Genomic DNA, 57671 nt, shown 5'->3' with positions numbered 1-57671 from the left:
CTTTAAGAAGTAATGGCATAAGATCCAATGATTTAGTAGCTATTGTTGGAAATAAAGGTGTAGAAATTATTGCAGGGATACTTGGAGTTTTAAAATCTGGCGCTGCTTATATACCAATTGACTCAAAATATCCGAGGGCCAGAATAGAATACATGCTAGAAGATAGTAAACCTAAGCTAGTTCTTTGCAGTGAAAAGATTGAATATACAAAAATAAAACAAATAAACTTAAATGATGAAAATATCTATTCGAAGGTAATGGATACTATTGATTATAAAGTAGCCCCTAATGATTTAGCATATATCATTTATACATCTGGTACTACAGGACAGCCTAAGGGAGTCATGATTGAACATCGTAATGTTGTTAATCTTTCTAAACACCATCGCAAACAGTATGAAATAGATGATAAGGATAATATCTTGCAATTTGCAAACCTTTCCTTTGATGCTGCGGTTTGGGAAATTACAATGGCATTATTCCAAGGGGGCACTTTAGTACTGACAGATGAAGAAATTATCGAAGACCCCCATATATTTAGTGCTTATGTGAGGGATATGGGCGTTACAGTGGCAACGTTACCACCTCAATATTTCCTAGTAACAGAATTAGATACACTTCGCTTAGTTATAACTGCTGGTTCTGAATCTAGTGCACGTATATTAAAACATGTGAGACAAGGAATCGATTATGTAAATGCTTATGGCCCCACAGAATCTACAGTCTGTGCGACAGATTATTTGATTTCATCTGGAAAAAGAGGAAATTATAAATCAGTGCCTATTGGGAAACCCACCTATAATACACAGATTTATATTTTGCAGGACATGAATCTTTGTGGTATCAGTATGCCAGGTGAACTTTGCATTGCAGGGGAAGGTGTGGGAAGGGGGTATTTAAATAGAGTTGAGTTAACGAAAGAAAAGTTCATAGACAATCCTTTTGGAGAAGGCAAACTTTATAGAACTGGAGATTTAGCCCAATGGCTCCCAGATGGAAACATTGAATACATTGGTCGAATTGATGATCAAGTAAAAATTAGGGGTTATCGAATTGAATTAGGTGAGATAGAATCTGTCTTTAGAAACCAAGAGGAAATTATAGATGTAGCTATTGTAGCAAAGGAATATGAAAATAAAGAAAAGAAAATTCATGCTTTTATGGTTTTAAAACAAGAAGTTTTAGAAAATGGCTTGGACGAGTTTAAAAACACTATAAGAAAAATACTCCCTGACTATATGGTACCAAGTTTTTGGCATAGCATAGAAACTATTCCCATGACGAGAAATGGAAAGGTAGACACTAAAGTTTTATTGTCTATAGAAGAAGAGAGAGAAAAAGAATTTATTGCACCAACAACATCTACGGAAGAAAAACTTTGTCGTATATATATGCAGTTGTTAAACATAGATAGAATTGGGATAACAGATAACTTTTTCGAATTAGGCGGACACAGTATTCTCGCCATGGAACTTGTTAATTTAATTAAACAAGAGACGGGTAAGGATGTAAAAATTACAAATGTATTCAAACATCCAGTTATAAAAGATTTAGCCGACTATATGAATTCTCTTGAGGATGAGTATTTCGATACGATACCTATTGCTGAAAAAGAAGCAAATTATCCAATGATTTCTTCAGCAAAGAGAATGTATGTATTGCAAAAGGTGAGTCCAGAATCATTATCATATAATATGCCTTTTGGAATAGAAGTTAAAGGAATTTTTGATACAAAACTTTTTTCAAAGGTATTTACGGATTTAATAGAACGACATGAGGTATTGAGAACTAGTTTTCATATTAAGGAAGGCAACTATATACAAGAAATAGCTCAGACAGTGGACGTTAATATAAAAATTTGGGAAAAAGAAATATCTAAGGAAAAGGTTATGCAAGAATTTGTAAAACCTTTCGAATTAAATAAAAGCCCATTAGTCAGATTAGGATTAGTTAAATTATCGGAAAAACATGGGTATATACTATTCGATACTCACCATATCGTATCAGATGCAATTAGTATAAATATATTTATGGAAGAATTTATAGCTCTGTGCAATGGTGGAGAGTTAGAAAGACAGGGAATTCAATATAAAGATTACAGTGAATGGTTTATTTCGAGGGATTTGCATGCTCAAGAAGCCTATTGGCACGAAATTTATAAAACCAAACCTGAAGCTTTATATTTACCTTATGATGCTCCAAGACCAAAAGTTAAAACTTTTAACGGTGATCGAATTACGATTGATTTTCAAGAAGAATTCACGAACAAAGTAAGAAGTTTTGCAAAAGAGAATCACTTGACGGATTATATGGTTCTACTTGGAGGCCTTATGATTACCTTTCATAAATATAGCCATCAAGAAGATATCGTCATCGGGAGTCCTATGTTTGGAAGGACTCACAAGGATATAGAAAAGACTTTAGGAATGTTTGTAAATACATTAGCAATGAGAGGAAATCCAAATCCTGAAAAAACGATTAAAGATTTTTTTGATGAGATAAAGGAACATTGCATAGGGGCATATGAAAACCAAGAATATCCTTTTGAAGAATTAGTAGATGTGGTAGCCAATAGAAGAGATCCGAGTAGAAACCCATTATTCGATGTATCTTTTACACTGCAAAACGCTACAGAATTTAAATTAGAGTTTAAAAATATAAAAATTGAAGAGATTTTCCATGGCGAACCTTTGGCGAAGTTTGATATAGATATAGAAATGTCCCTTAAAGAAGGGAAGTACAATCTGAATTGTATCTATAACACAGATTTATTTAAACGTGAAAGTATTGAAATAATGATGAATCGGTTTATCAAATTACTTTCCGTAATAACAGAGGGTATGGAACGAAAAATTGAAGAATTAGATTCACTTATTAATAATGAATTTAACAAGATTAATAACGTATTCAATGATTCTGAAAGAAATTATGATGAGGTCAATGTGAAGGAAATCTTTGAAGAAATGGCTGCTAAATTTCCGAGTAAAACTGCATTAGTATTTGAAGATAAGGAGATGAGCTACGAGGAATTAAATATGAAATCTAATGATTTGGCTCATCAATTACTAGAAATTGGGGTTAAGAAAGAAGAACCAATTGTCATCCTGGCAGAACGATCCTTAGAATTACTAGTAGGTATAGTTGGTATTTTAAAGGCGGGAGCCTGTTATGTTCCGATTGATCACACATACCCGAAAGAGCGTATAGATTTTATAGTAGAAGATGTTGGTGCGAAAATTGCCTTACTTGGAGATTTTGAATATGATTTCAACATAAATTTAACCAGAATTAATTTAAAAGATCATAAAAGTTATAAAAATGAAAGCTCCAATCCAGACATATCTTTAGCAGGTAATAACCTAGCATATGTCATGTATACCTCAGGAACGAGCGGAAAACCAAAAGGAAGTCTAATTGAGCATAAAAGTATAATTAGACTGGTGAAAGACACCAACTTTGTTTCATTCAATGAAGAAACTAGAATCTTACAAACGGGATCGATAGCCTTTGACGCATCAACGTTTGAGTTCTTTGGTAGTTTATTAAATGGCGGAACATTATATTTAGAAACTCAAGAGACACTAACAGATGTAAACAAATTATCAAAATCAGTAAAAGAGAACAAAATAAATACGCTATGGATGACATCAAGCCTATTTAATCAAATGCTGGATATAAAAGGCGATATGTTCGAAAACCTAGACAATCTGTTAGTAGGTGGAGAAAAACTGTCTACTAATCATATTAAAAAGTTTAAATCCCTATATCCTGAAATAAAGATCATCAACGGATATGGTCCAACAGAGAATACAACATTTACAACGACTTACGAGATCCCAAATGATTTCGAAATAATTCCAATAGGAAAACCTATAAGTGGGACACAGGTTTATATTATGAACGGGGACAAGCTATGTGGCGTAGGAGTTCCGGGGGAATTATGTATAACAGGCTCTGGTGTAAGTAGAGGGTATTTAAATAGGGAAGAACTAACAAAAGAAAAATTTGTAGACAATCCCTTTGGTGAAGGGGAAATGTATAAAAGTGGAGATTTAGTAAGATGGCTCCCAGACGGGAATATAGAATTTTTAGGCAGAATTGATCACCAAGTTAAAATTAGAGGCTACAGAGTAGAATTACAAGAAATAGAAGAAGTATTTAACAAACAAGTAGGAATAAAAGAATCAGTAGTAATTGCCAAAGAACTAGACGAGGGAGGAAAAGTCCTTATAGCATATGTGGTGATGGAAGATAAAGATGAGCTAGATATAGCAAAATTAAAAGATGGTGCAAGAACTGAACTACCTGAATACATGATACCACCCTATATTATGGAACTAGATGAAATCCCTTTAACTGCAAACGGAAAAACAGATAAAAATGCTTTAGCGGATATGGAATTTGGAAGGCAAGATGAATTTATTGCACCAACAGGAGAGATTGAAAAGATAATAGCATCAACCTTTGAAGAAGTTTTAGGTGTGGAATCAGTTGGACTGCATGATAGTTTCTTTGAGTTAGGTGGAGATTCTATTAAAGCAATTCAAGTATCTTCACTAATTAGAGAATTAGGATATAGACTTACTATCAAAGATATTATGAAATACCAAACAGTGGGGAATATTTACAATTCAAATGTTGTTGAAAAAGATTTTGATGAATATAGTCAGGAGCCACTAACTGGAGAAGTTACTTTATCACCCATTCAGAGTAGATTCCTTCAATTAGATTTGGAAAATCCAAATCATTTCAATCAATCCGTAGTGTTAGAAATTAGTTCTCCTTTAGAGGCAACTATTTTAAAGCGTGCATTAAATGATGTAGTAAAACATCATGATATGTTAAGAGTTATATATGATCCTACTCAAAGGATTAAATCCATTGATGAAAGTGAAGAATTAATAGCCTTCAGAGAAGTATTCATAGAGAAGGACACAAATGAAGAATTTGAAAAGGCTATGAAGTATGAGCAAAGTACTATGGATATACAAAATGGACCTTTGCTTCATGCACTATTATTTCACACTAAAACAAAGGATTATTTGATGATTTGTATACATCATCTAGCTGTAGACGGTGTTTCCTGGAGAATATTAGTGGTGGATATCTTTACAGCGTACAATCAGATAGTTGCAAATAAAAAAGTTGAATTACCTAAAAAGACAGCTTCATACTCGGAGTGGGTGGAAAGCTTAAAGGAGTATGGACAAAGCCATTATATGCACCACGATGAAAAACACTGGAACGATATTGTCTATGAAGGGAAATTTTCAGACAGATTATTTTTCAAGCCAAAAACACAAAAAGACATTACTAAAAAGAGGTTAGGTGTATCAAGTTTTAAGATATCTAAAGAGAAATGTACCCAAATGATCATGCAGTATCAGAAGATATTTGGAATTGAAACTGACGAATTATTTATAACAGCATTAAACATAGCCCTCAAAAAGTGGAAGAATGTATCAAGCTATATACTAGAGGTGGAATCCCATGGGAGAGAAGAACTCCATAAAAACATTAATATTAATAGAACCATTGGCTGGTTCACAAATATATATCCAATAGTATTAAAACCTAGTTCAAATATTAATGAGGCAATAATGGAAGTCAAAAGGAGCTTTTTAAAGGTTCCTAACCAGGGAATGTCATATGGGATACAAAAGTATTTAAATAATGATGACTCATTAACTTTGAATGGAGATATAATCTTTAACTTCTTGGGAGAAACTTCACTGGAAAATCATGCGCTTAAAGGTATTACATTTTCAAATCGATTTAATCAATTTGATATAGATGATAAGAATAGATTATTTCATCCTTTGACAATTAATGGCGCATATATTAAGGACAAGGTCGTATTTACGAATTATTATGATCACCATTTTATAAGTCAAGAAGATATGGAGAGTTTTGAAAAATACTTTTTAAATGCAATTGACGATCTTCATGATTTTGCAAACTCTGATCATATGCCTAAAGAAAGAATAAACATGATCGAAGAAGTCAGTACTGTAGAATTTTTAGATGAAGAAGTGGATTTACTAAATCAGTTAATGGAAGGGATAGGGGCGAATGATTAAGGGGAGTCGAAAAAAAACAGATTCAGTAAGACCTCCTAAAAATAAAGAGAAAAAGCTAAATAATTATCTATACGAAAAGAATAAAGTGATGTATTTTTTAGCAGTATCTTTCTCTATATTCTCCTATCTTTTAAGCGTAGGAGTAGCCCTGATTTTGCAGCAATTTATTGACAAAGGTATTGGGGGAGGGCTTCAAGAATTATATAGCCTAATTGTTATTTCTGTCATCTATATTCTAGTAAATATCTTAGTAAATATGGTGGAAATCATTACCGTAAATATATTTACTAAAAAAGCACTAACGAATTTAAAAAAGGTCGTAACCGAAAAGATTTTAAATTTGAGAATTAAAGATTTTAATAAAGAGAAAACCGGTAACTATATTTCTATCCTTAATAACGATATGACCATTATAGAGCAAGATTATATTAGGGGGACCATTCGACTAATCTCACAAAGTGTCATGATTGTTTTCGGTATAGCGCTTATGTTTTACATCAACTGGAAACTAGCTATTTGCGTATTATTATCATGTGTACTGCCCCTAATGGTTTCGGCTATATTTAATAAGAAGTTAGTCACTGCTCAAAACAATGTTGCAGTAAATAATGGTATCTTTACTTCATTTATTAAGGATATTCTTACTGGCTACCCAGTAATAAAAAGCTTTAATATTGAAGATGAGATACTTAATTTATCTGAAGGAAAAGTAGAACAGCAGGAAAGTGCTAAGAAAAAGTATCATGTATTACTTGGCATTGTCATGTCATTAACTCAAAATAGCACGGTTATTATTGTATTAATCCTTTTTGTTGCAGGTGCATGGTTAACGATACAGGGGCAAATGACAATCGGTGGGATTTTAGCATTTGTACAGCTTCTTAACAATGTAACGTCTCCTATCAATGACGTGGTTTCATCTATAGCTAAAAGAAATGCCAGCTTACAGTTATTGGAGAAGTCTAATGATTTATTGCGGAAAGAATCATCTTCTGGTCTCAAAATCCAGAAAACTCAATTAGAAGATCGTATTCGGGTGGAAAATTTAAGTTTTTCGTTTACATCTGATGGTCAAAATATATTGGAAGATATTAATTTAGTTTTTGAAAAAGGGAAAAGATATGCCATTGTAGGTCTGAGTGGTAGTGGAAAGTCTACATTACTTAAAATTCTAGCCGGCAATTATGATTCCTTTGAAGGAAATATCTATATTGACGATGTTGAAATACGGGATGTTGATGAAAAAGCATTGACACAGCTATATAGTATTGTTCAACAAGATACATTTGTATTTGATGATAGCATTGAGGAAAATATTAAGCTTTACAAAGAGTGGCCAGAAGATCAACTAAAACTTGCGATAAAGAACGCTAGTATGGATTCTTTCCTTAGAGAAAGAGGTGGAATAAAGGCGCTATGTGGAGAGGGGGGCGTAGAATTATCAGGTGGTGAAAGACAAAGAATCTCAATTGCAAGGGCATTACTTAAAGAGCCACCGATATTGCTTATGGACGAGGCTACTTCTGCTTTAGACCTAAAGACAACTAGGGAATTGGAGAATTCCCTAAGCAATCTAATGGATATGACGAGGATTGCTATCACGCATAAAATAGATGAAGAATTACTTGCGAATTATGACTGTATAATCATGTTGAAAGACGGAAGGATTTGTGAAATGGGGAATATCAATGAATTATTACAGAGAAAGGGAGAGTTTTATTCGCTTTGTAAATTAAGTGATGAACTAGTAAAGGTGTGAAACCATGAAAGAATATAAAAATAGCCTATTAATTATGATGATTATTATTACTGTTTTGTTAACAGCATGTTCTAATGTTGATGCTATTCCTAAGGTAGATATGGAGGTAACAGAAAATATGGGGAGTTACTCTGTTTCAATAAACAAGGTGAAAAATAAGAAGTCCAAACTAGTAGGAGATATCGTGTTTGATAAAGACCTTGGTGAATTGTACAAAGTAACTGGAACTGATGCAAAATTTATTTCTGTATCCGTGGATGAAGGTGAAAAAAAGATTACGATTAGCAGTGATAAAAGGAATCTAGATACTAAAGGAAATCTGGTTATTAAGTTTGGGGTTCCGATAGATTCAATCTATGTCGATCAAGGTAATTTTAATTTGGATATCCTTGTAGATTCTATTGAAAAGTTTGAGGGAGTATTTGAATCGGGAATCAGTGGTGAAATTAGAAGTGAAAATGTAAAGGAATTCAATTTAGATCTTTTAGGTGCGGGAAATATCACTTTATCGGGAAATGCAGAATTAGCAAATATTCTCGTAGAAGGTTCTTCTATCATCCAAGGGAAGAAACTGGAGGTAAAGGATATGAAAGTTAAAATAGAAGGTGCTGGAATCAGTAGTGTATATGCATCTAATAGTTTAGATGCGACGGTTGATGGAATCGGGGGTATAAATTATAGCGGAAATCCAGAAACAGTGAATAAAAATGTAAATGGAATCGGATTTATTAGAGAAGTCAATTAGGGAGGATGGTCTTGAAAAACATAAAACTTTTATGTTTACCTTACGCGGGTGCTTCTGCCACAATCTATTATAAATTACGATCATTTTTACAAAAGGATATTGACCTATTGCCTATTGAGTTATCAGGTAGAGGATCAAGATTCGACGAAAAATTGATGTCCTCTGTTGATGAGGTAGTTGAAGATGTTGTTAAACAAATTAAGTCTAAAATAAGTGAGAAAGATAAGTATATGATTTTAGGTTATAGTTTTGGTAGTTTATTAGCCTATGAAGTTAGTAAGAGATTAAAACAAAAACCTGAACATTTATTTTTAGCAGCCTTTCAACCACCAATGTATGAAATATCGTCAGACTTACTTGGTTTAGAAGATGAGCCGTTTATTCAAGAATTAGCGAATAAGGGTGGGATAGAAGCTGATGTAACTAAAGATATGGATTTACTTAAAGACTTTATACCAGTAATGAGAGCTGATTTTGCATCTATTGAAAACTATAAATTTAATAAATCATCTGAAAGACTGAGTTGTAGCGCTACTATACTCTATACTACTGAAGATGAATACAGTGATCAAATTCATAAGTGGAATGATATCTTTGTAGCGCCTTGTGAATATAAGTTGTTTACAGGTAACCACTTTTTCATTAAAAGGGATTATGTCCGAATTGCTCATATTATAAATCGTGCAACAATGAGATATTTATGACAGTTTTAGTTTATTTGTAGTAAGCGGAATATTATTGAAAGGTGTGATGATTAGTAGACTAAAAAACCAGTAGGCAGCAAGCTGAAATCGAAACGTCAATCGAATGCAAACATACAGTCATCAAGATATTTAATTAGACCGAGAAGAGCATTCCAGCACTGAAGCTTAAAATTTTTAATGGTACTTCACGAATTGAAATAGTTATGAATTTGCAACTTTCCACAGGTAGAAATTATTGGAATTTCCATTTGGGCGATAGGAATAGCAGATATAACAGATTAATAATAGTGGAGGTCGATCAATCGAATGCAAAATCAATTGTATAAACCCAAAAGAGCTTGGCAAGAAGTGGAGTTATGGAAGGATGTACCAGAAGAGAAGTGGGATGATTGGATTTGGCAGTTGACGAATACGATACGTACTGTCGACGACTTAAAAAAAGTCGTTAATCTGACGCCTGATGAAGAAGAGGGTGTCAGAATATCAACGAGGACAATTCCATTGAATATAACACCCTATTATGCATCATTAATGAATCCTGATGATCCTCGATGTCCCATTAGGATGCAATCGATTCCAATATCAGCTGAAATAAACAAGACAAATTATGATTTAGAAGATCCTCTTCATGAGGATGAGGATTCTCCAGTTCCTGGACTTACTCACCGTTATCCAGATAGGGTTTTGTTCCTGGTCACAAACCAATGCTCAATGTATTGCCGTTACTGCACTAGGCGAAGGTTTTCTGGACAAATAGGTATGGGCGTTCCAAAAAAACAACTTGATAAAGCCATTCAATATATTAAGGAAACACCTGTAGTTCGTGATGTCCTTATTTCAGGCGGAGACGGCTTACTCATTAATGACAGGTTATTAGAATATGTCTTAAAGAATTTACGCGAGATTCCACATGTTGAAATTATACGTATCGGTACAAGAGCACCTGTTGTCTTTCCGCAAAGAATTACGGAGAACTTGTGTAATATATTGAAAAAGTATCATCCTGTCTGGTTGAATACCCATTTTAATACTTCTGTAGAAATTACAGAGGAATCTAAAAGAGCATGCGAGATGTTGGTAGATGCAGGTGTTCCACTAGGAAACCAAGCTGTAATTTTAGCGGGGATTAATGATAGTGTAAGTATTATGAAGAAGCTCATGCATGATTTGGTAAAAATCCGTGTTCGACCGTATTATATTTATCAATGTGATTTATCTGAAGGAATTGGACATTTTAGAGCTCCGATTTCAAAAGGAATTGAAATCATGGAGGGGCTAATCGGACATACATCTGGCTATGCTGTACCCACTTTTGTTGTTGATGCACCTGGAGGCGGTGGTAAAATTCCCGTACAACCAAATTATGTTATTTCCCAAGGTGGGGAAAAAGTAATCCTTCGAAACTTTGAGGGCGTCATCACTTCCTATCCAGAACCTCAAAATTATGTTCCGGGCAGGGCAGATGATTACTTCAATGAACTATATAAAATTGAAGACGCGCCTCGTACGGTTGGGATTGCAGCTTTAATGAATGATCAAGAAAAAACTTTAACTCCAGAAAACTTAGAACGTAATAATCGTAGAAGAGTCTATGAATCAGATCCTGAACATTTGACGCTCAAAGATGGCCGAGAAAAAAGGGATAAATTAATAGAGAAAAAATGGCTATCACAACAAAAAGTACATGTAAATCAATAGCGAGATGGAGGGAATCGGAATGGAATGTGCGTGGTGTGAATCAGGTGATATATTGTCATTAGTGCAAAATGCATCATGGGAATTACCAACAGGAAATAGAGCGATTGAAATTACATCAATTCCATCTATTGAATGTTTGAGTTGTGGAATGATTTATCAAGAAGATTCCGTTCACGAAGAAATCGAAGACCAATTATACCTTATTGACAACAGCAAGATCGAATCAAGTGTCTCGTATGACAGTTTGATGGAACAACCAAGATTATTAAAGAGAAACTATTTTAAAGTTTAATAACATTTAATAGCAAACACCTAAAATCCCTTGATTATTAATCGAGGGATTTTAAATACCTGATGGAATTCCTCTCCAACAAAAATGTGCGTAAAAAAGTTTCTTCAAGATTCGTCATATAATGAAAGCGATTTTTTGGATTTAAATCCAAATACAGATTTCATAAATTATAACAAAGAGGTGAATTTATTTGAATCAGATAAATCAAACGTTTTACCCTTTAACTAATGCTCAAAAAAGGGTCTGGTTTATTGAAAGAATGTATCCAGCTTCCGGGCTAATGAACTTAGCTGGATCTATAAGATTTTCTTCCCAAGTTGATCTCGAACTATTAAGAAGAGCGGTTCAGCAATTTATTAAGGAGAATGAATCAATTGAGATTCAAGTTTTTCAGGATTTAAAAAAAGATGAAGGCGTCTACCAAAAGTTGTATTCAAAGGATACTCCCCATGATATCCCTCTTTTGGATTTCAGCGGTCAATTAGAATCCAAAAAAATGGCGGAGTCCTGGATTGAAGAAACCACTAAATTGCCTTTTAAGTTCGGTTCAAGTCCATTGTTTTTGTTCGCAATTCTCAAGATTTCAGGAAATGAGATTTGGCTTTATTTGAAAGCACATCAAATCATTTCGGATGGAGTGAGCTTCCACCGTTCTTGTAATGAAATTGCGGATATTTATCAGCATCTCGCACGGGGGGAGGTAAGAGAGTTCAGTAAAAAGCCTCTTTATACTGAGATGATAGAAAAAGAGAAGAAGTACTTTACCTCTAGAAGATACAAAAGCGACAAGGAATATTGGATGCAAACCTTAAAAGACATTCCAGATTCTATTTCTTTAAAGAAAGCAGGGGTTCATCAGAATGTTATAGAGAGTTCTCGGCATATAGTCAGCCTTGATAAGAAAACGAGAGGACAAATCGATCATTTATGTATGGACATCGGTGTAACGCCCGCAGCCTTTTTTAATTCTTGTCTCTACGCTTATTTTTACCGAATAACAGGCAAGAAGGATATTATTTTGGGGCAGGCTACTCGGAATCGTACAGGAATAAAGGAAAAAAGAACCTTTGGTATGTTTGTAAATATGGTTCCTTTTCGGTATGAAATTAGTCCGTTTGATTCCTTCAAAAACACATGTAGGCATATTTCAGATAAATATTATCAGCTTCTCCGCCGTCAAAGTTTCCCATATAACCACATCTTGCCAGGGTTAAGAGAACAACATGGAAGTGTATACCAATTATTTAATATCTCAGTCGAGTTTCAAGTGATAAATTTTCAGCGATATAAAGACCTACACTATGAAATCGAAATCCATCCTTGGGGCTCGCTGGAGCATGACATGGTCATTCATATCAAAGACAGAAGTGATTTAGGAACGTACCAGTTTGAATTTGAATACCAGTCTAACCTATTTAATGAAAGTGAAATTGGTGAATGGGCGATTCGATATTTGGAACTTTTAAAAGATGCATTAGTACATCCGGACAAACTGATAAAGGAGTTAAACTTGCTTCCAAAATCAGAGGCTCAGCAAATCATTGTAGATTGGAAAAAAACGGAGCAGAATTATGATTTGGAGCACACATTTATAGATTTATTTCATGAACAAGTGAATACTTCGCCACATGCAGTTGCTCTTGAATACAAAGAAAAAAAGTTGAGTTACCTAGAGTTGGATCAGCTCACGGAAGTATTGGCAAATAGATTAAGAAACAAAGGGATTGGTCCAGAATCAGTTGCAGCAATCATGCTTCCCCGAGGGATAGACTTTATAGCTAGTATAATCGGCATTCAAAAAGCAGGAGGAGCCTATTTGGCCATTGATCCCGATTATCCGATAGCACGGATTACGTCTATGTTGCAAGACTCAGAGGCTAACATTCTCCTAACCTCAGACCTTATCAAAGAAAGGTTGGTTGATTTTAAAGCAGGGATCATAGATGTTAAGACTCTCTATCAGGATACAGACTTACAATTAACGAAATTAAGGGACCAGCCCTTCCCGCCTCCTAAACCGGATCATCTCGCTTACCTTATATATACTTCTGGATCTACGGGAAAACCAAAAGGAGTTATGATTGAACATCGGGCTTTGAGTAATCTGATATACAATACACGTGATGAATTGAATCTAAACGAAAAATCTAGGGTGCTGCAATATGCCTCCTGCAGTTTTGATGCTTCCGTATTTGAGATATTTCCTACGCTTTGCAGTGGTGGAACGCTCGTTCTGGAGGATGTGGAAATATTGCTCCCGGGTCAGCCATTAGCAGATGTGTTAAGAGAAAGAGAAATCAACATGGTCACTCTAACTCCGTCCGTTCTAATGAAACTATCCGCCTATGGAGACGGAAAACTAAAACTGAACGAAAACTTGCCTCTGCTTAAAACCATTATATCAGCAGGAGAAGCCTGCCCGCTGGAAACAGCTGTTTACTGGAGCAGACATCGACGGTTTGTAAACGGATATGGACCTGCAGAATCTGCCGTTTTGACGACAATTGGTGATTTTAGAGGAGAAGAACATGTGAATATTGGGCGACCAATAAAAAATATATCAGTTTATATTCTGGATGAAAATCAGAATGTAGTTCCTCCAGGTGTAATTGGTGAAATTTTCATTGGGGGTGCTGGTCTTGCAAGGGGCTACAGGAATCGCCCTGATTTAACAGAAAAGTCTTATGTAATGGTTAACGTAGAAGGTATAGCCAGAAAACGTCTATACAAAACAGGGGACCTTGCGCGCTTTCTACCCGATGGAAGGATTGAATATCTCGGTCGCAATGACAGCCAGATTAAAGTCCGCGGACAGAGGGTGGAATTAGGCGAGATAGAGAATGTTTTAGAGCAACACCCCCTGGTTAAACAAGCGGTGACGATAGCAAAAGATGATGAAAAGAGCGGAAAAAGGATAGCAGCATTCATTATTCCAAGTCCTGCCGCCAATCTAAATGCGTCGAAATTGCGGTTGTATCTTCAAAACCTTCTACCAGCTTTCATGATACCAAACCAATTTAAATTTGCGAAAGAACTGCCATTATCACCTCATGGAAAAGTCGACCGGAAGAAGCTCGAGAATGAATCAATAGAGTATGAAGATGCTCCTACTCAACATAGTCTGCCAGCAAGCAGACTTGAACAGACATTGGCCTCTATTTGGAGTGAAGTTTTGGGAATCAAGGTAGTGGGTGTTGAGGAAAATTTCTTTGATTTAGGAGGGGATTCTTTCAGCCTATTATGGGTGCATCAAAAAGCCCAGGATATTATGGATAGTTCTCTATCCATAATTGACATGTTTCGCTATCCTACCATACGAAGTTATGTAAAACATATCAACGCAGAAAAACAGCAAAGGGAAATACCTACTATCAAGGACTGTGAAAGAGTAACACAACTTAGAGAAGAACAGAGGAAACTTCAACAAAACCTAAGAATGCAATGGAGGGTAAAGAATTGAAGATAAATCTGGAAATACAAAACGAAGAATTACAGGGTATAGCAATTATTGGCATGTCTGGTCGATTCCCTGGAGCAAACAGCACGCAACAACTTTGGGATAATCTTCTACAAGGAAAAGAATCTATTACTTTTTTTGAAGAAAATGGAACACCGAGAAGTGCATCAGGCATTATTGACGGTGCAGATGAATTTGATGCAACCTTTTTTGGAATGTCGCCTCGTGAAGCAGAGTATACAGATCCGCAACACCGATTGTTCTTGGAATGCGCTCATGAAGCGTTTGAAACTGCTGGATATGGGAAGTTTAGCGAGGATGAAAGAATTGGTGTCTATGCAGGTAGCGGACAGTCGGGATACCTTCTTCATGTCCTAAGTCAGAAGAAACTGGTTGATAGTATAGGAGAATACCAGCTATCACTTGGGAATCTACCTGACTTTCTTACTACTAGAGTGTCTTATAAATTTAATTTAAATGGTCCAAGTATGGCAATTCAGACAGGATGTTCGAGCTCACTTGTAGCCGTGCATACAGCTGTTCAAGCATTACTTACTTATGAATGTGACATGGCATTGGCAGGAGGAGTCTCAGTTAGGGCCGATCAGACTAAAGCTTTTAAGTATCGGGAAGGAGGAATTTTATCAGAGGACGGACAGTGCCGTGCTTTCGATGAGAATGCCAATGGGACGGTTCAAGGAAACGGTGTAGGGGTAGTTCTTCTTAAGCGACTTGAGGATGCAGTAGAGCAAGGAGATCAGATTTTGGCTGTTGTCAAGGGAACCGCTGTAAACAATGACGGTTCACAGAAGATTGGCTACACAGCCCCCAGTGTTTCTAGACAAGCTGATGTGATTAAAGAAGCCTTGTCCGTTGCAAATGTCAGCCCAGAGACCATCACTTATTTAGAAGCTCATGGCACTGGTACGGCTCTTGGAGATCCAGTTGAAGTTGCTGCCTTAACCGAGGCATTTGGCTCTACCTCTAAGAGAGCCTTTTGTGCCCTAGGCAGTGTAAAAACGAACATTGGCCACCTTGACAGCGCATCCGGGATAGCCGGTCTTATAAAAGCAGTTCTTGCGCTTCAGAATAAGAAAATCCCACCAACACTGCATTTTAAAAAGCCTAATCCTAAAATCGACCTGGCAAACAGCCCATTCTATGTAAATACTCAAAGTCAGGAATGGAATACAGGTGGGCTACCAAGGAGAGTAGGTGTAAGTTCTTTTGGAATTGGCGGCACCAATGCCCATGTCATACTTGAAGAATATGTGGATAAAATTGATGAGACCTCTATGTCGGAAGATACGAGAGCGGAGTTACTTTCTCTTTCAGCAAAGACTCCATCTGCTCTTCAAACAATGACAGATAATTTGGTTTCCTATATGGAGAAGAACAGACAGACAAATCTTTCTGATATAGCCTACACGTTGACAAACGGTAGGGATGAGTTTGAATACAGGATAACAGCTGTTGGTCATGACTGGAAAAGTGCTACAAAGTCCTTAAAGGAGAATATTAAGAAAAGGACTGCGAGTGAGGTACATTCAGACTCTTCTCTACCCCCGGTCTTCTTATTTCTTGAAAAAGATTCTTTAGAGATAGACAAGATCAAGGAATTGTATCAGAGCCAGTCTGTATTCAAAACAATAGTAGATGATTGTTCCGACTATTTACAATCAGCACTTTCACTGGATATTAGAGAGGTATTGTTTTCTTCTGAAGAGAAAGAGGATAAAGCATCCCTTAAGTACAAACAGCGAATATATGCTGAGCCAATTATATTCACGATCCAATATGCACTTGCCCTTCAATGGAAGGAATGGGGCGTTAGGCATGAAATAATGATTGGAGAGGGAATTGGAGAATATGTTGCTGCCTGCCTCTCACATGTCATGAAAGTAGAAGACGCCTTGAAATTGGTCGTGGAAAGAGCTAGATTCCTTCAGGATAACAATTCAAGTTCAGAAGCCAGGAATGAAAATGAAAAGTTAGAAAAGTTTAAACACGTTTTAGCTGAAGTCCAGTTGCAGAAGCCGAAATTTATATATATTTCGAGTATAAGCGGGGAATGGATTACGAATGATCAGGCCGTTGATCCTCTTTACTGGGTGAGTCATCTTTCTGAAAGTCCACGTATGGAAGAAGGAATATCTGAGCTTTTGAAAAGTGGCTATAACAGTTTTCTAGAAATGGGAAATGAGGATTTCCTTAACTCAATTATCAATAGAAACAGTGGAGAACTGAAGGTGATTCGAAGGTTTAGTGCACTACCAGCAGATGGGGGGAAATTCTCTTTTGAAGAAGTTCTTAAAACTGTCGGAAAACTGTGGAGCGCTGGCGTTGCAGTAGATAGGACATCTTTAGTCAAGGGGAGGAAATTTAAGAGAGTTGCGTTACCGACATATCCTTATGAAAAGAAAAAGTATTTCATAGAAAGAAACACTTTCTTTGATCAGTTTGCAGATATGCAAAACAGCTTAGAGGTTGAAAAGAATTATGAAAGAGAAACAGCATTTGTGCCTATCCGCAAAACAGAAGTGGAGGATAATATAAGGAAGATCTGGGAGGAACTTTTAGGTGTTGAGGGGATAAAAAATGACCAAGACTTTTTTCAACTTGGGGGAGATTCATTGTTAGGAGTCCAACTAGTAACACGTTTACGAGAAGACTTTAACCTAGATATTTCCATCGATATCGTCTTTGATTTTCCTACAATAGCTAAGATGGCCGAGAAAATTAATGGGGAACTTATTGAGGAAGATGATCTGACCGAGGTGGAGCAACTTTTAAGAGAAATTGAAGAAGATGACATAACCGAGGTGGAGCAACTTCTAAAGGAAATTGAAGCGATGTCGGAAAAAGTGTAATGCAGAAATGTTAAGGAGGAGGCCAAAAGGTTGAGCAAACTAATTGAACGAATGAATGCGCTCTCTCCCAGTCAGCGTGATTTACTTGAAAAACAGTTGAGAGAAAAGGGATTAAAAAATCCATTGCAAATTTCTTCCAGTGAAAGAAAAGATAAATTTCAAAAGAGTATTCATGAGCCTCCAGATAAACCCCATCCAATGAAAAAGATGGACTTTAGTCTTTTCTTTTTTTCTAGTGACGGATCTACCGATAAAACGAATAAGTATGATTTCCTTATCAACAGCGCTAAATTTGCAGATCAAAACGGATTTTCAGCGGTCTGGACCCCTGAAAGACATTTTCAAGACTTTGGAGGTTTATACCCAAACCCTTCCGTATTAAGTGCTGCTCTAGCTACAGTGACCGAGAACATTGAATTACGTGCAGGAAGTGTTGTACTTCCTCTACACCATCCCATCCGTTTTACCGAAGAATGGTCTGTAGTGGACAACCTTTCAAATGGAAGAGTATCTGTAGCTTTTGCAACAGGATGGCATCCGACTGACTTTTTGCTGGCACCGATTCAGGATCCTTTATACTATACGGAACGAAAAGAAGAAATGTTCAAGTCTATTGAAAAGATAATAAAACTATGGGAAGGCGAACATGTATCATTCGCAAACAGTGAAGGGAATATATACAGCATCAAAACTCTCCCAAGACCTCAACAGAAGCAGCTCCCTATTTGGATCGCAACCAATGGAAACCCAGATACCATTTTGCAGGCTGCTAAAATAGGTGCCAACATCTTAACGGGCATGCCAAGGGGAGGAATTGAAGAGTTAGAGGGAAAAATCTCAATGTACAAAGGGTGGCTTAAAGAATTCGGATATAGCTCGGACTCGAAGAAAGTCGCTGTAATGCTACACACCTGTCTGGGAAATGATAACTTTGTTATTAAAGAGAAAGTAAAACAGCCATTGAAAGAGTACTTGAAGAACTTTATAAAACAGCATGAAAATATCCATAAAGATTACGAGAAATTATCCTCAGGTGACTTTGATGTGCTTGTCTCAAGGGCTTTTGAGATGTATTATCAAGAATCGGCATTATTAGGTACACAAGAAAAATGTGCTAGATTGGTAGAAAATCTTATCAACGTTGGAGTCAACGAGATTGCTTGTTTAATAGATTTCGGAGTAGACGTAGATACAGCGGAGAAAGGGTTACACATGCTGAAAGAGCTAAAAAACCAATTTACCGGAGGGGCAAAAAACAATGAAAAGTTTGAATGAGAGAATTAATGCTTTGACTCCCGAACAGCGTGCACTGTTTGAAAAGCGGCTTAATGCAAAAAAAATAAGCCCTAAATGGCAGTCTACCTTAAAGGGCAAACGGATCCAAAGCCGTAATCATAACAACCCCAGCCCGCTTTCCTTTGATCAGGTACGTCTATGGTTTTTTAATAGAATGCATCCAGAAGTATGGGCTTATAATGTTTACGGAGTGGCAAAGTTTAAGGGCAAATTAAACCATAGTGCATTGGAACATAGTATAAATGCAATAGTTCAACGTCATGAGGCGTGGAGAACTGTATTTGATGCAAGAGAACCATTGCAATATGTCCTGCCGGAATTGCGGATTGAAGTGCCTACTGTTGACGTAACCTACTTAAAGGAGCCTGACCAGGGGGAGGAAATTCAGCGGCTTGTACAGGTAGAAGTGCAGCGCCTATTTGATCTGGAAAAAGGCCCACTTATCCGATTTAAGCTGTTCTATAAAAGTAACACAGAGGCTATGTTGGTCATGACCGTTCACCATATCGTTATGGACCACCTTTCATTTCCCATCTTTTTTGAAGAGATGGTTGCCAACTATAAGGCATTTTCGGATCATAAACCGGCTCAATTGCTTGATTTACCTGTCCAATATTCAGATTATACAGAGTGGCAACATGATTATTTGAAAGGAGAAATAAAGGAAAATCTGCTTTCTTTCTGGAAAGACCAGTTGAAGGATTCTGATTATGTGCTAGATCTCACGACTGATTTTCCTCGTACCCCCGCGGTGACATACAGAGGAGCACGTTCCTTTATTACTATCTCTAAGGAGGATCTAGATAGGTTAAAGGACATAGCAAAAGGGGAAAATGCCACGGCATTTATGATTTTTCTTACAGCATTCAAAGTATTGTTACACCGCTATACCGGACAATCTGATATCCTCGTTGGCTCTCCGCTGGCTAACCGTAACAGGCTTGAATTGGAAAAAGTGATAGGATACTTTCTAACAATGGGAACTTTCCGTTCTGATATTTCAGGGGATATGTCATTCAGGGAGCTTTTAAATAAAGTCCGTGAAACGGCAATAGGCGTTTATAAGAATCAGGACCTACCGATTGGCCTTCTGTTGGATGAAATAAAAGTTCCTATAGACCCTAGCAGGAATCCGCTCTTTCAAGCTGTATTTGTGTATATTGACGAGCATGAAGATAAGTTGAACCTACCTGAATTAGATATAGAGTTTCAGCTTATAGACGGTATGAATGCAAAGTATGACCTAACCGTAGGCTTTACTGAAAGTAAAAAGGGGTTGCAAGGATTTTTTGAGTATTCTCCGGATTTGTTCCGTGAAGAGACAATTTCGAACATGAAACACCATTTTTGCAGCTTGTTAAAGGAAATTATTTTAAATCCTGACATGAAGATTTCGGAGATGAAAATGCTATCGGAACAGGAACAAAATCAGCTGCTGGTAGAATGGAATCAAACTCATCAAGAACGATCTTTTGACCAATTCCTTCATTCATTGGTAGAACACCAGGCAGCAAAGACACCAGATGCTGTTGCAGTAAAATATGGCGGCAATACTTTGACTTACAAAGAATTAAATGAAAAATCAAACCAGTTTACACAATTGCTAATCAAATCTGGCATTACGAAACAATCGAAGATTGGTTTGGTGATGGATGCTTCACTGGAAATGATTGTCGCCATGTTAGGTATATTTAAAGCTGGATGTGTCTATGTGCCGGTCGAATCATCATTTCCTATAGAATGGATTCAATATGTTTTTAATGATGCTGGGGTTGAAACCCTTGTCACTCAGCCAAATTCAGAAGCAGGAAATGCTGTAAATGTGAAAAGAAAAATATATCTCGACCCTAATTGGAGTTCAATCAAAGATGAAAGTAGCGATAGCATCCAGTCAGAGATTTCCAAAAAAGATTTAGCTTATATCATGTATACCTCCGGTTCCACAGGAAAGCCAAAAGGCGTTGCTGTAGAGCACGACGGGGTATGCAACGTAATTGAACATTCCGTACCCCTTTTAGGACTATCCATAGACAGCAAGATGCTGCAACTGGCTTCGATTAATTTTGATGCTTCTATAGTTGAGATATTCTCCTCCTTGTCTTCTGGAGCTACACTATGTATTGCTCCAAAGAAAGCAAAGGCAGGGGGTATGGATTTGATTCGTTTTATTTCAGAAGAAATAATTACTACCATGATGCTTACACCAACTGTCATTTCAACCATAACTCCAGAACAGCTTCCAGACTCTGTTAATACAATGGCGTTAGCAGGAGAACCTGTTACTCTCGAAATTAAGGACTGGAAGACAGAAAACAGAAGAGTCCTCAATATTTATGGTCCTACAGAAACGTCCATTTATGTATTGACAAATGATTTTGATTATAATGATAAACCGTCATCTGTCGGAAGGCCGATACAGAATACGCAAGCCTATATTTTGGATGGAAATCAGCAGTTGATACCAATTGGAGTGCGCGGGGAACTTTATATCGGAGGGATTGGTGTTGCTAGGGGATATTTAAATAATGACAAGTTGACAAAAGAAAGTTTTTTGGAAAATCCTTTTAGGCCTGGGGAAATCATGTACAGAACCGGAGATTATTCCAAATGGCTTCCTGATGGCACGGTTGAGATTCTCGGACGTAAAGATGACCAGGTGAAAATTAATGGGGCTCGGATAGAAACAGGGCAAATTGAAACGGTTTTAAAGCAGTATCCTAGTATTGAAGAAGTAGTGGTAATTGTTAAAAGTAACAGCATGAACAGCAATTTTCTTTGTGCCTATTACCAATCGGTGAAAGAAGTTGATGAGGAAGCTTTACGTTCATTTTTAATGAATAATCTTCCAACTTATATGATTCCCGCACATTTTGTCTGGATTGAAAAATTCCCGATTGGAAATACCGGAAAATTGAATAAGAAAGCATTACCTGAGCCGACAATCGAGTCAGAATACAGCAGAACCTTTGTCATGCCAATCAGTGAAGGCGAAAAAATTATGGCTTCTGTCTGGGAAGAGGTATTAGAGATTAACAACATTGGATTGGAAGACCATTTCTTTAACTTAGGGGGGGATTCACTAAAAGCAATCCAGGTATCTTCTGCTTTATACAAACGAGGATGGGAATTTGAAATGAAGCAGGTTTTTCTGAATCCTATCTTAAAGGATTTGTGCTTATATCTACATCCTATATCTAATGAGGCATTTTTTAAATGGTTTTATGATTACCGTAGCCGGGGTAGTACGTAAGCACCCGTGGGTGATAGAACCCATCAACTAAACCGTCCGCCCCAACTTGTAGAAACATGATTGAGGCTGGTTCAGACCTAGATCCCGTATAACAAGCGAAGCTATAGATCACATGGATTATGATACTTGAGGCTTTGACGACCTCGTTTCACAGCGTTATGGGTCTTGTTCCACAAATACGAATAAAACGTTAAATGAAACGAGCTTGTATATAATAGGATGTAACCCTGTCGTATGAAACGCAAGACCTTTCACGTTGCGAAAAAACGCCATTATATTGTTCTGTGATTGTTGAGTTCAAAAAATGATTGTTTGTCACACAGATTACGCTTAAACGATCCGCGAACCCCTAAAAGGTTCAGCGGATCATTTTTTTATTCCTTATTAATCATCCATATAAACTGAGAGTGAAAAAAGTTTAATCCGATAAGAAATTGGACAAGTTCTATTAAACAAGGTCGATTCATTTTTTACATTATAAATCAAGGGGATATATATCATGACAAGTCGTGATTTCAAGAAGTTGGAAGACATTAGACATGCCCTAAATTTAAAATTTTACGAACGTGAGAAAGAAATTGAAGGAATTCTTGTCGCTCTACTCTCAAGACAGCATATGCTCATGATTGGGCCAACCGGAACTGCGAAATCAGCATTATCGGTTGAATTGGCTAAAATTGTAACAGGAACAGAATATTTTCAGTGGTTACTCACAAGGTTCAGCACACCAGAGGAAGTGTTTGGGCCGTTGTCTTTAAAAGATCTTGAGCAGGGTGTGTACAAAAGGAATACCAGAGCTAAAATGCCGGAAGCACACCTGGTTTTCTTGGATGAAATATTCAAGGCAAACTCGTCAATATTAAATAGCTTACTAACAATTATTAATGAAAGATTATTTTATAATAGTGGACCACCCACTCTAGTCCCCATAATGTCTGTAATCGGTGCGTCGAATGAATATCCCGAGGAAGATGAAAAATTGGAGGCATTATTCGATCGATTTCTTTTACGATACGAAGTTAAACGCATTGAAGAAGAAGAGAATTTTATAGCGATGATGAAGGATACCGGAAAGAACAACTTGATGCCGTCAATGACAATGGAAGAATTACTGCACCTTCAATTTCTAACAGATATGGTAGAGATCCCTGAAGTCGTATACGAAGCGCTTATTAAGATTCGTCAAGGGTTAAAAGATGAAGGGATACGCCCGTCCGATCGAAGGTACAAACAGTCACTCAGCTTACTTCAAGCAAAAGCCATGGTAAACCAAAGACAAATCGTGATAGTAGAAGATCTCTCAATTCTCGAACATGCACTTTGGGAAACGGTGGACCAAATCGAGACCGTTTCAAACATTATTCGCAACTACTCACACAACTTTGTTAATCAAACGCTTTATGCCATACAAAATGAAGCGAATGAAGTGTTTTATTCGGTACTTCATGATTATTCAACAGAGTTTGGAATGGAAGCATCTCAAAAAATGAAAATGCTACTCGCTGATTTGAATGATTTGAAAAGTAACAATCAAGCGAGAAAGGCTGATATCGAAGCATTGCTTGAGAAAGTGAATGGGATGCAGCATGAAATACTGAATCGTATGTTGGAACCATGGTATTTTGATGCTGTACATGAAAAGAAAGAATCTACCAGTTCCTTTTTTAAAATGTGAGGGGCAGCGTATTTATGAATAATGACAATTTTTCCGTATTGAACACAGACGCATTTGATAGAAGACGTTTTAGAGAAATTTTTGAGCTGTCATCTCGTCTACAAAAGATCAGAGAAGAAAGCGCGCTACCGATGTTTGAACACCTACTCGCTGATATTTGGGCATCCTTATATAAGATGAAGCCTGCAATTAGGGCAGAGGAAGTAGATCGTGTACTAATCGTTAATAAATTACTTATGGGAAGAATAATGGGACAAGAACAGTTTGTGAACTATCGACAGTTTACACGATTGGACGATTTATCTTCAGCGATCGGAACCGTGAAGATTGGGGAGAAATTAAACGAGTGGTTAGCAGAACAAACGCTGTTGAATGCAGAGTTGCAAGATGAAATTCAAGAAATTCAGACCATGCAAAGGCAATTACAAAAAAACGACATAGCTGAAAATAAGCATGCGAAACTTCAAACAGATATAAAAGAAGCGATGGCAGAGTTGAGCGAAAAACTTCAAAAGACGATGCAAAATATCAGCGGCAAATTTTCACTCACGATTGAACAAGCGATGCAGGAGACAAAACATGTGAAAGACAGCCTGAAATCCTTACTTGGTGGCACCAGTGCTGGTAGTGGTGACGCGGAACTGAAAAAAATTCCTTTGCGGGACCAAATTTCATTAGCAGAAAAAATTGCATCTACGAATCAAATGCAAGAAATTGCTGATTGGGCTGGCCGATTTAAACAAATTACCCGGAAAAAACAGAAATTCAAGCATAGCGAATCAATGGAAAGAAGTGGGGTTACGTTTGGCAATAACATTGAAAGACTGTTGCCGATGGAGCTAGTCTTGTACACACATCCAATCACGAGGATAGACTTCCTACGCCGTTTCGCGGAAGAGCAGACAATGCAATATGAGCAAGTAGGAAAAGAGATTCTGGGAAAAGGTCCAATCGTACTTTGTTTGGATCAGTCTGGAAGCATGTACAAATTAGATACACAGTCGAAAGGTTTTACATTAGCGTTGATGTCGATTGCAAGAAGGCAGAGAAGAGATTTTTGCTTAATCGTATTCTCTGCTCGCACACAAATTTTTAATTATGAAAAAGGGAAAACAAAAACTTCTGATATCATCAATTTGGCTCAAACGTTTTTAGGCGGCGGTACGGATTTTACGCTACCGCTTCTTGATGCAGTGAAAGTAATCAACGAAAGTCGTTTTAAACAAGCAGATGTCGTTTTCGTTACCGATGGTGAAAACGAAGTGGATGCATCATTTCTAGAAGGATTCAATCAGAAGAAAAGTGAAAAAGATTTTAAAGTACTCTCCTTAGTCATAGGAAATGAGACTAACACGGTCGCGCCGTTTTCAGATAAGGTAGTACAGGTCACAGACTTTAACGAGGCTGGAAGTTTTACAGCGTTTGATATATAAGATTAATGGGCACTGTCTTCGGGTGGTGCTTATTTTTTTAATCGTAGCAACAGATTTGATAAGAGGTTATCGTGAAGATCTAACTTTAAAAATAATAACTTAAGAAAATTCTATACATTATCTTCTATGTATTTTAATTCAATTTCAATTATAAATGTTATGCTAGTTGTAATAGTTAGAACGGTTTCAATAAGAAATGTCTTCAATAAAAAGGTTCTTTTCTTGAAGAAAGGAGTTTAAAGTGGATTTCAAGTACCTTTCACTAACAGAAGCATGCTGAAAGTGCCAGTTACCTGTTTAATTGACTGGCACTTTTAATGAGAGGAGTGTCTAAGATACAATTTCAGGGGAAAATTATTTTTATAGTAAAAGATCAATTTGGTTGCATCCACTTTTATAAAAAGAAATCACAAGCGCCAGCAAGTCTAGAACAATTCCAAGCCTATATCGAGTCTCTTCAAAAGGAGTTAGGTGAAAAGTTAATAAAATCGTATATTGTTGATACTGAAAATGGCAAGGGAAAGTACATTTGGGGATCCAATGTTTGGAGAACGGATTTAAATGAAAAAGTTTCTCCTCATCATCAAAAATACATAACATATTTAGAAGAGCATCGAAAAGAGATTACATTTATTGGGCCATATAAAGCGATGCGAACAAAGGGTTTGCATTTATGTTGTTATGGTCATGAATGGCGTACTCAGCCTATTAAGGTGAAAAGAGGCGAAACATGCCCTAAGTGTGAACATAAAATTAAAGAATCTAACGGAGTAAAATTCATCACAAAGCTACTAGTGAAAAATAAAATTGAATTCATTAAAGAAGTACATTTAACAACTTTCGGTCATGAGCAAGACCTGCGTTTAGATTTTTTGGTTTGTCAAAATAACCAACCATTATTTGCAATAGAATATAATGGTATCCAACATTACAAGCCAATAAGGAATGCTTATTTTGGAGGCTATAAGGGATATCGAAAGCGTAAACAACGTGATAGAATTAAACGTAATTATTGTTGGAAAATAGGTTTACCTATTATAGACATACCTTACACTGAAACAGAAGAGCAAATTGAAGAAACGGTTTTCCGTTTTTTGAATTTGTTTGAACTGGCCCAACCTTCGAATTCAAGTAAGTAAAGGAAGGTATCTGTTACACCTAACATAAATGATGACCGTTGCTGAACAATCGTCCGAAATTCAAAGTGACTGATAACTCAAGTTATGGTATACTATCACTAACTAAATAATAAACTCTTAACTTATTGAGAGAGATGGAGGGAATTGGCCCGACGAAGTCTCAGCAACCTGCCCGCTGGTAAGGTGCTACATCCAACAGGGAAACCTGAATGATGAGGAGAAATTTTTGTATGTAAACTCTTCTCTCGTCTGGGAAGAATTTTTTGTTTAGAAAAAATTTCAGGAGGGATTACGATGACAAATTTACAACAGCTATATGCGGAACGCGAACGATTGAAAAGACAAAAAGCAACTGGTGTTGCGAGTGCCATGAAAAGACATCAAGAAATCTCAAAACTTCAGCAGGAAATCGAATACTACGAACTTGGTGAAACAATCTCGAGAGCAGAAATTCAAGAAGAGTTGGCGGAAATTGAATTGCTGCAGGTGGAGATTGACCGTTTGACTGGCGTGGTTGCTGAGAGAAAGCGTGTTTTATCGGCTCATGTATTTGGAAGTCGTGAAAGTATAAGTAATTACGATTGCATATAAGTATAGGCTCATCTTTTTTGTTTGCTACAGGATTTACCAAATATGAAATTTTTAAAAAGCCTACTTCTTGCCTATTTTCGGCGAGGAATTAGGCTTTTGATATTCTGTAATAGGAAAGACATCACTTATAATGCTTTTATTTTTTCTTTTCTACTTGAAAGTCGAATACCCAACAAAACCCCGAGCAACATTCCAATTGTAGCACCGATTATAGCCCCTAAGTATCCGACAGCTTCATAACCACGCCCACCCATAAATTCAAAATCTGCAAAATGGTTACCACCTATATTCATACCAACGAATAATCCAATAACTAGCCCGATGACGGAGAGGATGACGCCCATGCCTAATCCATACAGCGTTTTACGTTTCATTTTAATCACCTCCTTAAATCTGCAGTCGCAACATATATGCTATAGAGTGATTGACAAAACTATATATTCCAAACAGTCAATCTAGTGTAGTAATTATAACATTTATAGTTACTATATGTTAGTCTTCTAAATTATTCTGTAGGTAAAGAGAGAGATTATTGATTTACTTAGTCGCGTAAGATTATATAAACGGTTTTCCGATTTTATTTAGTTCGCTTTCAACATTAATCGATAATTAAAGTATAAAGCCATACGTATATTTTATCGTAAGTGTTATACTAGTTGTAATAGTTTGAATGGTCTTTAAAGAGAACTGTATTCAACAAATGGCCCAATCAATTACTAAAATATTGTTCAACCTCGCTATGCGCAATGCTGGTGAAAAGAATTGTACCTTTAACTGAGAAGGGAGATAATTTAAATCAAAAAGTTTACCTGGATAGTGTTGATTTTATTTTTGTCTGCCATATTTTCAGGGTGTTCAGCATCTGAAGTGATTCGGGTGGGCACTCCTTATAATGAGAATGGAACTGAAGGAATAAAATTTGATAAGGAGATTAAGGACTCGAAATCAATTGAAGCTTTGAGAGAAATCATTAGGAATGTTAGGGAGATTGAAGAACCAAAAGACATAGATAGTGAACCAGAGACCTTTTTTTTGCTTGATCGTCAAAAGGAAGGCGTTGCTGAAATGTGGTTTTATGTTTTTTATCAGGGCGACGGCAGTTTAATTTTATATAATGACAATTCAAATAGTTACTTTGCTCTTTCTAAAGAGCAAACTAGTGAACTGAGAAGCATAATAGAACAATAGTAAATCGTTAATCAGCGATTGTGTGATTGTTACCAAGATGATGGTTGAGTAATGATGTAATAGGAGGAGGAGAAATATGACTAAATCTCAAAAGACTTCTGTTTTAATTGCAATTGTAGTACTTGTTTTCTTCTTTGTATTATCTTTAATTACGCGTCAGTGGGGATTCTTTTTATGGAGTTTATTGCCTGTTTTCATTGTTGCGATGACTACATTTACGGCTAAGACTGGCAAGAAAGATACCGGGAGATGAAAAAAGTATATTGAACTTGAATTGATAGAAAGGAGTCTGCAACACAGTGAGACATCACAATCAAAAGCTTTTTAAGACGTTCATTTGTTTTCTACTCATTTGGATCTTAATTGGCTATAATCCAGCGTTAACTACTGCTACTGAACAGGCAGTTTTAGAAGGAAAGTTAGAAGATTACTTGGTAGAACATGAGGAAGATGTTGCTGGATTAGCAACGATTGTGATTGACCAGGATGAAGTCATTTATAAGATGAAAGGTTATGCAAATATAGAAGAACAGGTTCTTGTTAATGAAGATACTGTTTTTGAATGGGCATCAGTCTCTAAAGTGTTGATATGGATCAGTGTTTTACAACTAGTAGAGGCAGGCAAGCTTGATTTAGAAACGGATATCGATTCTTACTTGCCAGATGATTTCCGCTCCAAAACAGAATTTGGAGATCCCATCACGCTGCTTCACTTAATGCATCATAATGCGGGATTTGATGATAGTGTGACTGACGTAATGGTTCCTGGTCCAACCGAACAGAAGTCATTAAGAGAAGTACTCGAAGCAGCAGATATAAAACAAGTATTTCCGCCTGGTAAGGTTCTTGCTTATTCAAATTATAGCAGTGGTCTCGCTGCCTACATTGTCGAGGAAGTAAGTGGTCTAGACTACCGGGAATATGTACGGGAAAATATTTTTGAACCCCTTCAGATGACGAAAACAGCAATTGACCATGATCTAGCCGATAACGAATGGGTGAAAGAACAAAGGGGAGAGGTGCAGGGGTATTCGACTGCGCTGCAATTAATTGACACTAATTTTTACTCAATGCCCATGTATCCAGTTGGGAGTGTTATGGGAACAGCTCCAGATTTGCAAAAGTTACTGCAAGCGATGTTAGCTGAAGATGGGGCTCCTTTATTTAAAGATGAAAAAACGATCGATTTAACAGATTTGGGCAGAAGTCCTCCACTTCTAAACGTTAAGGTGTGGAAACACCAGTGAAAGTGGGGGATGAATGCCTGCTCTAGAAGAATTAAAACTTGGTAGGGGAACATTCGTTTCAATTATGGTATAATAGGTTGTAAGAATATTCGATTATACGAGATTGGAGGCGAAGAAATGATTCGATGTATGAAAATATCATTTCGGGCAAACCAGCAAACAATTGATCAATTGTTCGAATGCAACCGTATATCAGGTGAAGTTTGGAATCATTGTTTAGCACTTTCGAAAGAAACCCATCTGAAAACAGGGAAATGGATTACGAAAAGTGAATTACAGAAAGGGACAAAGGGGATTTTCCCGATTCATTCCCAATCTGTACAGGCAGTTTGCCATAAATATCTGTTTGCACGGAATGCGGCAAGAGAAGCTAGAAAAGGGGGACATAACAATAAGTATCCGTATAAACAGAAAAAACATTTTAACACCAAATGGGCAAACAATGGATTCAAAGTACTTGAGAACGGTAAAATCCAATTATCCATGGGCGATTTTGAAGGAAAGAGACAATCCCCTTTATTTGTTCAAGTGAAAAAATTGCCACAAGGGGAAATCAAAGAAATTGAATTGATTTTTGATCGGAAACTAATGCTGTCCATTGCTTATGAAGATAGTAAACAGGTAAAAGAACACAACTTTGAAAATCGTTCAGCCATTGATGTTGGTGAAGTTCACACCATTGCGGCAGTCGCAGAAAACGGTGAAAACATCATCATTACAGGTCGCAAAGTGCGTTCTATTCATCGGCTTCGCAATAAAAAACTGGCAGAACTTCAACGAAAAATGAGCAAGTGCGCCAAAGGTTCTAAGCAGTGGAAAAGATACAACCGAGCGAAGCAATTTGTGCTTTCAAAGAGTGACAAACAACTTCAAGATGCGATTCATAAAACAACAAAACAGTTTGTCGACTGGTGTATTGAAAACGAAGTGAAAGAAGTTGCGTTTGGCGATGTGGACGGTGTTCAGCGAAATACTTCCAGTCGTAAAAAGAAAAAGGTTCGCCGTAGAACAACAAATCAAAAGCTATCAAACTGGTCTTTTGGAAAGGTTTATACTTTTCTAAAGTATAAGCTAGAAGCAGAAGGTATCAAGATAGAAAAACACGACGAAAGTTTTACAACGCAACAATGTCCTTGTTGTGCTAAAAGACGGAAAACGTCTTCAAGAATATACAAATGTGCGTGCGGTTACAAGAATCATCGTGATATTCACGGTGCATCAAATTTCTTCGCGAAAACATTTTACGGCGAAATCAGGGAACTTGATTTCAGCCTCACACCCACAAAGTATCTACGGATTGCCTAATGGCAGGAAGTAGTAGATGGTCAGTTCCGACCCTGCTTATCTAAAAATAAGCTGTTGCCTACTGTAGTCTTCAAAAATGATTTCTGCGACTTGTCGCAAAAGGTTGGTGTCACCCACTAACTTTGTTGGAACACTTTTGCTGATGTAGTAGGAAACCCCCACTTCAAAAACGGTACGTTTTAAGTGGCGGGAGGTTCATTGATGAATTCACACTTTATACAGTGTCATCGAAACAAACGGAGAAGGTGGATGAACTAGAAGCGAATCCGCATACGCATATTTTAATCGGCTATGAGGGCGAAGGTTTCGGGGATGACTTTCTTGAAATACAAGGAACTGTCACCATTTCATCCGATGAAACAATGAAAGAGAAAGTGTGGAATAAGATGCTGAAACCATGGTTCAGCGGTCCAGAAGATCCAAATCTCGTCATTTTGAAGGTGACACCTGATACAATCCGTTTAATGAATAAAAAAGGTGAAGAACCAAAAGTCATTGAATTTTGAGTAGCGGGTACCGGCAATACGCTGGTACCTTCTTTTTTTCTCTAGAAAACTATTTAATTTAAAAATTCAAATAAATAAAGTATAATAGATATGTAATCAATAAAAGGTCGCTATTATGATGTATTACTTGAGAAAGCAAGCAACCCCAGTTAAGAACAACTTTGTCTCTTGAATGGAATATACTAGAATTAGTTAATGCAATCTCAACGTTAAAGTTTTAACTATCGTTAAAAAATTGAAAGAGGTGATGACAATGAGGGTAAATAAACGATTTCAAAATAAATTTGAAGGAATTATAAAAGCCACCAACCGTTATCCGTTAACGATGCTATTACTTTTGGTTGCAGCCATTACTAGTGCGATTATAATCCAGCAGGAAGCGGATCAATATGTACGGTATTTAGTAACCTTCTTAATAGGTGCTCTATTAAGTATCGTTGCACAGCAGGTTTACGAACGCTTCTTTACGAAGGAGAGCGAACGCCTACTGCTAATGGTCGGTGCTTTAATTTCAGCTGGCGCATACTTTTTCGCAATTTACCCAGATGATACTTTCAATCTGGAAACGGGTATCAAAACAGGAGTCGCGGTGTTTGCACTTCTCATGGCATTCATATGGATTCCCTCTATTAATAGTAAAATAACCTTTAACGAAAGTTTTATGGCAACATTTAAAGCGATGTTTATCACTGTCCTTTTTACAGGGATTATTGCTGGCGGCATTAGTTTAATCATTATTGCAGTCGAAAGTCTATTGTTTTCTGTAGCTAGTCATACGATTCCGCATACATTAAATATCGTCTTCATTTTATTTTCACCAATCTATTTTCTATCCTTCACACCGCTTTATTTTGGAAAAAAGGATACAGATTTAATAACTGAGCAAGTGACGCTGCGAGAGGAGAAATTGCAAAGAGCTATCAGTTGTCCTAACTATTTAAGTGTTTTAATTTCTTATATTATTATTCCGTTAACTGGCTTGTATACGATCATTCTTCTAGCTTATATTCTCATGAATATCGGCGGAGATTTCTGGACGAAGAACTTATTAGAACCACTGTTGGTGTCGTATTCAATTACAGTTATTGTCGTTTATATTCTTGCCAGTCATCTAGATAATAAATTCGCACACATCTTTAGAAAAGTATTTCCGAAAGTATTGATACCGATTGTTTTATTTCAAACGATAGCCTCTATTGTTAAAATTAGTGAAATGGGCATTACTTACGGAAGGTATTATGTCATTCTCTTTGGTGTCTTTGCGATTATCGCGGGGATTGTCTTCAGTTTTATGCCGGTTAGAAAGAATGGGCTAATCGTTGCTGTCTTACTCATTTTTTCAGTCATCTCGATTATGCCACCAGTTGATGCCTTTACGGTGAGTCGTGCAAATCAAATCAGTTTGCTGAAAGAAACGCTGATAGAAAACAATATGCTTGTAAATGATATGATTTTGCCGAATTCAACGATTTCTGATGAAGATCAGACAGTAATTACTCAGACAACTGGTTATTTAGAGCGTATGGGTTATACGGATGAAATCGACTGGTTGCCAACTAATCTCTATAGGAATAATAAATTCCGGGAAGTTTTTGGGTTTACAGAAGTTTACAATCAAGTAACCGATGATGTAAATCAAAGTCAATCGGCATACTTAAACTGGGTTCAGAATCCAGTAGTTAATATTGCAGATTATCAACATATGGTTAATTTTAATATTCATAGTCACAATGATTCCGAGGAAGAGATAAATATTGAACAAGATGGTGCTATTTACAAAGTAGTAAAGAGCTATAATGAAGCTGGTGTTATTTCAATTCGTATCATGAATGATCATGATGAAGAATTGATTCAACTAGACACTGAAGTAATATTCACTGAAATTCTTGATCAGTACAATGGAAAGGAAATGTCGGTAGAGGAGGCCACGATTATTCAGGAAAACGATAAAGTTAAAATGAGTATTGTAGCCAAATCTGTTGATCGATACGATGATGAATATAATGCTGATTTCTACCTGTTCATCAATATTAAATAAAGTAGATGCCTCGTAGGAAATGGTGTAATACCGTTTCCTACGAGGCTTTTGGTTTTAAGAATCTAGTGTCAGGTATCTGGGGTAACGCCTAAAAAACTATCTAATTTCAAAGTTCAAACAAATGAGGTATGCTAGATAAGTGTCCAATAAAAGGTCACTTTTCATTAAAAGAGTAAAGTGGTGAAGAGAATGCGATTATGGCATGAAGACATGTTATCTGAGTTGCCGCGTCAGCAATTGCTTGGGCAGCACCGTGAATGCTGTGCGTTACGTGGATTTGGTTGGAACAAAAAACATGCGACTGTGAATTATGTATTCAATTATTCGCCGTATAAGCTTTTTCAATATCACATGACATATTCTCCAACTTTCTTGTTCATATCTAGCTCATTTCGTGCAAAATCTGACTAACCAATTGTTAGATGAATGCCTTTTCCAGCAAGATTTTCGAGACATTCTTTCATATAACCTTTATCATGTTCTGGATAAATCGGGTTGCTTGATTCCTCAAGTGAAATTTCCTCATAAGGCGGGCATTGTTTACCACGGTACTTCGGGTTTTCCCATAATGGATCATTGTTATAGCCCCGTCTTTGCATTTCCCTCATCACTTGGGCTGTGGCACAGGGAGACTAACAACCGAGTTTGCTAAAGCAGGCTATTATGTAACTGCGATTGACCCGCATGAAGAAGCGATCGAATATGCGAAAAATAAAGAGTATCCAGGTGAAGTAACTTGGGTCGTTGGGGATAGCTCAAATTTACAAATAGATATGTTTGACGCAGTGATTATGACGGCGAATGTTGCGCAAGTTTTTCTAACTGATGAAAGTTGGCAACAAGTGATTTCAGATGCCTATCGGGCACTAAAACCAGGTGGTCACTTTATCTTTGATACACGTAACCCATTGGCAAAGGTGTGGGAGCAATGGGAAAAAGATAAGACACCTGATCATGCAACGAATCCAATCAGTGGTGAGCCGCTTGAAATTTGGACTGCATACGAGGGTTTTGTAGAAGATGTTTTTACGTTTTATGAGACTGTGAAAAATGTTCGAACTGGTGAAGTCATTATTCATGAGAAAATGCAACTAAAATTCCGAGCACAGGAAGAAATCCATGATGCATTACAACAGGTGGGTTTCTCGGAAATTCAAGTTTATGGTGATTGGGCGTTTGAACAAGCAACCTCAGAAACCAATTCTTTTATTTTCCACGCTGTAAAGTAAGGTTACGGGTTCCAGCACATGAGAAGGAGATAAAGATAACCGGTTAGCATTCTTCATAAGCACTCGTTTGTTTAAGAAGAATGCTACTTAATACGCCCCTTACCTCGCATCTGATAGTCTAGTTGATTACTAATTTGCTCTAATTTATAGGCAAAATCAAATTCATCATCTTCTCTAAAAGACTTAGCCGATACCATATATTCTTTACCTTCTTCAATTAGGTTATAAACCATTGATTCTTCGATAAATATTTTATAACGAGTCTCTCTATGATCATAAGCATTATATCCGATTATCCACATTTCACTATATTCTCCAGGTTCAATATAATGGTGTTTTTCTTCTATCGTCATCGCTCCAAAATCAATACTCAAATTCGTTTGAGAAGTTGCATTTTGAAAGAAGAAAAAATAACTAATAATGAGCGTGGACACAGCTAATATTACTAATACCGGCCATTTTTTTTTGTGTATGATCACTTTCTCATCTCCTCAATAAATACTTAATCGCTTATGCGGGAACTTTCGAAATCTTTATTCTACTTTAACATGAAATATCCAATATGCCATATAACAAAGAAAAAAGGAGTGTTTAATATTGTTTAAGCGGAAACTATATTGTTCGAATTGCAATCGGGAAGTCCTTGCTGGAGAAGATATCGTTGTCAAAATGAAAGTACCAGCGTATGCGGGCATGGTAGAAATCAAAGCGTATCTAAAAAAGGAAAGCGAGATTCTATGTGCGGATTGTTCTAAAAAAAAGGATTAAATAGAAACCATTGAATTGAAAATATAATCAATCCGATAGAAGGAGTTTTGTAATCAATTGAAGAATAGTAATGAAGAACATATTGAGAGTAAGCTTAGGAGGTTATTATGGGTAGAGTCGTTCATTTTGAAATTCATGTAGAAGATATGGAACGCGCGAAGCACTTTTACGAGAAGGTCTTTGGCTGGAAATTTGAAGATTGGTCTGAATATGCGGGGATGCCGTATTTTGGAGCTATAACTGGTGAGGAAGGTGCTCTAGGAATTGACGGTGCTTTAATCAAACGTCAAGGCAAGGCACCAGAGATTGGACAACCCATGAACGGTTTTTCTTGTACGATGGGCGTCGAGGACTATGACTCTACTGAGAAAAAAATTCTTGAGCTTGGCGGCAAGGTTACATTGCCGAAATATGCGTTGCCTGGTATGGCGTGGCAAGGCTATTATAACGATACTGAAGGAAATGTAATCGGTATTCATCAACCAGATGTGAATGCAAAATAGTTAACAATCTTCCGCGATCGGGCACGTTTGTGGAACATCAAAAGCCTAATTTTTCGCCAAAAGAGGCGAGGATTAGGTTTTTAATCTTTCAATGCGTAAAAACGTGAGCAGATCTAGTCAGTTCAATCGCGAACGCTGGTATTAATAATTAGCGTCGTAAAATAAGAAAGGATGATAAAGTGTCGGAAGTAATAGATGAAATCATCTTAAGAGGTCTCAAAGAAAATAATCTAAAAAATATAGATTTAAATTTACCAAAAGAAAAAATCACCGTATTTACGGGGTTATCAGGTTCAGGAAAGAGTTCGGTTGTTTTTGATACTCTAGCGACTGAAAGCAGAAGACAAATGACGATGAATTATCCGCTCTATGTTCGAAATCAAATGCCGAGATACGAAAGACCGCATGCTGATTTGATGCAAAACTTAAGTCCGGTTGTCGTTGTTGAGCAAAGACCCATTGGCGGAAATTCTCGCTCAACAGTGGGTACCTATATGGATATACATCCTTTGATGAGACTTTTATTCTCAAGGATTGGAAGCCCGCCAATTGAATCTGCTACTGATTTTTCGAGTCAAAGTTCCTTTGGTCGTTGTTCGGAGTGTAGTGGGTACGGGGAAGTGGTTGCGCCCGATTTAAATAAGCTGGTCGATGTGGATAAGTCACTTCGAGATTATGCAGTGAGGTTTAAGCCGTTGTCACCTTCAGGCTGGCAAGGCAGATGGATGATGACCGGCGGATTATTTGATCCAGATAAGCCGGTTAAGGATTATTCAGAAGAGAAGCGCCAACTCTTATTATATGGCCCTCCGAAAGGCGAAAGAGTCTTTGCGCCGTTTCATACAAAAAATGGTCCTCAAGATCATGAGTGGGATGGTTTATTGCCAAGATTTATACGCCTATATATCAATAGAAATCTCTCAAAGCTAAAACAAGTATCACAAGAAGACGTCTTAGCCATGTCCGCTCAATCCTTATGCCAAACCTGCTTGGGCTCCGGCTTAAATCCAAGGGTATTGGCTTGTCGAATAAATGGCTTGAATATCGCAGAGTACGATCAACTAGAGTTGACGGAATTACTTGAAGAACTAATGAAGATAAAAGATCCTTTGGGGGCGTCTATCGCCCTGCAAGCAATCCCACATGTAAAACAACTGGTTGAAATGGGATTGGGCTATTTGAGTCTATCCAGAAAAGTGGGTACTTTGTCTGGTGGAGAAGCACAAAGGGTGAAAATCGCGCGTCATTTAGGGAGCAGCCTAAACAATCTCACTTACATATTTGACGAACCGAGTGCAGGCCTTCATCCGGAAGAAGTGGCTATGTTAATACGGATGTTAAAGAATATTAAAAAACAACATAATACCGTGATCGTCATTGAACATGATCTTGCAGTCATCAAGGTGGCAGATGAAATTATAGAAATGGGTCCTGGCGCAGGTGTGAGTGGGGGAGAAGTTGTTTATCAAGGAAAACTAGAAGGGTTGAAAAATTCTAAAGCCGCAACAATTTTAAACCAAAAGCTAATCCTAAACAAACAGCCAAGAGATATAAAAGATTATTTTACAATTAAAAGAGCGTATCATAATAACTTGAAGGATGTAAGCCTAAATATCCCACAAAATGTGCTGGTTTCTGTATGTGGTGTGTCTGGTTCAGGTAAAAGTTCTTTAATGATGAAAGCATTCCCAGAAAGTTATCCAGAAACAATCATGGTCGGACAAGGCCGAATAGGCATCTCTACTCGTTCGACACTGGCTACATATATGGGCATCATGGATGATCTCCGTTTGATTCTTTCAAGAGAAACAGGACAACCAGCGGGTTTGTTCAGCTTTAATTCATTGGGGGCATGTCCTTTTTGCGAAGGGAAAGGTGTCACAAAACCGGATGTAGCATTTGCAGATCCAGTGACAGTAACCTGTGAAGCATGTAACGGACTAAGGTTTTCTGACGATGCGTTATCATACAGCTACCGAGACAAAAATATCGCAGAGATTTTAGGGTTAACGATTGATGAGGCTTTGAATTATTTTAGCGTGCCAAAAATCATGAAAAGAGTGGATACGCTTAGAGATGTAGGACTTGGGTATCTAACATTAGGGCAGGCGACAAGTTCTTTAAGCGGGGGAGAAGTTCAGCGGCTAAAGCTTGCCAGTTACTTACAAAAAGAAGGACAAATTTACCTATTAGACGAACCCTCTTTAGGGCTGCACGCACAGGATAACGACAAACTCTTAGTAGTGTTTCAAAATCTTGTCAACAAAGGGAATTCGTTGATCATCATCGAACATAATTTGGATTTTATAGCGGCGAGCGACTGGGTTATTGAATTAGGTCCAGGCGGGGGAAAACAAGGGGGCCAGGTTATATTTGAAGGGACACCAGAAGAGTTGTTACAGGCGGAAACATTGACTGCGATGTGGGTAAAGGATGGAGCTGCAGAATACTTTACGTGAAACAAAGAGAGTGATTTTCGGTCTCCAATGGTCAATGAAATGTATTCTTTGGCGAACATAGCAATGATGGAAAGGTTCCGTCGAATGCAGAATTTAAAATAAAACTAAAGGATCAAGAAGCAGAGAAAATGCTTTTGGCGCTTTGAAGCAATAATTGGATAGAATCCACTTGGAAAGTCTATTGTTATTGACTTTCTAAGCGGATTCTTTGTGATTTTATTGTTTATTCGTCTCATAAGTCTTAAGGTTTGGTGCAACTCGAGTTTAGATACTTGATTGCCGCCTCGGCATAAATCTCTGCAGATTCTACTAGGCTCTCTACTGAAATCTGTTCGTCGTACCCATGGATGGTTTCAAGTTGTCCTGGGCCATAAAAGGCGGTATCAATGCCGTGACGCCGAAAGTGACTGGCATCACTTGACCCAAGCGAGAGTATGCTGAAGACAGGTTCGTCTATACCGAGGACACGGCGGATTCCGAATTCTAGAGACTGCACAATTGGACGGTTTTCCAATGTCCAGTTCGGATTATTATGGCGTACCATTGGCTCAACAACAGCATCTGGCGCTGCAGCGTGGATAAGATTCCTGGCGACCTCCTGTAAAAACTCGAACGTCATGCCATATGGCACTCGCGTATCTACCTCGATGATGCACTCATCTGCGATAACGTTGACCCTTGTTCCGCCTTGAATTGTACCTGGATGGTAGGAGGGGCGATAAAGTAATTCTGATAATAACGGATTTCCTTGACGTTGAGCGAGAAACCACTCCGTTCTGTACAACAACTGATCAAGCTCCTCGGGTGGTGTTGCTTTATGTTCCCATAATTTGGCTAGAGATTCGACCACGGCTGCTCCTTTACGGATTGCGGAGATTCCAGAAAGTGGTTGTTGACTGCCATGCCCGGTTTCGCCTGGTACGGTGATCTTCATCCATGCCATAGACTTATCGCCAACATTCGGATGGCGGGCGTGTGTCGGTTCTCCAATAATACAAGCATCTCCTTTAATAAGACCCTGATCCAGAAGAGAAGCCACCGCAAAGCCGCCACTTTCTTCATCTGGAGAAGCGATAACGCCTAGGCTACCTTTCAATTGAAGTGCGGGAGCAAACTCCTGAAGTAGTCCTGCTACAAAAATTTGTGATGCCAAACCGCCCTTCATGTCGGAGGCGCCTCGACCCAAAAGCATTCCTGCGCTAACATCTCCCGAATAAGGGTCAAAAGTCCAACGCGAACGATCACCTGCCGGGACGACATCTGTATGGCCGCAAAATAAAAGGCGCGGACCAGTTTCACTTGTTAATGGCGCATCGCAGACAACAGTAACGAGCGCATTTTCACTACTTAAAAATTCCGTGGTTAAGAACCCTTTTGCTACTAGGTATTGACTAATATAACGTCCCACTTCGAGCGAAAGCTTCCTAAAATCTGGCGATGGGTTTTCAGATGGAATTCGAATTAATGATGCGGCAAGTTCGACCAATTCCTCTTGCCTAGCCCTTATTAACTGTCGAATCATTTCGATATTCATATACATACCCCGCTTCTTATCAAACAATATCTAGTATTTATATACTATTCTATGTGTATGTACAACGTCATAGACTGGCGTAAAAAGAGAAGCGTCCCAAAGTAATTCTAATACGTTAAGATCACAAGGAGTGGTCGAGGTGAAAGTAGGGAAGAGCGGTCTACTTGGTTTAGGTTTATTTTTACTCGTTATTTTTCTGCTGTCGATCTATACGTGGTTTTCAGATGAAGGGAATCCTGTCGGTATCCCATTATTGCAAGAAAAACAGGAAGTCTCGTTAGAAGAAGCAAATGCCTATTTGGAATCCTACCATACAAAAGTGGGATTCTATAATGAAGTTGGGGAAAGTCTCAGAGAAAAAGGATATGAACACAGTCTACTTGGGATTATGGAGTCTGAAGATGAATTTCAGATTAAAATCACCCTACTCAATAAAGAAGCAAACAAACTTGAACAAAAAGAAGTAAAGAAAATCTTTGAAGAAACCGCTATAAAATTTAAATTGGAACCTAGGATATTTAAGGTTCACGTGAGCGATGGTAAAACGTCTGCTTTTTAGGTGCTCTCTTAGTACTCTTTTTCGGTAGCACTTTACAAGAAACTGATTCACTACAATTGTATAAAAAATCTAAGGGATATCGACAATTAGACTTTGTCGATATCCCTTTTCGGATTTTTAACCGTAGTCGTGAATTGTCGTAAATCAACCATGCATAGGTACTCGTTTCAATTGAGTTAGTTCCAGGCGGCGGAAAACTAGGTGGTCATCTTCTATTTGAATGGACGCCAAAAGAGATGTTATATATGGAGACATTGACTTCAGCGTTGGTTAGGGACGCAGTTTTAAAGAAACTTATAAAATAACACTTAATGATTTTTTTCTAATTCGCAATTTTTGACGAGGATTGCTGGTTTGTTTTTTTCAGTAATTATACATTTATATATATTAAATTTAAAAGACTAATATTATACGATAATCAAACAAACATTGTCAACCATTTAATTTGCGATTTTTCAGAAAAAGTGATATAATATGGATAGAACAGTTATTTAGACAGGATTCGTTAATCGTGCACAACTTCTTTGAGACAGAATTTGAGTACGATTTTTGAATTGGAAAAACTTGTTTAACATAAGGAGAGTGGTTTTGTGAATTTAATTAATGAAGCAGTTACTCATAAAGTCTTCGGTGAAGGTAGTATTGTGGAGCATGAGGAATCTATCGTCACCATTGAATTTAATAAGGATATTAAAAAATTTGTTTATCCTGATGCTTTCGGAAAATTTATCACACTAAATGATCGGAGTATTGCACAAGCATTTAAAGATGTCTTTTTGAAAAGGGAAATGGAAGAAGAAGCCCTTGAAAAGAAACGTGAAGCAGAAAATGAGCGATTGGTGCTAGAACAACGACGTAGGGACAAATTGAAGAATCATAAAATTCATGAAAGTTCACAAGTTGTTTTTTGGTTGGACGAAGAAGAACAAGAAAGTGTATTTGTCGACTGGGAAGCATCGACTGGTGTGCTACAAAGTGGGAAAAATAAAGGTCAGCCAAATAGAGCAGCTCGTTTGGGTCCAAACAGCGTAGGCCTTTTAACGGCACGAGCGTCGGATCAACAAGAAGTTGAAAGACTAATTCTTGGTCTATACATGGTAGATGAAATGTTTTCCGGCAATCAGAGCAATGATGGAATGGTCCCATCCCATACAGCGTATAGAATTGAGCTCACAGATCAAGAAGCAGAGAAGATGTTGTTCTGGAATTACTATATCAATAAGAATTATCCTGATCGGACTGCATGGAATTCAGGTAAATATCGTTATTTTGATAATGTGATGACTGCACAAATCTTAAGTGATATCATCGCATTAAAAACAGATGAAGACGAAATTAATGAAGCTAAAAACTTTTTAAAATATTTCTGTGAAAGGAATGTCCTTGACATAAATGACATCCCAGAAGCCGCCGGAGCATTAAAGCAATAATCATTCGTTGACAGTGAGGGATGATTCAGGTGAATATCAATCCCCATGACAGATGATAAAAAAGCCTAATTCCCGCCAATTATAGGCGAGGAATTAGGCTTTTGCTATTCAATCGTTTGGGCTTATTAAGGGTCATGAGCTTGTCTTATTTTGATAATGCATTTTTAATATGAGCTAAGTGGTGCTCTTCGTGCCAAGCTAATTTTGCAACTTTTGTTGCAACTGTTATTTCACCGTTGTACTGGTGGGTAAAAATCCGATCCAATTGCTTCTCAGTTAAACTTTTACCTAAAGAAACAATGCGCTCATTTATACCTTCTAGCATTTTAATAGAACTTTCTATAGGTAACTTCGTATCGGGTTGAATAGCCCACTTATCTTGATCGAAGTTCGGTGCGGTTGGATTCTCATCTGTCAAAGACAGCTTCAAACGTTGATACATATTCAACTGAGAATCTGTGATGTGGTGGACGAGTTGATGAACTGTCCAGCTACCATCACGATATGTTCTGCTTAATTCTTCATCATTTAATACGTCAACGGTATCTCTTAATCGGGTCGTGTACGTTTCAATATCCTTTAGCCATTCTTGAATGTTTTCCAATGTAACTTGTGCAGGAACTTCTAATTTCCCGATTGGGTATTTGATATCCATTTTCAATCCCCCTAGCCTCTATTTGTTGTTTTTCTTCTATCAACTATTTCATAATCTACTATATATTCTAACATCTTTTTGGTATCAGAGCAAAAAACGATTCGGTTAATAAGTTTGTTATAGATAGCGACTAAAAAATGTTTATCCGAATCTGTGAATGATGAACAAGGAACCTTGCACAGGTATATTCTAAATAGCTCTACGTAAAAAGACCCTGCATTTGGTTACATTCAATGTAATCAAATACAGGGTTATATAGTTTGTTAAACTTTTTTCTTCTCTTTTTCTTCTTCTTCTAGTTTGAATTCATCTGCAACTTCATCAACGATTTCTTTTGTTGAGTTTTTGAATTCTTTTAATGTTTGTCCAACTGCTTTACCTAGTTGTGGTAATTTAGATGGTCCGAAGATGATCAAAGCGATAACAAGGATTATGATTAATCCTGGTACTCCGATGTTTGGCATAGTTGTCCCTCCTTATAATTAACATGCTGTGGAAATATGTAACAGTATAACATTAATAACTTGAAGAAACATTGTCAACTTATTCCTTCAAACTTTCCTCTTCTCGTTTCTCTTTCGCCAGCTTTCTCTTAACAGACACACTCGACACCCAAATACTAATTTCAAACAAAAGCAATAACGGAATAATAATCAAGATATCCGAAACAAAATCCGGTGGAGATATTGAAACACCTACGACGACAAGTATGAAGTAAGCGACTTTTCTCATTTTCCGTAATTTAGATGGAGTTACAATTCCTAACTTTGTTAAAAACAGTATGACTACAGGTAATTCAAATACGATTCCTACAGGAATGAGCAAGTTGAACATGAAAGAGAAGTACTGTTTCATACCATATGTTTCAATTGCACCAATTGATTCATTGATATTAGACATGAAATTCAACATCAAAGGAAATAGCAAGAAATAACTGAAACTAATTCCGGCTAAAAATAGTAAAAAAGAAACAGGGATAAAAATAATTGTTCCTTTGGATTCTTCTTTAGATAACCCCGGTTTTACAAATAACCATATCTGGTACAATGCGATTGGAAGTGTAATGAGTAAGGATAACAGTAAGGCGCAACTTAAATAAATCATAAGCCCATCCGTATATCCGAATACATTCCATTCCACATAAGCGGCTGTAGGTTGCGTTTTAATAAAGGTTAATAATTTTGGTGCTAAACTAAAACCGATAATTAAAGTAACGATAAATGTCACAGCAACAATAATCAACCGTTTCCTAAGTTCGGTTAAATGCTCGACAAGCGTGTATTCTGATTCTTGTGCCATGCTTCTTACCACCCACTATTTTAAATGGAAAGTATAAACTTTCGTGTAAACAGATTCGTACATCTTTACTCTTATATTATACACATCAAAACTAATAAAGTGTAAAAATATGCGTAAATCGAGATATTTTATTTAAGATGTAGTAGAATAGATAAGATTGTTTCCAACTCGTAACTATTTATCTTTCAGTAGTTTACTGAACTATGTAAGTATTGGAACAGAATATTTGTAGAAAGGAGAATGAGCATGTCACAGTATAATAAGGAAGAGTTGAGTTTAGTCATTCAAGTACTTTTGCCGTTATGTTTAGTTGCTGCATTTGGTTTTATTCTTAGCTTTATCACAGGTGATTTTCCTTGGATTACACTTTTAGGTGTACCAGTTGGCTTAGCGATTATTCTTATATCATTGTTAGGGAAAAAGTCTATTATTTTTTCAGTTGTGCTAATCATGTCGGCGGCAGTTTGCACACCAGTTTTTCACTGGAGTACTTTTTAATACTAAATTGAATTTGGGGGTTTTATCATGTCAAATCAAGAAGATAAAAATAAACTGTTAGATAAACGTTCTTCTAGAAGAAATTTCATCAAAAATTCAGGGCTTACTGTTGGTGGACTAGTTGTTGGTGGCGCACTAGGAAGTCTTTTAGTGAATGACGAAGCACCTAAAACAGGCGTTCAATCAGAACCTCATAAGCCTGCGGATAATCCAAATGCTGCTTTAATGTTTTTCACGCCTAAGCAACATCGAATTACGGAAGCGGCGACAGAAAGAATTTTCCCTAAAGATCACAATGGTCCTGGAGCTAAAGAGTTATTAGTTACATATTATATTGACCACCAATTGGCTGGCGGCTGGGGAACAGGTACAAAAGAATATACTTCAGGACCATTTTTCCCAGGCGAATCCACACAGGGTTATCAAGGACGTCTCAACAGACAAGAAATCTTTGGAATTGGTCTACAAGCTTTAGAGGATGAAAGTTTAAAAGCCTACGACAATGTATTTGAAAAACTTACTGACGAAGAACAAGATGCAATTTTGACTGAATTTGCAGAAGGTAATGTAAAACTAAGAGGAACAAGTTCTGCTCACTTTTTCGGCGTTTTACGTTCGGCCACAATTGAAGGCGCATATTCCGATCCATTATACGGTGGTAATGCAGGTATGGAAGGCTGGAAGATGAAAGACTTCCCAGGACATCAAATGACCTTCCTCGATATTATCGAAAAAGATTTTGTGAAGATAGCACCAGCAGCGTTAAATTCTCAACATAGTCATTAATCGTAAGACGTAGTTAATAGAGGTATTTCGATTGAGGAGGAAATAATAATGGTTAAAAAGTTACCGAAAACAGATGTAGTTATTATTGGTGTGGGTTGGTCTGGAGGCATTATCGCTTCTGAATTAACGAAAAAAGGTCTTAAAGTCGTTGGATTAGAACGAGGAAAAGATCGAAAAACAGAGGATTACTTCATGGTACATGACGAACTCAGATATGCAGTTCGACATGAAATGATGCAAGATCTATCCAAGGAAACAATTACATTCCGTAATAATGAAAAAATGCGCTCTCTTCCAATGAGAGAATATGGTTCATTTCTAATTGGTGTAGGGGTAGGCGGTTCTGGAACGCATTGGAATGGACAAAACTTCCGTTTCCTTCCATATGATTTTGAATTACGCAGTCAAACGATTGCAAAATATGGTGAAGACAAAATACCAGCTGACATGACAATTCAAGACTGGGGAATTACATACGATGAAATAGAACCTTACTATGATCAGTATGAAAAAATGGCGGGAATTTCTGGAGAGGACAACCCATTAGGCGGTAAACGTTCAAACCCATTCCCTACAGGTCCAATGAAAAAAACTCAAGCTATGGAATTATTCGATAAGGCAACAAAAAATCTAAACTTACATCCATATGTCCAACCTTCTGCGAATCTATCAGAAAACTATACAAACCCGGATGGAATTTCACGACTAGCTTGTCAGTACTGTGGATTCTGTGAACGGTTCGGTTGTGAGTACGGTTCAAAAGCGGATCCTACAGTTACTGTACTTCCAGTTGCACAAGCGACAGGAAATTTCGAAGTAAGAACTCATTCTGAAGTGCGTAGAATTTTAAAAGACAGTGACGGAAAAGCAACAGGTGTACTCTATGTAGATATGCTTACAGGCGAGGAATTTGAACAACCAGCAGACGTTGTTGTATTAACGGGGTATGTATTCTCGAACGTTCGTCTTCTTCTCATGTCTGAAATAGGAAGACCTTATGATTCTACTACAGGTACTGGAGTAATTGGGAAAAACTATGCTTATCAAATTAGAAAAGGTAGAGCAACAGGCTACTTTGATGATCAAAAGTTCAATAACTTTGCAGGAGCTGGCGGCTTAGGAATGATCGTTGACGATTATAACGGCGATAACTTTGATCACACCGATTTGGATTTTATTCACGGTGGGATGATTATCCTTGGACAAACTGGTCTAAGACCGATTGCCAATAACCGTGTCCCTTCAGGTACACCAAGTTGGGGTAAAGAATTTAAAGATGTATCGTTAAAATATACAAACGCTGCGCTAACAGTTAGTGGTGAAGGTGCATCAATGGCTTATAAACAACATTTCCTAGACCTTGATCCTGTTTATAAAGATTCGTTCGGCGATCCTTTAGTTAGAATTACTTTTGATTTTGAAGACCAAGATCGTCAATTGACAGCATTCTTGGCAGATAAATGTGAAGCAATTCTAAAAGAGATGGGCGCAGATCATATCGATACGAGTAGAGAGCTTGGACCGTATAATGTTGCTGAGTATCAGTCAACACACAATACAGGTGGCGTAATCATGGGCGCAGATCCTGAAACATCAGCAGTAAATAACTATTCTCAAATGTGGGATGTAGATAATCTATTTGTTGTAGGAGCTTCATCGTTCCCACAAAACGCTGGTTATAACCCAACAGGTACAGTTGGCGCACTTTCTTACCGTGCTGCTGAAGGAATTCTCAAGTTCTTCGAAAATAAAGGCGGCCAATTAGTACAAGCAAAAAAAGAAAAACACCACGCTTAATAGTTGGTTGAGTAGTCCAACTATCTAGTATACGGAACGCTGTAAGACATGTTTGGTTAATTCATAATAAAATACAAAAGGGATATCGACTGTAAATTGTCGATATCCCTTTTGTATTTTGCTTGAAGTCATGGATGGTCATAAATGCGTTGGTGCACTTTAAAGGTGGCGCACCAGTGTGGAGCAGGGGAAAAGGCAAAAATAACATCAAGCCTCACGATTGCTATTCCACAGGCACCTTTTACTTAATATCTAAAAACGATTTTACTAGATCACGTACCTCATCAGTCGTTTTTGTACTCATTAATTGGTTTCGTAGTTCGCCTGCACCTTTAAAGCCACGTATATAGATTTTGAAGAAACGTAGAAGAGGTTTAAATGGACGTGGACCAATTTCTTCTGAGTATTTATCGTGAAGATCTAACTGCAAAAATAATAACTTGAGGAAGTCTTCCACACTATGTTCTTTCGGTTCTTTTTCAAAAGCAAATGGATTCGTGAAAACCCCGCGGCCAATCATGACGCCATCAACACCGTATTGTTCAACTAATTTGAGTCCTGTAGCACGGTCAGGGATATCCCCATTAATGGTTAGTAGCGTATTTGGTGCAATTTCATCCCGTAATTTTTTTATTTCGGGGATTAGTTCCCAGTGTGCATCCACTTTAGACATTTCTTTCTTTGTACGAAGGTGAATGGAAAGATTCGCAATATCTTGCTTCAATATATGGCCTAACCAATCGCGCCATTCATCAACTTGGCTATAGCCTAATCTTGTTTTAACACTCACTGGCAACCCGCCAGCTTTTGCTGCTTGAATGATTTCTGCAGACGTATCAGGACGGCGTATTAAACCCGCACCTTTCCCTTTGGTTGCAACGTTGGGTACTGGGCAACCCATATTTAAATCGATTCCTTTAAACCCAAGTTTTTTCATGTCGATACTCATTTCTCTAAAAAACTCAGGCTGGTCTCCCCAAATATGAGCAACGATAGGTTGTTCATCTTCCGTGAACGTTAAACGGCCACGTACACTATCTCTTCCTTCAGGATGGCAATAACTTACCGTATTTGTAAATTCAGTGAAAAAGACGTCAGGCCTAGCTGCTTCACTGATGACGTGGCGAAACACAACGTCTGTCACATCTTCCATGGGTGCTAATATAAAAAACGGCTTTGGTAGATCAAGCCAGAAATTATCCTCATTACTCAACTTATATCCTCCTATTGCAACATAAATGGACGGTATGTATCCATTGCAAATTTCTTTAATTATCTTCCATTAACTCTTATTACTTTAACACTTATACCATGTATCGTCTCGTCTTTTCAAGTACTCAATTTTAGACATGCTCTTAGGTAGCTATATTTATTGTGCTTATGTAAGAATCGATTCAATTAAATCTTCCTTGGTTTTAAGCACTTGATGATGTGGAAATACTTCAACCGTTTCAGGAACCTAATTCCAAAAAGACTATCATTAGTGATATCCTTCGTATAAACTGATGAGTAAAGGAATTGAGGTGAACTGTCTAGTGGATGATTATATTGTGTCATTTAAGAGAAGTCGGATGTGGACACTCGTATTTCTATCTTTACTGTTTATTGTAATAGGGGCAGTATTTATCGCCTTTACATCTCAAGGAACTGGATCTGCGAAAATATGGCTACCTGCAATTGGAGGAGTGGTTGTCATTCTTTTTGGCCTGTGTCTTATCTATTACATAAATGTTTTAGTAAAAGGAAAACCAGCTTTAAAGATTACGGAATAAGGCATTCTGGATAATTCGAGTTTTATTGGGGCGGGTTTGGTTCGTTGGGAAGACGTTGGGGATATTGAATTTATCAATTTTTCTAATCAAGTATTCTTAGGGATCTACACTTTGGACCCCAATTTAATAACAGATCGGACAACTGGATTAAAAAGGTTGTTGAATAATATGAACAAAGGTTTGCTGGAGACTCAGGTGAATATACCGGTAAAGGTATTAGACTGCCATTTAGATGAACTAGTTGATGAGATTAATAGCCGTTGGCGTGTTGTTGGAGCAGAGAATTTTGAGAAGGCAACGCGTACTTCTGGCCCGACGAAGAATTCAGAAGATTTGAAATGACCTTTTTACATAGAATGGAGTGCAGTTCGATGAAAATTGAAGCTTCTCATAAAATGTCTATTTTTGAACCAGCTATTTTTGGAAGTTTAAAAGCAGCTGCTGCAGTCAAAAAAGAGACAGGTGTTGAAATAATTGATTTAAGTCTTGGAAGCCCGGATCTACCGCCAGCTGAAAATGTGAGACAAGTGTTGTCAGAACTTAGCGCTAAGGAAAACACATATGGTTACACGCTCGGTGGGACAAAACGATTCCATGAAGCCGTTGCAAGCTATTACGCAAGACGTTCTGGCGTTACACTTAATCCAGATACAGAAATCCTTAAGACAATGGGTTCCCAAGAAGGGCTAGTCCATCTGCCATTTGCTTTTTGTAATGAAGGCGATATTGTTCTCACAACAAATCCTGCATATGTAGCTTATGAAGTTGGGATTAAATTAGCAGGAGCCATTCCATATGAGATGCCTCTGCGTGCGAAAAATAATTTCTTGCCTGATTTAGATCAGGTGCCAGAAGAAATCGCGCAAAAAGCAAAGTTGCTCATTTTAAATTTACCTGGGAATCCGGTACCTGCAATGCCGACAACGAAGTTTTTTGAAAAGGTCATTGCTTTTGCCAAGCGGTATAATATTATCGTTCTACATGATGCCGCCTACTCCGAATTTTATTTTACAGGAGATCAACCATTCAGTTTCCTATCTATACCCGGCGCGATGGAAGTCGGTATTGAAGTGAATTCACTATCCAAAAGTTTTAGTTTGGCAGGCGCACGGATCGCGTACATCGTCGGTAATCCTGAAATCATCAGCATTATGAAACAATTGAAGTCTAATCTAGACTACGGTACGTTTGAACCGATTCAAGAAGCAGCTGCAACAGCTTTGGATCATGCTGAAGAAATTACAGAACGCTTACGACAAACCTTTAAAGAGAGACATCTTATTTTAACGGATGGGTTAACAAAAATTGGCTGGTCAGTGACCCCCTCAAATGGTGGTATGTTCGTTTGGGCAAAATATCCATTCGAGATGGACGATAAAGCATTCGTTTTCGAAGCGATTAAACAAAGTGGCGTAATCATGGTCCCCGGAAGTGTATTCGGATCAGAAGGCAACGGCTACGTTCGGTTGGCCCTCGTTCAACAAGTAGACGCATTGCAAGAAGCTGTCGAACGGCTAGCATTGTTTGAATTTCGGAATAGATGACGTATAATTCAGGTGCCTGTACTATAATGTCTATACACTATAATTGCATAAAAAGAGAAATGGGGATACCGACATATAAAATATTGTCGATATCCCCTTGTATTTTTATTTAATTTTAAATAGTCATGCATGCAATTTTCTTAGCATCTTTTCTTGCCTAGTCTAATTATAGCATATAAGAAATTATATTTATAGACTGTTTATTGCCAATTATTCCTGCTAAACTCAATAAACTACGGTGGTTAGGGGAGATGTAGAATGAGTTCTTTGGTTCTTGATTTTCAGGAGATAGAAGAGGATCAGTTGTTGCTTGTGGGTGGAAAAGGTCTCAATTTAGGACGACTATTTAAAATTGGCGGGATACCGGTACCAGAAGGGTTTTGTGTGACGACGGTGGGGTATCGAAAAGTTATTGAACAAAATGAAATATATCATGCGCTTTTGGATCGGCTCACCTCTCTAAAATTGGAAGATCGCGATCAGATTGTTGATATTAGCAGGAAGATTCAGCGGCTCATTTTAGAAGTGGAAATTCCTCCTGAAGTTGTGAGGGCCGTTACGCATTTCCATGCACAATACGGTGAAGAACATGCTTATGCAGTGCGTTCTAGTGCGACTGCAGAGGATTTACCGCATGCTTCTTTTGCGGGTCAACATGACACTTATTTAAATATTATCGGTAAGGATGCCGTATTGCAGCATATCCGCAAATGTTGGGCATCGCTATTTACTGAGCGTGCTGTATTTTATCGTATGCAAAATGGCTTTGAACACAGCCAAGTTTATCTCTCAGTGGTTGTGCAGCGGATGGTTTTTCCAAAGGCGTCCGGGATTTTATTTACCGCTGATCCGATTTCCGCTAATCGTAAGTTGCTTTCGATTGATGCTAGTTTTGGACTCGGGGAAGCATTGGTCTCTGGTTTGGTCTCCGCAGATTGTTATAAAGTACAGGATGAGGAAATCGTGGATAAGAGGATAGCAACCAAAAACATAGCTATTTATGGACGCTTAGAAGGCGGAACAGAGACTCGACAGATTGCCCCGGAACAGCAGAAGTCGCAAACACTTACCGATCAACAAATTCTACAACTGTCGAAGATTGGCAGACATATTGAGACTAATTTTGGCAGCCCACAGGATATCGAGTGGTGTTTAGTTGATGATGAATTTTATATTGTCCAGAGTCGTCCAATTACTACTTTATTTCCAATTCCTGAAGCAGGAGAGACTCAGGGAAATCACGTGTACGTATCAGTAGGGCATCAACAAATGATGACGGATCCCATTAAACCTTTGGGATTGTCATTCTTTCTGTTAACGACCTTTGCACCCATGCGTATAGCTGGTGGAAGATTATTTGTTGACATCACGCATCAACTCGCCGCGCCGGGTGGCAGTGAAATATTATTAAATAGCTTGGGAGAATCTGACCCTCTCATAAAGGATGCACTCATCAACATAATTGAACGAGATGATTTTATAAAAACTGTACCAATTGATGAGAAAACATTGAGTCCTGGTGGAGACAATTTAAATTTAAATAAGCGACCACATATTGAAATAGATCCGACGATTGTTTCTGACTTGATTGAGCAGAGCCAAAGTTCACTGGCAGCGTTAAAACAACATATCCAAACGATATCGGGATCAACTCTATTTGATTTTATTCGAGAAGATATCGAAGAGTTAAAGAAGATTTTATTTGACCCGAAAAGCATGAGTGTGATTACGGCTGCAATGGATGCTTCTTCTTGGATCAATGAAAACATCAACGAGTGGTTAGGTGAAAAAAACGTAGCAGATCCCCTTACTCAATCTGCACCAAACAATATTACTTCGGAAATGGGCCTAGCGTTACTGGATGTCGCAGATGTCATTCGCCCTTATCCAGCAGTTATCGACTATTTACAACATGTAAAAGATGATCATTTTTTAGATGAAATGGGACATCTTGAAGGTGGACAAGAAGCCCATGATGCCATCGTTGCTTATCTCGAAAAATACGGGATGCGGTGTACGGGCGAAATCGATGTGACTAGAACGCGTTGGAGCGAGAAGCCGACGACACTTATTCCGATGATACTGAGTAATATCAAAAACACTGAGCCAGGCGCTAGCACTCGGAAATTTAAGCAAGGGCGACGTGTTGCTTTGGAGAAAGAACAATCGATATTACAACGATTAAAACAACTCCCAGATGGTGAACAAAAAGCGAAAGACACAAAAGAAATGATTGACGTAGTCCGGAACTACATCGGGTACCGTGAGTATCCAAAATACGGCATGGTGAATCGCTACTTCGTCTATAAACAAGCTTTACTGAAAGAAGCCGAGCTATTTGTACAATCAGGCATCTTTAATGAAAAGGAAGATATGGACTACCTTACTTTCGAAGAATTTCATGAAGTTGTGCGTAGCAACGAATTGGATAAGATCAAACGAATTATCCAGAAAAGAAAAGACGAGTACAGATTCTATGAGAAATTAACCCCACCACGTGTGATCACTTCTGATGGTGAAATCATTGCAGGGAAGTACAAACGAGAAAATCTTTCAGCTTCAGCAATCCCAGGTCTTCCGGTTTCCGCTGGATTTATAGAAGGACGAGCCCGGGTCATATTAAACATGGAAGAGGCTAATCTAGAAGAAGGTGATATTTTAGTCACCGTCTTCACAGACCCTAGCTGGACACCGTTGTTTGTATCCATAAAAGGGTTAGTCACCGAAGTTGGTGGACTCATGACCCACGGCGCAGTTATCGCACGAGAATATGGTTTGCCAGCCGTCGTCGGGGTAGAAAATGCCACAACACGAATAAAAGACGGCCAACAAATCCGCGTGCATGGAACAGAAGGCTATATCGAGATCTTATAGTTATTTCATACCTAGAGTGCTGTTATTTAGTTAACATGTGATCCGTGCCGATGCTTTAAAATATTTTAAAAGGATATCGACTCGTTAAGACTTTGTCGATATCCTTTTATTTTTTTATTCGAAGACGTGATTTTGCATCATTGCACCATGTACAGAAGTACATGCTAAACTATCTATTTCACTTTTTCCTTCCGATAACTATCATAGATTTCAATTGCTAGTGTCACGAAGACGGTTACGATAATTGTCCATAAAGCCCAAGTCATAAAGTTATCCACGGATGCTAAATCTATCTCGAGTAGATTTGCCATATAGGGTGCAAAATCTTCGTTGAGTAGGCTAGGATTGATTGCAATCACAATGAAGGCAATTAGACTAAGCACTTTTACGACAGCATTAGTCATGACAATTTTTTTTGTCCACTTTTTTGTTTTCCATTTGTAAATTCCTAGTCCGATTTCGAAAAGCGCGAACGGTAAAACGATTGGCCAATACGAGAGTAAGACTGTTTGGTTGAAAGCTGGCATGACCATTTGCAGGCCTTCATTGCCAGTTGAGTGATAGATGCCGGCGAGGTGATCCGCGTTGAAGTAAAAAATAACCCAAATCACTGTCCAAAAGAAACCGAGAATAATTTCACTTTTAGGAATTGATTTTTTCTTTGGGATGACATTAACATGTTTTAAAGACTCTGGCGTCCATTTCACACCGAATGTTGTCAGGGGGGAATTGCTGCTTGCTAAAGCAATCCTTTCGATGAAGATAAATGTAATTGTGACCCAGAAGACCGTTTGGATAAGCGCCTGAATGATAGTAGCGATGACCAATCCTATGGCTTTTATCATAACGGAAAGGATGCTTTCCTCTCCTGAAAATTGGACAATGCTTTCAACGATGTGAACTAAAATAGTAATTAAAATAACCCATGGAATGATGATTTTCATCGTCCGCATATAAACATCATATACTTTTGGGCCAATCAAATAATTTGGAGTATCGCGATAGCTTGCAGCCAGTTGTGCTGGATCTCCTAGATTTGAAAGCGTTTCTATTACTTCACTTTCCGTATAGTCTTCTGGCAATGTATCCTCGATAGTAGAGGTGAGTTCAAGTGCAATATCATTCCGAGTTTTTTCAGGCAATCTTCTTGTTACCTCATAGACATAAGCCTCAATCAGTTTCATGCTGTTCATCTCCTTCCAATAATGTTGTTAATTCCAAAGTCATCGTTTTCCATTCATTTTTTAGCTGATCAAAAATGTCACGTCCATATTCATTGATGACGTAATACTTCCGGGGTCTGCTTTCTGTTGTATCCCAGCTACTTGTCAGGAGTTCCTGTTTCTCGAGTCGGCGCAGCAACGGGTATAACGTGCTTTGTTCAATGGTTACCCCTGCCGTTTCAAGACGTTGAACCAGCGAATAGCCATATTGAGGTGTCCGTAATTGGCTTAGGACGGCCAATGTTAAAGTCCCTCTTCTTAGTTCTGTTGTGAACGATTCGATTAATGACATGGTAATCATCTCACCTTCTTATACTATGTATGATACAGTAATATAATTATGATAACAATAGGCATGAGCTTCTATTTGGAATTTATTTTTACAACACGAGAGAAGTCTGTTGATAGGGGGTATGTTGGTACTGCTAATCATAATCTGGAAGAAGTTACACTTGTAATTGGTTGAAAAGTGTAATTATTGTGTCAATTATAAGGTGTTGTTGATATAATTGAATTAGGCAGTTTTTGATATAAATTAACGAGTGAAAGTCAGTCCATAAATTGTTAGGGGGGAGTTTATTATTAAAAGGTTTTTATCTTATTTCGTTCCCACAGTCGCTTTCGCAATTGTATTTTATCTAGGAACAGCATATAAAATGCACTTGCAAGCTGAAGTTCGGGTAACATTTAATTTACTGCCATTTTTATTATTCGTTTCTTTTTTCCCTATTTTTATAGGGATTTTACTACGATTGCCTAAATTCATGAAAGAGATGAAAGAAAATAAGCAATGGTCGTTTGATTGGATTAAGTTTGTGGCAATTGGTTTGCCAATGCTATATATAGCATTCATACCACTGCTGACTTTAAATTTCGGGCTTACATTTTTTTTCTTGAGAAATTTATTGGTGATGGGAGACACTACATTAGTCACTATAGCTGGAATTGTGTTCGGTTATGTTTTGTTAGATAGCTTTAAAAAATAAATCCGCTAATTCATTTAGGAATTAGCGGATTTTTTGAGTTGTATGTCATGTGTTATAAGTAATGCTTAATTGCGGGGGTGCTTCTGTTTCATTGGCAGGTGTAAAAATGAATGTCCATGGCATAGATGACTTTTTGGGAATCTCTAGTGGCAAATTAAAAATGCCCGTAGCAATGGGTTTGCCGTTTTTAATATAAGTAATGACGATATCTTGGAAAGGTAGGGGAGTGTCTTTCTTATTGTGAATAAGGACAGTGACCAATAGATTCCCTTTATGGTTGATGGCTTCCCGAAAAAATGAAAGCTGACTATTATTTTCGAGGTGATGTGAATGGAAATGAGCGATGATTTTTTCTCTATCCGCAGGTGCAATTGTTTTATCCCACGCAGGCTCAAAGTACAGTATTTGCATCTTCGCTCCTCCTCGTTTAGTTTCCTAGTTTCTATTATAACAGGAAATAAAGGAGGTCCCACTGTGCAGAGGACTATCAGTATAATTCAAGTTAATGGATATTAGATAGAATCATTGCTATAGTTTAATAATTAAGACATATAAAAAGGTAGAAAAGGATGATTTGATATGGTAAAAGTCGGAATTCTAGTAGGAAGTTTACGGAAAGACTCTTTTTCTCAACAAATCGCAGATAATGTGGCAAAATTGTTCCCAGAAGGGTACGAGACAGAGTTTGTTGAAATTGGCAACTTGGCACTCTATAACCAAGATTATGATGAAAATAGTCCAGAAGAATACAGCGCATTTCGTAATAAAATCAAAACAGTTGATGCTGTTTTATTTGTAACGCCTGAGCATAACCGCAGCGTACCAGCCGCACTAAAAAATGCATTAGATGTTGGTTCTCGACCATACGGGGAAAGTGTATGGGATGGTAAACCAGCCAGCATTATTAGCCAATCAATTAGTAATTTAAGTGGATTTGGCGCAAATCATCATTTACGCCAATCACTCGCTTTTTTGAATATGCCAGTTGTCCAACAACCTGAGGCTTACCTTGCTAACTCACAAGATCTGTTGGATGAGGATGGCAATATAAACAATGAAGGAACTGTTCAATTCTTACAATCATTCGTAGATGCATTTGTAGAATTAATAAAAAAATATCAATAAAAATAAGTCTCGGTTTTAGCTTGTAAAGAAAATACCTTCGATGGCGTACATTTGTAAAAGTATGCATCGGAGGTTTTTTTGTGCGGTTTTACAAGGTTCCTGTTCTAGATACTTTTCAATTTTTCCATAGGCCAGTTGTTATAAACGATGATTTTCAGGGTATATATGATAGGATAGACTAAAACGAAAAAGGTGAGATGTAGAGATGAATTTTTCGGTGAGTAAGGAAGCGGCAGCGTGGTATAAAGAGGAAATGGGTTTAGAACAAAATGCGTACGTTCAATTTTTTGTAAAGTTATATGGCGGGATTCCTACTGCACATCCAAATTACTTCTTAGGCTTATCCGTTGGAAAAGATGGAGATGTGGGTATTAACGATGTGGTAGAAGACATCACTTTTTATTTCAATAGCCATGATGATTGGTTTTTAAAAGAGTATCAGTTAAAAGTTGAAATGGGCGAAAATGAGCCGAAATTTTTATTCGAATAATTAATGAGGAGCACTTCTTACTGTGTGAAAACACAATAGGAAGTGCTCCTCTCATTAAAATAGATAACTAATTAATAATCCCGCAGATAACAAGAATCCAAAAAATGTATTAGTGAGTGCAGTGGATTTCATCGCGACCCGTAAATATTCTGGCTTAGCTTTTTGGAAGCCTTGAATCGCTAAGATTGGTTTTCTGATGGATAAGAACACAACTAATGTCCAAGGGCTGATTGAACCTGCTATAACGAGAAGTACGATCCATAAATATGAAACGGCAAACGCAATGGCCAAAGCAATAATCCCTTTTTTGTGTCCAAGAAGAATGGCTAATGTTCTTCGTCCGCCTTTAATATCTTCTTCGATGTCACGGATATTGTTGGACATGTTAATCGCCCCAACCAAAATCCCGATTGGAATAGAAATCAGCAGACTTTGAACAGTTACCGTATTCGTTTGAATGAAATAAGAAATTAAAACAAATCCTACCCCCATAAGTAATCCAGCGAATAATTCTCCAAAAGGCGTATACGCAATTGGATAGGGGCCACCTGTATAGAAATAGCCTATCGCCATCCCAAACAAGCCAATCGCCACCAACCACCAACTACTATTCATACAAATATACACACCGATAATAGCAGCCAAAATATACAGTGAAAATGCCACAGTTAACACATTTTTAGGCTTCAATCCGTGTCTTACAATCCCACCACCAATACCAATAGACTCAGCGGTATCCAAACCACGTTTAAAATCATAGTATTCATTAAATAAATTCGTTGCGATCTGCAAAGCTAAACATGCCAACATCATCGCGATAAATAAAAGCCAATCAATCTTCGTATCATATAGTGCCATCACTGTTCC

46 protein-coding genes, 2 pseudogenes and 1 riboswitch (2 of these 49 cut by a window edge) are annotated in these 57671 nt (G+C 37.6%); of the genes and pseudogenes, 36 read left to right on the top strand and 12 right to left on the bottom strand.

Annotation, left to right across the window (positions count from 1 at the left end; all coding sequences use genetic code 11):
- The 14 genes from AC25Y1_RS01720 to AC25Y1_RS01655 form a co-directional block, all read left to right on the top strand.
- Window positions 1-6080, top strand: the 3' portion of a protein-coding gene (locus AC25Y1_RS01720; protein WP_488146203.1) for an amino acid adenylation domain-containing protein. The gene continues 1465 nt to the left of window position 1, outside the view; only the last 6080 of its 7545 coding nucleotides appear in the window; its start codon lies beyond the left edge, outside the window; the stop codon is at window positions 6078-6080.
- Entirely contained in the window at window positions 6073-7839 is a 1767-nt protein-coding gene (locus tag AC25Y1_RS01715) for an ABC transporter ATP-binding protein (RefSeq protein WP_488146202.1), read from the top strand. Before AC25Y1_RS01720 ends, AC25Y1_RS01715 begins: the two co-directional genes overlap by 8 nt.
- A 4-nt stretch (window positions 7840-7843) precedes the next feature.
- Window positions 7844-8584, top strand: coding sequence for a GIN domain-containing protein (locus AC25Y1_RS01710; RefSeq protein ID WP_488146201.1), 741 nt, complete (start codon window positions 7844-7846; stop codon window positions 8582-8584).
- An 11-nt stretch (window positions 8585-8595) separates the two neighbouring features.
- Window positions 8596-9288: a thioesterase II family protein gene (locus tag AC25Y1_RS01705; protein ID WP_488146200.1), complete on the top strand. Its 693-nt coding sequence runs from the start codon at window positions 8596-8598 to the stop codon at window positions 9286-9288.
- Window positions 9289-9594: 306 nt separating this feature from the next.
- Entirely contained in the window at window positions 9595-10986 is a 1392-nt protein-coding gene (gene kamA / locus AC25Y1_RS01700; protein WP_488146199.1) for a lysine 2,3-aminomutase, read from the top strand.
- A gap of 19 nt (window positions 10987-11005) precedes the next feature.
- Window positions 11006-11278, top strand: a complete 273-nt coding sequence (locus AC25Y1_RS01695; protein ID WP_488146198.1) for a YokU family protein — start codon at window positions 11006-11008, stop codon at window positions 11276-11278.
- A 190-nt stretch (window positions 11279-11468) separates the two neighbouring features.
- Window positions 11469-14738 carry a non-ribosomal peptide synthetase gene (locus AC25Y1_RS01690; RefSeq protein ID WP_488146197.1) on the top strand — a complete coding sequence of 1090 codons (3270 nt, stop codon included), beginning with the start codon at window positions 11469-11471 and terminating at the stop codon, window positions 14736-14738.
- Entirely contained in the window at window positions 14735-17605 is a 2871-nt protein-coding gene (locus AC25Y1_RS01685; RefSeq protein WP_488146196.1) for a type I polyketide synthase, read from the top strand. The genes AC25Y1_RS01690 and AC25Y1_RS01685 overlap by 4 nt, the downstream gene beginning before the upstream one ends.
- A 30-nt stretch (window positions 17606-17635) precedes the next feature.
- On the top strand, window positions 17636-18880 hold the full coding sequence (locus tag AC25Y1_RS01680) for a MupA/Atu3671 family FMN-dependent luciferase-like monooxygenase (RefSeq protein ID WP_488146195.1): 1245 nt from the start codon (window positions 17636-17638) through the stop codon (window positions 18878-18880).
- Entirely contained in the window at window positions 18864-22151 is a 3288-nt protein-coding gene (locus tag AC25Y1_RS01675) for a non-ribosomal peptide synthetase (RefSeq protein ID WP_488146194.1), read from the top strand. The genes AC25Y1_RS01680 and AC25Y1_RS01675 overlap by 17 nt, the downstream gene beginning before the upstream one ends.
- Before the next feature lie 499 nt (window positions 22152-22650).
- Window positions 22651-23826, top strand: coding sequence for an AAA family ATPase (locus tag AC25Y1_RS01670; protein ID WP_488146193.1), 1176 nt, complete (start codon window positions 22651-22653; stop codon window positions 23824-23826).
- Between the two features lie 14 nt (window positions 23827-23840).
- Window positions 23841-25259, top strand: a complete 1419-nt coding sequence (locus AC25Y1_RS01665; RefSeq protein WP_488146192.1) for a vWA domain-containing protein — start codon at window positions 23841-23843, stop codon at window positions 25257-25259.
- A gap of 317 nt (window positions 25260-25576) precedes the next feature.
- Window positions 25577-26398, top strand: a complete 822-nt coding sequence (locus AC25Y1_RS01660) for a DUF2726 domain-containing protein (RefSeq protein WP_488146191.1) — start codon at window positions 25577-25579, stop codon at window positions 26396-26398.
- A gap of 119 nt (window positions 26399-26517) precedes the next feature.
- Window positions 26518-26617, top strand: a riboswitch (SAM riboswitch).
- A gap of 75 nt (window positions 26618-26692) precedes the next feature.
- Window positions 26693-26989 (top strand): hypothetical protein, encoded by a 297-nt coding sequence (locus AC25Y1_RS01655; protein ID WP_488146190.1) that lies wholly within the window; start codon window positions 26693-26695, stop codon window positions 26987-26989.
- Window positions 26990-27114: 125 nt separating this feature from the next.
- Here the strand turns inward: AC25Y1_RS01655 and AC25Y1_RS01650 are convergent, their stop codons facing one another.
- Window positions 27115-27363, bottom strand: coding sequence for a hypothetical protein (locus AC25Y1_RS01650; RefSeq protein ID WP_488146189.1), 249 nt, complete (start codon window positions 27361-27363; stop codon window positions 27115-27117).
- A gap of 442 nt (window positions 27364-27805) precedes the next feature.
- On the opposite strand from AC25Y1_RS01650, the gene AC25Y1_RS01645 reads away from it, so the two are divergent.
- The 7 genes and pseudogenes from AC25Y1_RS01645 to AC25Y1_RS01615 form a co-directional block, all read left to right on the top strand.
- Complete coding sequence (locus AC25Y1_RS01645) at window positions 27806-28177, top strand: hypothetical protein (protein ID WP_488146188.1); 372 nt, start codon at window positions 27806-27808, stop codon at window positions 28175-28177.
- 76 nt (window positions 28178-28253) lie between these two features.
- On the top strand, window positions 28254-28430 hold the full coding sequence (locus tag AC25Y1_RS01640; RefSeq protein WP_488146187.1) for a hypothetical protein: 177 nt from the start codon (window positions 28254-28256) through the stop codon (window positions 28428-28430).
- 46 nt (window positions 28431-28476) lie between these two features.
- Entirely contained in the window at window positions 28477-29424 is a 948-nt protein-coding gene (locus AC25Y1_RS01635) for a serine hydrolase domain-containing protein (RefSeq protein WP_488146186.1), read from the top strand.
- Window positions 29425-29541: 117 nt separating this feature from the next.
- Window positions 29542-30729, top strand: a complete 1188-nt coding sequence (locus AC25Y1_RS01630) for an RNA-guided endonuclease InsQ/TnpB family protein (RefSeq protein ID WP_488146185.1) — start codon at window positions 29542-29544, stop codon at window positions 30727-30729.
- 197 nt (window positions 30730-30926) lie between these two features.
- Window positions 30927-31235, top strand: a complete 309-nt coding sequence (locus AC25Y1_RS01625; protein ID WP_488146381.1) for a pyridoxamine 5'-phosphate oxidase family protein — start codon at window positions 30927-30929, stop codon at window positions 31233-31235.
- Between the two features lie 253 nt (window positions 31236-31488).
- Window positions 31489-33273 carry a DUF4153 domain-containing protein gene (locus AC25Y1_RS01620; RefSeq protein ID WP_488146184.1) on the top strand — a complete coding sequence of 595 codons (1785 nt, stop codon included), beginning with the start codon at window positions 31489-31491 and terminating at the stop codon, window positions 33271-33273.
- Between the two features lie 189 nt (window positions 33274-33462).
- Window positions 33463-33624 (top strand): annotated as a pseudogene (locus AC25Y1_RS01615) (pyrimidine dimer DNA glycosylase/endonuclease V); the annotation flags it as partial.
- A 56-nt stretch (window positions 33625-33680) separates the two neighbouring features.
- On the opposite strand, the gene AC25Y1_RS01610 reads toward AC25Y1_RS01615, so the two are convergent.
- Entirely contained in the window at window positions 33681-33872 is a 192-nt protein-coding gene (locus AC25Y1_RS01610) for a hypothetical protein (RefSeq protein ID WP_488146183.1), read from the bottom strand.
- A 12-nt stretch (window positions 33873-33884) separates the two neighbouring features.
- On the opposite strand from AC25Y1_RS01610, the gene AC25Y1_RS01605 reads away from it, so the two are divergent.
- Window positions 33885-34502 (top strand): class I SAM-dependent methyltransferase, encoded by a 618-nt coding sequence (locus AC25Y1_RS01605; RefSeq protein ID WP_488146182.1) that lies wholly within the window; start codon window positions 33885-33887, stop codon window positions 34500-34502.
- 83 nt (window positions 34503-34585) lie between these two features.
- Here AC25Y1_RS01605 and AC25Y1_RS01600 read toward each other — a convergent pair whose 3' ends face one another.
- On the bottom strand, window positions 34586-34981 hold the full coding sequence (locus tag AC25Y1_RS01600; RefSeq protein WP_488146181.1) for a hypothetical protein: 396 nt from the start codon (window positions 34979-34981) through the stop codon (window positions 34586-34588).
- A 118-nt stretch (window positions 34982-35099) separates the two neighbouring features.
- On the opposite strand from AC25Y1_RS01600, the gene AC25Y1_RS01595 reads away from it, so the two are divergent.
- From AC25Y1_RS01595 to AC25Y1_RS01585, 3 genes are all read left to right on the top strand, one after another.
- Window positions 35100-35270 carry a Fe3+ hydroxamate ABC transporter substrate-binding protein gene (locus tag AC25Y1_RS01595; protein WP_488146180.1) on the top strand — a complete coding sequence of 57 codons (171 nt, stop codon included), beginning with the start codon at window positions 35100-35102 and terminating at the stop codon, window positions 35268-35270.
- A 107-nt stretch (window positions 35271-35377) separates the two neighbouring features.
- Window positions 35378-35773 carry a VOC family protein gene (locus AC25Y1_RS01590; RefSeq protein WP_488146179.1) on the top strand — a complete coding sequence of 132 codons (396 nt, stop codon included), beginning with the start codon at window positions 35378-35380 and terminating at the stop codon, window positions 35771-35773.
- Between the two features lie 179 nt (window positions 35774-35952).
- Window positions 35953-38232, top strand: coding sequence for an ATP-binding cassette domain-containing protein (locus tag AC25Y1_RS01585; RefSeq protein WP_488146178.1), 2280 nt, complete (start codon window positions 35953-35955; stop codon window positions 38230-38232).
- A 241-nt stretch (window positions 38233-38473) separates the two neighbouring features.
- Here AC25Y1_RS01585 and AC25Y1_RS01580 read toward each other — a convergent pair whose 3' ends face one another.
- A complete protein-coding gene (locus tag AC25Y1_RS01580) occupies window positions 38474-39766 on the bottom strand; it encodes a M20 family metallopeptidase (RefSeq protein WP_488146177.1) in 1293 nt (430 codons plus the stop codon).
- A gap of 139 nt (window positions 39767-39905) precedes the next feature.
- Between AC25Y1_RS01580 and AC25Y1_RS01575 the strand changes: the two genes are divergently transcribed.
- Together AC25Y1_RS01575 and AC25Y1_RS01570 are read left to right on the top strand one after the other, a co-directional pair.
- Window positions 39906-40325: a hypothetical protein gene (locus AC25Y1_RS01575; RefSeq protein WP_488146176.1), complete on the top strand. Its 420-nt coding sequence runs from the start codon at window positions 39906-39908 to the stop codon at window positions 40323-40325.
- 590 nt (window positions 40326-40915) lie between these two features.
- Window positions 40916-41755, top strand: coding sequence for a malate synthase (locus tag AC25Y1_RS01570; RefSeq protein ID WP_488146175.1), 840 nt, complete (start codon window positions 40916-40918; stop codon window positions 41753-41755).
- A 145-nt stretch (window positions 41756-41900) separates the two neighbouring features.
- On the opposite strand, the gene AC25Y1_RS01565 is transcribed toward AC25Y1_RS01570, so the two are convergent.
- The 3 genes from AC25Y1_RS01565 to tatC all read right to left on the bottom strand — a co-directional run bounded on the left by AC25Y1_RS01565 (window position 41901) and on the right by tatC (window position 43709).
- The gene (locus AC25Y1_RS01565; RefSeq protein ID WP_488146174.1) at window positions 41901-42410 is read right to left on the bottom strand and encodes a YfiT family bacillithiol transferase; all 510 of its coding nucleotides are present in this window, start codon (window positions 42408-42410) and stop codon (window positions 41901-41903) included.
- A 263-nt stretch (window positions 42411-42673) separates the two neighbouring features.
- Window positions 42674-42874, bottom strand: a complete 201-nt coding sequence (tatA, locus tag AC25Y1_RS01560) for a twin-arginine translocase TatA/TatE family subunit (RefSeq protein ID WP_488146173.1) — start codon at window positions 42872-42874, stop codon at window positions 42674-42676.
- A 79-nt stretch (window positions 42875-42953) separates the two neighbouring features.
- A complete protein-coding gene (gene tatC, locus AC25Y1_RS01555) occupies window positions 42954-43709 on the bottom strand; it encodes a twin-arginine translocase subunit TatC (RefSeq protein WP_488146172.1) in 756 nt (251 codons plus the stop codon).
- Window positions 43710-43955: 246 nt separating this feature from the next.
- On the opposite strand from tatC, the gene AC25Y1_RS01550 reads away from it, so the two are divergent.
- The 3 genes from AC25Y1_RS01550 to AC25Y1_RS01540 are packed head-to-tail and all read left to right on the top strand — an operon-like array spanning window position 43956 to window position 46790.
- Window positions 43956-44207 (top strand): hypothetical protein, encoded by a 252-nt coding sequence (locus AC25Y1_RS01550; protein WP_488146171.1) that lies wholly within the window; start codon window positions 43956-43958, stop codon window positions 44205-44207.
- 27 nt (window positions 44208-44234) lie between these two features.
- The gene (locus AC25Y1_RS01545; protein ID WP_488146170.1) at window positions 44235-44993 is read left to right on the top strand and encodes a gluconate 2-dehydrogenase subunit 3 family protein; all 759 of its coding nucleotides are present in this window, start codon (window positions 44235-44237) and stop codon (window positions 44991-44993) included.
- 48 nt (window positions 44994-45041) lie between these two features.
- Window positions 45042-46790, top strand: coding sequence for a GMC family oxidoreductase (locus tag AC25Y1_RS01540; RefSeq protein WP_488146169.1), 1749 nt, complete (start codon window positions 45042-45044; stop codon window positions 46788-46790).
- A gap of 241 nt (window positions 46791-47031) precedes the next feature.
- Here AC25Y1_RS01540 and AC25Y1_RS01535 read toward each other — a convergent pair whose 3' ends face one another.
- Window positions 47032-47943: a tRNA dihydrouridine synthase gene (locus AC25Y1_RS01535; protein ID WP_488146380.1), complete on the bottom strand. Its 912-nt coding sequence runs from the start codon at window positions 47941-47943 to the stop codon at window positions 47032-47034.
- A 352-nt stretch (window positions 47944-48295) separates the two neighbouring features.
- Here AC25Y1_RS01535 and AC25Y1_RS01530 point away from each other — a divergent pair.
- The 3 genes and pseudogenes from AC25Y1_RS01530 to ppsA all read left to right on the top strand — a co-directional run bounded on the left by AC25Y1_RS01530 (window position 48296) and on the right by ppsA (window position 52980).
- Window positions 48296-48904 (top strand): annotated as a pseudogene (locus tag AC25Y1_RS01530) (STM3941 family protein).
- A 29-nt stretch (window positions 48905-48933) separates the two neighbouring features.
- Window positions 48934-50106, top strand: coding sequence for an aminotransferase class I/II-fold pyridoxal phosphate-dependent enzyme (locus AC25Y1_RS01525; RefSeq protein WP_488146168.1), 1173 nt, complete (start codon window positions 48934-48936; stop codon window positions 50104-50106).
- A gap of 258 nt (window positions 50107-50364) precedes the next feature.
- The gene (gene ppsA, locus AC25Y1_RS01520) at window positions 50365-52980 is read left to right on the top strand and encodes a phosphoenolpyruvate synthase (RefSeq protein WP_488146167.1); all 2616 of its coding nucleotides are present in this window, start codon (window positions 50365-50367) and stop codon (window positions 52978-52980) included.
- Window positions 52981-53153: 173 nt separating this feature from the next.
- Here the strand turns inward: ppsA and AC25Y1_RS01515 are convergent, their stop codons facing one another.
- Both AC25Y1_RS01515 and AC25Y1_RS01510 read right to left on the bottom strand, forming a co-directional pair.
- Window positions 53154-54164 carry an HAAS signaling domain-containing protein gene (locus AC25Y1_RS01515; RefSeq protein WP_488146166.1) on the bottom strand — a complete coding sequence of 337 codons (1011 nt, stop codon included), beginning with the start codon at window positions 54162-54164 and terminating at the stop codon, window positions 53154-53156.
- Window positions 54151-54495 (bottom strand): PadR family transcriptional regulator, encoded by a 345-nt coding sequence (locus AC25Y1_RS01510; protein ID WP_488146165.1) that lies wholly within the window; start codon window positions 54493-54495, stop codon window positions 54151-54153. The genes AC25Y1_RS01515 and AC25Y1_RS01510 overlap by 14 nt, the downstream gene beginning before the upstream one ends.
- A 370-nt stretch (window positions 54496-54865) precedes the next feature.
- Between AC25Y1_RS01510 and AC25Y1_RS01505 the strand changes: the two genes are divergently transcribed.
- The gene (locus AC25Y1_RS01505; RefSeq protein ID WP_488146164.1) at window positions 54866-55189 is read left to right on the top strand and encodes a hypothetical protein; all 324 of its coding nucleotides are present in this window, start codon (window positions 54866-54868) and stop codon (window positions 55187-55189) included.
- A gap of 45 nt (window positions 55190-55234) precedes the next feature.
- On the opposite strand, the gene AC25Y1_RS01500 is transcribed toward AC25Y1_RS01505, so the two are convergent.
- Window positions 55235-55600, bottom strand: a complete 366-nt coding sequence (locus tag AC25Y1_RS01500) for an SLAP domain-containing protein (protein WP_488146163.1) — start codon at window positions 55598-55600, stop codon at window positions 55235-55237.
- 168 nt (window positions 55601-55768) lie between these two features.
- Between AC25Y1_RS01500 and AC25Y1_RS01495 the strand changes: the two genes are divergently transcribed.
- Window positions 55769-56314 carry an NADPH-dependent FMN reductase gene (locus tag AC25Y1_RS01495; RefSeq protein WP_488146162.1) on the top strand — a complete coding sequence of 182 codons (546 nt, stop codon included), beginning with the start codon at window positions 55769-55771 and terminating at the stop codon, window positions 56312-56314.
- A gap of 217 nt (window positions 56315-56531) precedes the next feature.
- Complete coding sequence (locus AC25Y1_RS01490; RefSeq protein WP_488146161.1) at window positions 56532-56804, top strand: HesB/YadR/YfhF family protein; 273 nt, start codon at window positions 56532-56534, stop codon at window positions 56802-56804.
- A gap of 54 nt (window positions 56805-56858) precedes the next feature.
- Here AC25Y1_RS01490 and AC25Y1_RS01485 read toward each other — a convergent pair whose 3' ends face one another.
- Window positions 56859-57671, bottom strand: partial view of a 1,4-dihydroxy-2-naphthoate polyprenyltransferase gene (locus AC25Y1_RS01485; protein ID WP_488146160.1) — the 3' portion only. 93 nt of this gene lie beyond the right edge of the window; the window shows 813 of its 906 coding nt (coding positions 94-906); the start codon falls outside the window, past its right edge; it ends in the stop codon at window positions 56859-56861.

It is taken from the genome of Sporosarcina sp. Y1009 (genome assembly GCF_057669865.1).
This window is presented reverse-complemented; position numbering and strand designations above follow the sequence as displayed.

Excerpts from the sequence above, each read along its gene's own strand:
- AC25Y1_RS01535 (WP_488146380.1), bottom strand. The coding sequence starts at position 47,943 with ATGGAAGATGTGACAGACGTTGTGTTTCGCCACGTCATCAGTGAAGCA.
- AC25Y1_RS01540 (WP_488146169.1), top strand. The coding sequence starts at position 45,042 with ATGGTTAAAAAGTTACCGAAAACAGATGTAGTTATTATTGGTGTGGGT.
- AC25Y1_RS01550 (WP_488146171.1), top strand. The coding sequence starts at position 43,956 with ATGTCACAGTATAATAAGGAAGAGTTGAGTTTAGTCATTCAAGTACTT.
- AC25Y1_RS01640 (WP_488146187.1), top strand. The coding sequence starts at position 28,254 with ATGACTAAATCTCAAAAGACTTCTGTTTTAATTGCAATTGTAGTACTT.
- AC25Y1_RS01545 (WP_488146170.1), top strand. The coding sequence starts at position 44,235 with ATGTCAAATCAAGAAGATAAAAATAAACTGTTAGATAAACGTTCTTCT.
- AC25Y1_RS01715 (WP_488146202.1), top strand. The coding sequence starts at position 6,073 with ATGATTAAGGGGAGTCGAAAAAAAACAGATTCAGTAAGACCTCCTAAA.
- AC25Y1_RS01670 (WP_488146193.1), top strand. The coding sequence starts at position 22,651 with ATGACAAGTCGTGATTTCAAGAAGTTGGAAGACATTAGACATGCCCTA.
- AC25Y1_RS01510 (WP_488146165.1), bottom strand. The coding sequence starts at position 54,495 with ATGTCATTAATCGAATCGTTCACAACAGAACTAAGAAGAGGGACTTTA.
- AC25Y1_RS01695 (WP_488146198.1), top strand. The coding sequence starts at position 11,006 with ATGGAATGTGCGTGGTGTGAATCAGGTGATATATTGTCATTAGTGCAA.
- tatC (WP_488146172.1), bottom strand. The coding sequence starts at position 43,709 with ATGGCACAAGAATCAGAATACACGCTTGTCGAGCATTTAACCGAACTT.
- AC25Y1_RS01710 (WP_488146201.1), top strand. The coding sequence starts at position 7,844 with ATGAAAGAATATAAAAATAGCCTATTAATTATGATGATTATTATTACT.
- AC25Y1_RS01675 (WP_488146194.1), top strand. The coding sequence starts at position 18,864 with ATGAAAAGTTTGAATGAGAGAATTAATGCTTTGACTCCCGAACAGCGT.
- AC25Y1_RS01515 (WP_488146166.1), bottom strand. The coding sequence starts at position 54,164 with ATGAAACTGATTGAGGCTTATGTCTATGAGGTAACAAGAAGATTGCCT.
- kamA (WP_488146199.1), top strand. The coding sequence starts at position 9,595 with ATGCAAAATCAATTGTATAAACCCAAAAGAGCTTGGCAAGAAGTGGAG.
- AC25Y1_RS01610 (WP_488146183.1), bottom strand. The coding sequence starts at position 33,872 with ATGCAAAGACGGGGCTATAACAATGATCCATTATGGGAAAACCCGAAG.
- AC25Y1_RS01525 (WP_488146168.1), top strand. The coding sequence starts at position 48,934 with ATGAAAATTGAAGCTTCTCATAAAATGTCTATTTTTGAACCAGCTATT.
- AC25Y1_RS01665 (WP_488146192.1), top strand. The coding sequence starts at position 23,841 with ATGAATAATGACAATTTTTCCGTATTGAACACAGACGCATTTGATAGA.
- AC25Y1_RS01650 (WP_488146189.1), bottom strand. The coding sequence starts at position 27,363 with ATGAAACGTAAAACGCTGTATGGATTAGGCATGGGCGTCATCCTCTCC.
- AC25Y1_RS01495 (WP_488146162.1), top strand. The coding sequence starts at position 55,769 with ATGGTAAAAGTCGGAATTCTAGTAGGAAGTTTACGGAAAGACTCTTTT.
- AC25Y1_RS01500 (WP_488146163.1), bottom strand. The coding sequence starts at position 55,600 with ATGCAAATACTGTACTTTGAGCCTGCGTGGGATAAAACAATTGCACCT.
- AC25Y1_RS01655 (WP_488146190.1), top strand. The coding sequence starts at position 26,693 with ATGACAAATTTACAACAGCTATATGCGGAACGCGAACGATTGAAAAGA.
- AC25Y1_RS01565 (WP_488146174.1), bottom strand. The coding sequence starts at position 42,410 with ATGGATATCAAATACCCAATCGGGAAATTAGAAGTTCCTGCACAAGTT.
- AC25Y1_RS01660 (WP_488146191.1), top strand. The coding sequence starts at position 25,577 with ATGAGAGGAGTGTCTAAGATACAATTTCAGGGGAAAATTATTTTTATA.
- AC25Y1_RS01590 (WP_488146179.1), top strand. The coding sequence starts at position 35,378 with ATGGGTAGAGTCGTTCATTTTGAAATTCATGTAGAAGATATGGAACGC.
- AC25Y1_RS01630 (WP_488146185.1), top strand. The coding sequence starts at position 29,542 with ATGATTCGATGTATGAAAATATCATTTCGGGCAAACCAGCAAACAATT.
- AC25Y1_RS01580 (WP_488146177.1), bottom strand. The coding sequence starts at position 39,766 with ATGAATATCGAAATGATTCGACAGTTAATAAGGGCTAGGCAAGAGGAA.
- tatA (WP_488146173.1), bottom strand. The coding sequence starts at position 42,874 with ATGCCAAACATCGGAGTACCAGGATTAATCATAATCCTTGTTATCGCT.
- ppsA (WP_488146167.1), top strand. The coding sequence starts at position 50,365 with ATGAGTTCTTTGGTTCTTGATTTTCAGGAGATAGAAGAGGATCAGTTG.
- AC25Y1_RS01620 (WP_488146184.1), top strand. The coding sequence starts at position 31,489 with ATGAGGGTAAATAAACGATTTCAAAATAAATTTGAAGGAATTATAAAA.